Annotated in this window: 48 protein-coding genes, 1 tRNA gene and 1 pseudogene (2 of these 50 cut by a window edge); 15 read left to right on the forward strand and 35 right to left on the reverse strand. The window is 60.0% G+C overall.

Translation table 11 applies throughout. The annotated features are described in order from the left end of the window. Both DVR09_RS00580 and DVR09_RS00585 read left to right on the forward strand, forming a co-directional pair. A protein-coding gene (locus tag DVR09_RS00580) for a thiamine pyrophosphate-binding protein (protein WP_115415215.1) crosses the window boundary here: on the forward strand, positions 1-2,209 show its 3' portion. The gene continues 143 nt to the left of window position 1, outside the view; the window shows 2,209 of its 2,352 coding nt (coding positions 144-2,352); its start codon lies beyond the left edge, outside the window; it ends in the stop codon at positions 2,207-2,209. A gap of 5 nt (positions 2,210-2,214) precedes the next feature. Next, positions 2,215-3,504, forward strand: a complete 1,290-nt coding sequence (locus DVR09_RS00585) for a dihydrolipoamide acetyltransferase family protein (protein ID WP_115415216.1) — start codon at positions 2,215-2,217, stop codon at positions 3,502-3,504. Positions 3,505-3,678: 174 nt separating this feature from the next. Here the strand turns inward: DVR09_RS00585 and DVR09_RS00590 are convergent, their stop codons facing one another. After that, positions 3,679-5,175: a DUF885 family protein gene (locus tag DVR09_RS00590; protein ID WP_115415217.1), complete on the reverse strand. Its 1,497-nt coding sequence runs from the start codon at positions 5,173-5,175 to the stop codon at positions 3,679-3,681. Positions 5,176-5,344: 169 nt separating this feature from the next. On the opposite strand from DVR09_RS00590, the gene DVR09_RS00595 reads away from it, so the two are divergent. Beyond that, on the forward strand, positions 5,345-5,953 hold the full coding sequence (locus DVR09_RS00595; RefSeq protein WP_162814798.1) for a fumarylacetoacetate hydrolase family protein: 609 nt from the start codon (positions 5,345-5,347) through the stop codon (positions 5,951-5,953). 181 nt (positions 5,954-6,134) lie between these two features. Here DVR09_RS00595 and DVR09_RS17850 read toward each other — a convergent pair whose 3' ends face one another. From DVR09_RS17850 to DVR09_RS00640, 9 genes are all read right to left on the reverse strand, one after another. Continuing rightward, the gene (locus DVR09_RS17850; RefSeq protein ID WP_115417698.1) at positions 6,135-6,242 is read right to left on the reverse strand and encodes a hypothetical protein; all 108 of its coding nucleotides are present in this window, start codon (positions 6,240-6,242) and stop codon (positions 6,135-6,137) included. 127 nt (positions 6,243-6,369) lie between these two features. Beyond that, positions 6,370-6,684: a carboxymuconolactone decarboxylase family protein gene (locus tag DVR09_RS00605; RefSeq protein WP_115415219.1), complete on the reverse strand. Its 315-nt coding sequence runs from the start codon at positions 6,682-6,684 to the stop codon at positions 6,370-6,372. A gap of 111 nt (positions 6,685-6,795) precedes the next feature. Next, complete coding sequence (locus DVR09_RS00610) at positions 6,796-9,888, reverse strand: TonB-dependent receptor domain-containing protein (protein ID WP_115415220.1); 3,093 nt, start codon at positions 9,886-9,888, stop codon at positions 6,796-6,798. Between the two features lie 52 nt (positions 9,889-9,940). Beyond that, positions 9,941-10,363 carry an OsmC family protein gene (locus DVR09_RS00615; RefSeq protein WP_199798576.1) on the reverse strand — a complete coding sequence of 141 codons (423 nt, stop codon included), beginning with the start codon at positions 10,361-10,363 and terminating at the stop codon, positions 9,941-9,943. A gap of 134 nt (positions 10,364-10,497) precedes the next feature. Next, on the reverse strand, positions 10,498-11,688 hold the full coding sequence (locus DVR09_RS00620) for a trans-sulfuration enzyme family protein (protein WP_199798577.1): 1,191 nt from the start codon (positions 11,686-11,688) through the stop codon (positions 10,498-10,500). 655 nt (positions 11,689-12,343) lie between these two features. Next, positions 12,344-12,835: an Lrp/AsnC family transcriptional regulator gene (locus DVR09_RS00625; protein WP_115415223.1), complete on the reverse strand. Its 492-nt coding sequence runs from the start codon at positions 12,833-12,835 to the stop codon at positions 12,344-12,346. A gap of 378 nt (positions 12,836-13,213) precedes the next feature. Continuing rightward, positions 13,214-13,663: a hypothetical protein gene (locus tag DVR09_RS00630; protein WP_115415224.1), complete on the reverse strand. Its 450-nt coding sequence runs from the start codon at positions 13,661-13,663 to the stop codon at positions 13,214-13,216. A gap of 1 nt (position 13,664) precedes the next feature. Continuing rightward, a complete protein-coding gene (locus DVR09_RS00635) occupies positions 13,665-14,186 on the reverse strand; it encodes a hypothetical protein (protein WP_162814799.1) in 522 nt (173 codons plus the stop codon). A gap of 350 nt (positions 14,187-14,536) precedes the next feature. Continuing rightward, complete coding sequence (locus DVR09_RS00640) at positions 14,537-15,676, reverse strand: TetR/AcrR family transcriptional regulator (RefSeq protein WP_115415226.1); 1,140 nt, start codon at positions 15,674-15,676, stop codon at positions 14,537-14,539. 164 nt (positions 15,677-15,840) lie between these two features. Here DVR09_RS00640 and DVR09_RS00645 point away from each other — a divergent pair, with 164 nt between their 5' ends. The 6 genes and pseudogenes from DVR09_RS00645 (at position 15,841) to DVR09_RS00675 (ending at position 23,864) form a co-directional block, all read left to right on the forward strand. Further along, positions 15,841-17,895, forward strand: coding sequence for a TonB-dependent receptor (locus tag DVR09_RS00645; RefSeq protein WP_115415227.1), 2,055 nt, complete (start codon positions 15,841-15,843; stop codon positions 17,893-17,895). Between the two features lie 21 nt (positions 17,896-17,916). Further along, complete coding sequence (locus tag DVR09_RS00650) at positions 17,917-19,944, forward strand: alkaline phosphatase D family protein (RefSeq protein WP_115415228.1); 2,028 nt, start codon at positions 17,917-17,919, stop codon at positions 19,942-19,944. A gap of 306 nt (positions 19,945-20,250) precedes the next feature. Next, positions 20,251-21,622 (forward strand): annotated as a pseudogene (locus DVR09_RS00655) (transposase). 477 nt (positions 21,623-22,099) lie between these two features. Further along, positions 22,100-22,288, forward strand: a complete 189-nt coding sequence (locus tag DVR09_RS00665) for a PDDEXK family nuclease (RefSeq protein ID WP_234041586.1) — start codon at positions 22,100-22,102, stop codon at positions 22,286-22,288. A gap of 163 nt (positions 22,289-22,451) precedes the next feature. Next, positions 22,452-22,910, forward strand: coding sequence for an Eco29kI family restriction endonuclease (locus DVR09_RS00670; RefSeq protein WP_115415230.1), 459 nt, complete (start codon positions 22,452-22,454; stop codon positions 22,908-22,910). 342 nt (positions 22,911-23,252) lie between these two features. After that, positions 23,253-23,864, forward strand: a complete 612-nt coding sequence (locus DVR09_RS00675; RefSeq protein ID WP_199798579.1) for a hypothetical protein — start codon at positions 23,253-23,255, stop codon at positions 23,862-23,864. A gap of 29 nt (positions 23,865-23,893) precedes the next feature. Here DVR09_RS00675 and DVR09_RS00680 read toward each other — a convergent pair whose 3' ends face one another. From DVR09_RS00680 to DVR09_RS00725, 9 genes are all read right to left on the reverse strand, one after another. Continuing rightward, positions 23,894-26,488 carry a DEAD/DEAH box helicase family protein gene (locus DVR09_RS00680; RefSeq protein WP_115415231.1) on the reverse strand — a complete coding sequence of 865 codons (2,595 nt, stop codon included), beginning with the start codon at positions 26,486-26,488 and terminating at the stop codon, positions 23,894-23,896. Between the two features lie 3 nt (positions 26,489-26,491). Then, positions 26,492-28,618 (reverse strand): site-specific DNA-methyltransferase, encoded by a 2,127-nt coding sequence (locus DVR09_RS00685; protein WP_115415232.1) that lies wholly within the window; start codon positions 28,616-28,618, stop codon positions 26,492-26,494. A 34-nt stretch (positions 28,619-28,652) separates the two neighbouring features. Next, entirely contained in the window at positions 28,653-30,383 is a 1,731-nt protein-coding gene (locus DVR09_RS00690; protein ID WP_234041491.1) for a DUF262 domain-containing protein, read from the reverse strand. Positions 30,384-32,783: 2,400 nt separating this feature from the next. Beyond that, a complete protein-coding gene (locus tag DVR09_RS17855; RefSeq protein ID WP_115415236.1) occupies positions 32,784-33,098 on the reverse strand; it encodes an HGGxSTG domain-containing protein in 315 nt (104 codons plus the stop codon). A gap of 272 nt (positions 33,099-33,370) precedes the next feature. Beyond that, a complete protein-coding gene (locus DVR09_RS00710; RefSeq protein ID WP_115415237.1) occupies positions 33,371-34,711 on the reverse strand; it encodes a VapE domain-containing protein in 1,341 nt (446 codons plus the stop codon). A 104-nt stretch (positions 34,712-34,815) separates the two neighbouring features. After that, entirely contained in the window at positions 34,816-35,001 is a 186-nt protein-coding gene (locus DVR09_RS00715; protein WP_115415238.1) for a helix-turn-helix domain-containing protein, read from the reverse strand. Between the two features lie 516 nt (positions 35,002-35,517). Further along, a complete protein-coding gene (locus tag DVR09_RS17045) occupies positions 35,518-35,823 on the reverse strand; it encodes a hypothetical protein (protein WP_162814800.1) in 306 nt (101 codons plus the stop codon). Between the two features lie 57 nt (positions 35,824-35,880). After that, entirely contained in the window at positions 35,881-37,068 is a 1,188-nt protein-coding gene (locus DVR09_RS00720; RefSeq protein WP_115417700.1) for a tyrosine-type recombinase/integrase, read from the reverse strand. A gap of 184 nt (positions 37,069-37,252) precedes the next feature. After that, positions 37,253-37,339: transfer RNA gene (locus DVR09_RS00725), tRNA-Leu, on the reverse strand. Between the two features lie 173 nt (positions 37,340-37,512). Here DVR09_RS00725 and DVR09_RS00730 point away from each other — a divergent pair. Beyond that, a complete protein-coding gene (locus tag DVR09_RS00730; RefSeq protein ID WP_115415239.1) occupies positions 37,513-38,463 on the forward strand; it encodes a complex I NDUFA9 subunit family protein in 951 nt (316 codons plus the stop codon). A gap of 1 nt (position 38,464) precedes the next feature. Here DVR09_RS00730 and DVR09_RS00735 read toward each other — a convergent pair whose 3' ends face one another. Both DVR09_RS00735 and DVR09_RS00740 read right to left on the reverse strand, forming a co-directional pair. Next, positions 38,465-38,932: an NfeD family protein gene (locus DVR09_RS00735; RefSeq protein ID WP_115415240.1), complete on the reverse strand. Its 468-nt coding sequence runs from the start codon at positions 38,930-38,932 to the stop codon at positions 38,465-38,467. A gap of 11 nt (positions 38,933-38,943) precedes the next feature. Next, complete coding sequence (locus tag DVR09_RS00740) at positions 38,944-39,951, reverse strand: SPFH domain-containing protein (RefSeq protein ID WP_115415241.1); 1,008 nt, start codon at positions 39,949-39,951, stop codon at positions 38,944-38,946. Positions 39,952-40,181: 230 nt separating this feature from the next. Between DVR09_RS00740 and DVR09_RS00745 the strand changes: the two genes are divergently transcribed. Further along, the gene (locus DVR09_RS00745; RefSeq protein WP_115417701.1) at positions 40,182-42,287 is read left to right on the forward strand and encodes a PQQ-dependent dehydrogenase, methanol/ethanol family; all 2,106 of its coding nucleotides are present in this window, start codon (positions 40,182-40,184) and stop codon (positions 42,285-42,287) included. Here DVR09_RS00745 and purU read toward each other — a convergent pair whose 3' ends face one another. The 4 genes from purU to DVR09_RS00765 form a co-directional block, all read right to left on the reverse strand. Then, entirely contained in the window at positions 42,288-43,142 is an 855-nt protein-coding gene (purU, locus tag DVR09_RS00750) for a formyltetrahydrofolate deformylase (RefSeq protein WP_115415242.1), read from the reverse strand. It abuts the gene before it with no gap. Positions 43,143-43,246: 104 nt separating this feature from the next. Beyond that, positions 43,247-44,263, reverse strand: coding sequence for an NAD(P)H-dependent flavin oxidoreductase (locus DVR09_RS00755; protein ID WP_115415243.1), 1,017 nt, complete (start codon positions 44,261-44,263; stop codon positions 43,247-43,249). 48 nt (positions 44,264-44,311) lie between these two features. Further along, a complete protein-coding gene (gene purT / locus DVR09_RS00760; protein WP_115415244.1) occupies positions 44,312-45,472 on the reverse strand; it encodes a formate-dependent phosphoribosylglycinamide formyltransferase in 1,161 nt (386 codons plus the stop codon). Beyond that, positions 45,469-46,749 (reverse strand): aspartate kinase, encoded by a 1,281-nt coding sequence (locus DVR09_RS00765; protein ID WP_115415245.1) that lies wholly within the window; start codon positions 46,747-46,749, stop codon positions 45,469-45,471. The genes purT and DVR09_RS00765 overlap by 4 nt, the downstream gene beginning before the upstream one ends. 53 nt (positions 46,750-46,802) lie before the next feature. Here DVR09_RS00765 and ubiG point away from each other — a divergent pair, with 53 nt between their 5' ends. Beyond that, positions 46,803-47,573, forward strand: a complete 771-nt coding sequence (ubiG, locus tag DVR09_RS00770) for a bifunctional 2-polyprenyl-6-hydroxyphenol methylase/3-demethylubiquinol 3-O-methyltransferase UbiG (RefSeq protein ID WP_115415246.1) — start codon at positions 46,803-46,805, stop codon at positions 47,571-47,573. On the opposite strand, the gene DVR09_RS00775 is transcribed toward ubiG, so the two are convergent. Both DVR09_RS00775 and DVR09_RS00780 read right to left on the reverse strand, forming a co-directional pair. Beyond that, positions 47,554-48,588, reverse strand: a complete 1,035-nt coding sequence (locus tag DVR09_RS00775; protein ID WP_115415247.1) for a glycerophosphodiester phosphodiesterase family protein — start codon at positions 48,586-48,588, stop codon at positions 47,554-47,556. The genes ubiG and DVR09_RS00775 overlap by 20 nt on opposite strands. After that, positions 48,567-48,914, reverse strand: a complete 348-nt coding sequence (locus DVR09_RS00780; protein WP_115415248.1) for an ArsC family reductase — start codon at positions 48,912-48,914, stop codon at positions 48,567-48,569. The genes DVR09_RS00775 and DVR09_RS00780 overlap by 22 nt, the downstream gene beginning before the upstream one ends. A gap of 372 nt (positions 48,915-49,286) precedes the next feature. Between DVR09_RS00780 and DVR09_RS00785 the strand changes: the two genes are divergently transcribed. Continuing rightward, complete coding sequence (locus DVR09_RS00785; protein WP_115415249.1) at positions 49,287-49,397, forward strand: enoyl-CoA hydratase; 111 nt, start codon at positions 49,287-49,289, stop codon at positions 49,395-49,397. A gap of 227 nt (positions 49,398-49,624) precedes the next feature. Here DVR09_RS00785 and ruvC read toward each other — a convergent pair whose 3' ends face one another. Both ruvC and DVR09_RS00795 read right to left on the reverse strand, forming a co-directional pair. After that, positions 49,625-50,098 carry a crossover junction endodeoxyribonuclease RuvC gene (gene ruvC, locus DVR09_RS00790; RefSeq protein ID WP_115415250.1) on the reverse strand — a complete coding sequence of 158 codons (474 nt, stop codon included), beginning with the start codon at positions 50,096-50,098 and terminating at the stop codon, positions 49,625-49,627. A gap of 123 nt (positions 50,099-50,221) precedes the next feature. Continuing rightward, a complete protein-coding gene (locus DVR09_RS00795) occupies positions 50,222-50,968 on the reverse strand; it encodes a YebC/PmpR family DNA-binding transcriptional regulator (RefSeq protein WP_115415251.1) in 747 nt (248 codons plus the stop codon). 71 nt (positions 50,969-51,039) lie between these two features. Between DVR09_RS00795 and DVR09_RS00800 the strand changes: the two genes are divergently transcribed. Next, entirely contained in the window at positions 51,040-51,822 is a 783-nt protein-coding gene (locus DVR09_RS00800) for a CPBP family glutamic-type intramembrane protease (protein ID WP_115415252.1), read from the forward strand. A gap of 1 nt (position 51,823) precedes the next feature. On the opposite strand, the gene DVR09_RS00805 is transcribed toward DVR09_RS00800, so the two are convergent. The 3 genes from DVR09_RS00805 to DVR09_RS00815 form a co-directional block, all read right to left on the reverse strand. Beyond that, positions 51,824-52,141 (reverse strand): heavy metal-binding domain-containing protein, encoded by a 318-nt coding sequence (locus DVR09_RS00805; RefSeq protein WP_115417702.1) that lies wholly within the window; start codon positions 52,139-52,141, stop codon positions 51,824-51,826. 119 nt (positions 52,142-52,260) lie between these two features. Next, the gene (locus tag DVR09_RS00810) at positions 52,261-52,497 is read right to left on the reverse strand and encodes a DUF2312 domain-containing protein (RefSeq protein WP_006833088.1); all 237 of its coding nucleotides are present in this window, start codon (positions 52,495-52,497) and stop codon (positions 52,261-52,263) included. Between the two features lie 101 nt (positions 52,498-52,598). Then, on the reverse strand, positions 52,599-52,919 hold the full coding sequence (locus DVR09_RS00815) for a DUF1244 domain-containing protein (RefSeq protein ID WP_115417703.1): 321 nt from the start codon (positions 52,917-52,919) through the stop codon (positions 52,599-52,601). 49 nt (positions 52,920-52,968) lie between these two features. Between DVR09_RS00815 and pyk the strand changes: the two genes are divergently transcribed. Then, positions 52,969-54,435, forward strand: a complete 1,467-nt coding sequence (gene pyk / locus DVR09_RS00820; RefSeq protein ID WP_115415253.1) for a pyruvate kinase — start codon at positions 52,969-52,971, stop codon at positions 54,433-54,435. Here pyk and DVR09_RS00825 read toward each other — a convergent pair. The 3 genes in view from DVR09_RS00825 to DVR09_RS00835 are tightly spaced (at most 40 nt apart) and all read right to left on the reverse strand, a layout consistent with a single transcriptional unit that may run on beyond the window. Then, positions 54,432-55,724, reverse strand: coding sequence for an NADH:flavin oxidoreductase/NADH oxidase family protein (locus tag DVR09_RS00825; RefSeq protein ID WP_115415254.1), 1,293 nt, complete (start codon positions 55,722-55,724; stop codon positions 54,432-54,434). The two genes, pyk and DVR09_RS00825, sit on opposite strands and share 4 nt — an antisense overlap. A 12-nt stretch (positions 55,725-55,736) precedes the next feature. Continuing rightward, the gene (gene gltX / locus DVR09_RS00830) at positions 55,737-57,086 is read right to left on the reverse strand and encodes a glutamate--tRNA ligase (protein ID WP_115415255.1); all 1,350 of its coding nucleotides are present in this window, start codon (positions 57,084-57,086) and stop codon (positions 55,737-55,739) included. 40 nt (positions 57,087-57,126) lie between these two features. Next, a protein-coding gene (locus DVR09_RS00835; RefSeq protein WP_162814801.1) for a putative bifunctional diguanylate cyclase/phosphodiesterase crosses the window boundary here: on the reverse strand, positions 57,127-57,671 show its end. Its footprint extends 1,732 nt past the window's final position; the window shows 545 of its 2,277 coding nt (coding positions 1,733-2,277); the start codon falls outside the window, past its right edge; its stop codon occupies positions 57,127-57,129.

Below are 57,671 nucleotides of genomic sequence, written 5' to 3' on the forward strand. Positions count from 1 at the left end.
CCTGAAGGTTGGCGGGCATCAGGCCAGTTGCGCCTCGATGACGGCAATCATGGCGGCGCTTTACTTCCACGCGCTCGGCCCGAACGATCGCGTCGCGGTGAAGCCCCATGCCGGCCCGGTGCTGCATGCGATCAATTACCTGCTCGGGCGGCAAAGCCTCGACAAGCTGAAGACTTTTCGCGGCTTCGGAGGGGCGCAGAGTTATCCCAGCCGGACCAAGGACAGCATCCCGGTCGATTTCTCGACCGGGTCGGTGGGGCTGGGCGTCGCGATCACCGCTTTTGCCAGCCTGGTCCAGGATTACGTCATCGCGCATGGCTGGAACGCACCCGAAAGCGCGGGGCGAATGGTCGCGCTGATGGGCGATGCGGAACTGGACGAAGGCAATATCTACGAGTGCCTGATCGAAGGTTACAAGCACGATTTGCGCAATTGCTGGTGGATCATCGACTACAATCGCCAGTCGCTGGATGCGACCACGGCGGACCGGATGTTCCGCCGGTTCGACGACATTTTCGAAACCTGCGGTTGGCGGGTAATCACACTGAAGCATGGCAAGATGCAGCAGGCGGCCTTCGCCCGTCCCGGCGGCAAGGCGCTGCGCGACTGGATCGAAAACTGTCCCAATGCCGATTTCGCCGCGCTCACCTATCAGGGCGGCAGCGCGTGGCGCGAACGGCTCGAGCGGGACCTGGCCGACAGCAAGGCCACTCTCAAACTGTTGGCGGATTACGACGATGCCGCACTGCACATGCTGATGACCAATCTGGGCGGCCATTGCATGGAAAGCCTGGTGGAAGCCTTCGACGACGCAGCCGACGAAAAGCCGACGGTGTTCATCGCTTATACGGTCAAGGGCTTCGGCCTGCCGCTGGCGGGACATAAAGACAATCATGCCGGGCTGATGACGCCGACCCAGATCGGGACCTTGCGTGAGGACATGGGTATTGCCGAAGGTGAAGAGTGGGAGCCCTATGGCGGGCTCGGCGGCAATGCGGCGCAGGTTCTGAAGGATTTCGTGCGGAAATCGCCGCTGGCCGCGCGCGAACCGGAAAGCCCGGCGGAGACCTATTCCGTGCACGCCATCACCGTTCCGTCGGGAGCGATGCAATCGACCCAGGGCGCTTTCGGCAAGATCCTGCACGAGCTCGCCAAGTCGGACAGCGAGCTGGCCGCTCATCTCGTGACCACTTCACCCGATGTCACGGTGTCGACCAATCTGGGCGCCTGGGTCAATCAACGCGGCCTGTTCCGGCGCCAGGAATTGCAAGACGTATTCCACCACGCGCGCATCCCCTCGACCCAGAAATGGTCCGGCCATGCAGCAGGACAGCATCTGGAACTCGGGATCGCCGAACACAATTTGTTTCTGGCGCTGGCCGCCTTCGGCCTTGCCGGGCCGCTGTTCGGCAAGCGCGTGCTCCCGATCGGCACGGTGTACGATCCCTTCATCGCACGCGGGCTCGATGTGCTCAATTACGCCTGTTATCAGGATGCACGCTTCCTGCTGGTGGCAACGCCATCGGGCCTGACACTGGGGCCGGAAGGCGGCGCGCATCAATCGATCAACACCCCGCTGATCGGGATGGGCCAACCCGGCCTGACCTATTTCGAACCCGCTTTCGCCGACGAGCTGGCGCTGCTGATGGAATGGAGCTTCGACCATATGCAGCGCGATGATGGCGGATCGGTCTATTTACGCCTGTCGACTCGCGAGATCGAACAGGTCCCGCGCGAGGACAGTGGCTGGCGCACGGATGCCGTCAAGGGCGGCTACTGGCTCAAGCGTCCCGGTTCCGAAACTCAGGCGGCGCTGGCCTTTACCGGGGCCATCGCGCCGGAAGTGCTGCGGGCCTGGGCGATGCTGGCAGAGGATGTCGAAGGGCTGGGGCTGCTGAACGTCATCTCCCCCGACCTTCTCCACCGCGACTGGTCGGCACGGCAGGCTTCACGCTGGCAAGGCGAAGCCGCGCCGCCGTCGCATGTCGAAACCCTGCTCGGCGCGCTGCCTGCCGAAGCGGGACTGGTCACCGTGATCGACGGCAGTCCCGGCGCGCTGTCCTGGCTGGGCGGAGTGAGGGGCCAACGGGTCAGCGCGCTTGGCACCGACAGATTCGGGCAGACCGGCGATCTCATCGACCTGTATCGCGAATACCGCCTCGATCCCGATGCAATCGTCGAAGCGGCCGCCGAATTGTTCCTGAGGTAGATGGTATGCCGATCGAAGTTACCCTTCCCGCCCTGTCTCCGACGATGGAATCGGGAACGCTCGCCAAATGGCTCGTCTCCCCCGGCGATACCATCGCTGCGGGCGACTTGCTTGCCGAAATCGAAACCGACAAGGCGACGATGGAACTCGAGGCCGCCGAAGACGGCGTGGTCGCCGAACTGAAAGTGTCCGCCGGCACCGAGGATATCCCCGTCGGCACCGTCATCGCGGTGATGGCGCAGGAAGGAGAAGCCGTGCCTTCTCCCGGCGGCGATCGGGAGCGGGACGAAATCCAACCATCCGCACAGCAACCGGAGGATGCGGACGACGCGGCGCAACACCTGCCGCCTTCCACCCCCCTTGCCGGGGGATCGGTTGCCGCTGCGGCCGTGCCGGTCGATAGTAGCGCCGACGCCACGGCGCTGGCCTCTCGCCTGGCTGCCGCGAGGGGAGTGGACTTGGCTTCGTTTACCGGCAGCGGACCGGACGGACGCATCCTCTGGCGCGATATCGTGACGGAAATCCCTGCCGCCACACCGCCCGAACGGGCGTCTTCTGGTGCAAAGGCGGCTCCGATCCCGGCGACGAATGGGCCGGTGGAAGGCGTTCCGCACGATGCACACCCGCTCAGCACCATGCGCAAAGCCATCGCGCGCCGTCTGAGTGCATCCAAACAGACGGTCCCACATTTCTATCTATCCGTGACCTGCCAGATCGATGCGTTGATCGATCTTCGCCAGCGGCTCAACGAGGAACTGGTCCCGGACGGGATCAAGCTTTCCGTCAATGACATGCTCATCCGCGCCATGACCCTGGCATTGCGGCGCGTGCCCGACGCCAATGTAGGGTTCGGCGGCGATAGGCTTTATCGCTATCGCCGCGTCGATATTGCGATAGCAGTCGCTGTCGAAGGCGGGTTGGTGACACCGGTCATTCGCGACGCCGGAGCGAAGAGCCTCGCCGCGATCGCCACAGAGGCGCGTGATTTGGTCGAAAAGGCGCGCGAGGGTCGGCTCATGCCCGAGGATTACCAGGGCGGTACCGCCTCCATCTCCAATCTCGGCATGTATGGTATCGACGCGATGGGGCCGGTCATCAATCCGCCGCAGGGCCTGATTCTGGGTGTGGGCTCGGGTCGCGAGGGGCCGTGGTCGCAGGATGGTGCGATCGTTTCGGCCCGCCTGCTCACCGCGACCGCCAGTTTCGACCACCGCGCGATCGACGGAGCGACCGGCGCCGATTTCCTTGCCGAATTCCGCAGGCTAGTCGAACAGCCAATGCTGATGCTTACCTAAACGGTGCGGACAAATTGGCTGAATCCTTGATGCCGGGGTTCATTCATCGCTGGTAGAATTCCAAGACCTCAGAGCAGCTTTCGCACAGGGCAAGTGCAGTGATAGGAATGGCATATGTCCTTTTGAATATTTATGCATCAGACCGAACCACAGACGTCCCAAAACCACCGGTTTTCAGTCGCGCATCGAATTGATTTCATTATCCTGGCCGGTCATTTCCCATCGGATGAGCGAGATCGGGATCGCCCCTGCCGCCCGGAAACGATCGTGGAACGACTTGATGTCGAACATATCACCTTCCTGCATTGCGACTTCAGCCATGAGCTTTTCCAGTTCGATCTTCCCCATATAGTATCCGATGCCGTAGCCGGGTTGACGCAAATAGAGCTCGATATCGAACTGAGCCACGGCATCACCAGGCTTCATCCATTTGGGTGTGCGAGCGATTAGCGAGGCATTGGCTTCTGCCCAAGTCCAGGAATTCTTCTGCATCATCAGTTCGGGCAGAATGCGGGCCGCGCGTTTGGCACCCAGGATATAGTCGATCTCCCGCGTTTTCGGTCTGTCGTCGAGCAACCCCGCCTGCAGGATCATCTCTTCGAGATAGAACGCCCATCCCTCGTTGCGCACACCGTCAACAAAGAACATACGCGGCTCCCCACGGATCGGGCGCGTATCGCGCGCCGCCTGCAATCCATCAAAGGCATGGCCAGGAAGGTTATGCGCGCGCAGCGGGCGCCCATCCCGGAATTCGGCCTGGAAGAAGAAGTGAAGGTCAAGAGGGGGAGCGAACAGCCCCGGCTTAGAAGGATCCTTCTCGAACGGAAACTGATAGGGGCCCTCTTGCGGATCGTGGGTGAGATAATCGGGGATCGTGACCCAATCGCCCTCGCGCAAGAAGCGTAGGAGATCTTCATCTTCCGCCTTCCGCTTGGCATCGAATTCGGCACGGGTTCGGATCGGAGCCGGCATCGGAATGTCGCGATTGCGATGTTCCTCGATCTTCAGGAATGCGATCTGGCGCTGATATTCGCGCTCGCCAAGCGTTTCGATCTCATTCACTGTATGCGGGAGCAGCAGGACGTTTTTCAAATACCAGGCATAATTCTCCCGCCCTACTCCACCATGCGCGGGAAGCTGCGCCTCGATGCTTTCCAACCACACCTTGAACTCGCGGGCAGCGGTTTGCGCACGACGTGCCGGCGCGACCAGTTCCGGCTGCAATTGTGCGGCTTCTTCGGCAAGCTGGCCATAGACGTTCACTTCAACCTGCTTCTGGGCGATCGCGAGGCGCGCAAGATCGCCGCGCGCGTCGGTGAGGTTGTCCCGCGCCTGCCGCAATGCCTCCGGCACAGCCTCGAGTCTGGCCGCCATTTCGGCCGCCTCAAACTGATCAAGCGGCAGATCGGGAATGGCGATCGCACCGTGCATTTTCGGCCCGAAGCCAAGGTTCGTCGTACTGTAGAACGCTGGATCGCGCTTCCATGGCTGAAGAACGCGGTGCTGAAATTCGAACCCACGCATCTCGGCCAGCACGACCATGTAATCCACACGCTGCGAGATCGGCCAGTTGCTATCGTCGATGGCGCGCAACCGGGATTTAAGGGCCTTCAGCTCCGCATATTGGCGCGTCATCACCTCTGGCGAATAGTCGGGAACGCCCTTTACCATCGGCGGCGGCACGATAGACCGGAATTGCGAATAGAGCAGCTGAAGCGCACGATAGCCGCTGGGCTCGGTTCAGCTGCGGTCCTTCAGCGTCTATGCCCTACATCTCGAGCGATCGTTTCGGGCTGTTGCCAAACACCATTGGAGCAAGCTCAAATCCCTGCTTTTCAAAGTGGCGATCAAAATCCCGCCGAAACAGTTTTTCGAGCGGCCCGTCTATTACAAGGGCACAGTGACCAATATCGCTGGCCCGCACGACGATATCATTCGCCCTCCCTATGGGGAGAAGCTGGACTACGAACTCGAACTGGCGGTGATAATCGGCAAGAAGGGAAAATCGATAGCTCCTACCGACGCGGAAGAGCATGTTTTCGGTTATCTGGTATACAACGACGTCAGTGCCCGCGAACAGTTGTTCGAAGAGGTCGGCCCCATGTCCGCCGGTCCCGCCAAGGGGAAGGACTTCGACAACAGCAATATCATCGGCCCGTGGCTGGTAACCCGTGACGAGGTTCCGGACCCGATGAATCTGAAAGCCCGCGTTCGGGTCAATGGCGAAGTGCGCGGCGAATCCTCTACCAGTATGATGTCGCATTCAATAGCCGAGATCATCGCCTATACGTCAACTGGCGAGACTCTCTATCCCGGCGAGATGATTGCGACCGGTGCAATGCCCTATTGCTGCGGCATCGAGGACTGGAAGTTCCTGAACGATGGCGACGAAGTCCGACTGGAGATCGATGGGATCGGGCAGATGACCAACCGCGTTGTGCCCGGCTGACGGCCTGCTCCGCCAGCCGATATCGGCGATCAGCTTGTTGGGGCGGTATGTCAGTCGTGGCAGCGGTAGCGCTCCAGCGAAAGCTGGAGCGCCGCCGAAGACTGGCGAACTGCAAGCCGAAGAGATCTTTCGCGTAGTCCATTGCCAGTTGCACGCCGACGTAATCGTGTTCGCAGCCGCCCTAATATCTGTGACCGGGATAACTCTCGGTATATCTATACGTCAGCGCTGAACCTTGGGCGTTAAGGATGGCCTTGTTTGGGATATTCTCAGAGGCGATGAGCTCGATCTGGTTCCGCTATCTCGTATGTTCGTGATGGATGGCAGCTGCAAGACGAATGCCGAGCGCCGTCAAGTTCCGAGGGAATTGTATCATGGAACCTCGATGCCTCTAGCTGGATTGCATGAGTGGTGGCTCACGCCTCGCCATTACCACACACATGGACGCCGTGCGTGATAGCGGCGCCCGCACGCAATGCACCGGCAACGAAAACGGCCTCCGCGATTTCCCGTTCGTTCGCCCCGGCTTCGATTGCTCGCCCGCGATGAAGTTCCAGGCAATAGGGGCATTGTGTAGTCAAGGCGACCGAGACTGCGATAAGTTCCTTGTATTTGGCCGGTATCGCACCGTCTTTCAGCGCTTCCCGGTCAAATCTCTGAAATGCCTCCCAAGCCTCTGGCGCGAGTTTGCCCATAGTCTGCAGATTTCCAAGACGCTTCATATCATACATTGTGTTGTCCCTTATACCGAACGACGGTGCGGAATGTGTTTCGAGTCGGAAAAAGTGCCGCCGCTTCATAAAAGCGGCGGCGCAGTGGAGAGGCTCGACCACTCGGCCAGATCAGAACCTCATCCGAGCTCCGATCAGAAAAGTGCGGCCATTGCTGTCGAAGCGACCGCCGCCGCCACCCCAAACGAAGGGGTGATCGGGCGGAGAGACATCAAAGACGTTATTGATGCCTGCCGATATCTGGAACACCTCAGTGACGTCCAGCGACACGTACAGATCATTGTAGATCCGAGACGGTATGCTGTCGAAGCCTTCGGGATAGGATTCCGGTCCGGCCTGCTGGTTATCCGTCCTGCTCGCCGACCTGAAGTTGGTGAACCAGTTCACATGCAACTTGTCGAGATTGTAGCTGAAGCTGGCATTGAAGCGCCAATGCGGGAGGGCACTCTCTCCGGCGAAAATAAAGACCGTATCGGGATCGTCCGGATCGGGCTGACTGTTGTTTTTGTGGAGGTAGGTACCATTCACATTGATTACGAAATCGCCCGGCAGACCGCCGATGATATTTTCGAGATCGTTGAAGTAACGCACATTGAAATCGACGCCCGAGGCTTCGCGCTTGCCGAAATTGACGAAGGTGTTTTCGACCAGCGAGATCTGGAACTCGTTCGGATGACCAGCCGGAAAGCGTTCGGTCAGGCGGCAGAATGGGTTATCAATCGTCTCCGCATCGACACAAGCATTGACCAGATCCTGCAGAGGCAGGGTCGAGATCGCCCCTTCCAGATCGATTTGCCAATAGTCCACGGCGATCGACAGATTAGGAATGAAACGCGGCTCCAGCACCGCCCCGATCGTCAGAGAATTCGCGGTTTCCGGTGCGAGGTTCGGATTACCACCGGTGCGCTGGCGCTTGGTGATGATCTGCGGATCCTCATATCCCACCGGAATTCCCAATGCGGCGCAGTTGGCGGCGCGCTGAGGCGTATCCCCGATGCGCGATGCATTACACGGATCGACTGGACTGACCGCACCGATATCTCCGGGCGAAAAAAGGTCGGTCAGTGTCGGCGCGCGGACGCTTCTTGAGCGTGACACACGGAACCGGATATCGGGGATCGGCGACCAGACGCCGCCCGCCTTCCAGGTCCAGGTGCTGCCGAGGGGAAGGTTATAGTCGGAATAGCGTACCGCGCCTTCGATCTGCAGCTTTTCGAAAAACGGCTTACCTTCGAGGATCGGCACGACCGTCTCGGCAAAGACCTCAGCGACCGCGAAATCCCCATCTTCAGGCGGAGAGAAGGTTTGCAGCAGCAGCGATTGGCGCCTGATATCGTCGCGGAACTGGACCTTCTCCTTGCGATATTCGACACCAGCGGCCAGTCCCACCGGGCCGGCAGGAAGGTCGAACAGCGAACCGGTAACCGTCGCGCCGGCCAGCTGCTGTTCGATTTTCGAAGTTTCGACGGGCTCGGCAAACAGCCACTGCCGGAATGTGGGATCGGTTATCTGGTTTTCCGGACCCAATGCGCGCAACGGCTGGCAACCGGCGGCACGTGCATTCAAGTCGCGGCAGACCGGTGCGCCGGTAACCGGGTCGGATATCACATCGAAAGCCTGCAGCAGACGTTCCGCGTAGACGGTATTGGTGACCCGCGCGCTCACCTTGGTTTGTCCGTATTGATAAAAGGCGTCGAAGTCCCAGCCATCGAACAAGGTTCCTTCGAACCCGCCAATCGCCGACACCACCTGCCTTGTGGCATAGCTTGTCCGACGCCCCAAATCTTCTAGCGTGCGATTGACCCCGATCGACGTGATCGGAGCGAGACGAGGGTTGTTCGCCGGATCGTCAATCTGCGCCTGAGTTAGGGGAATGACGCTGTTCGGGTCGTCCATGAACGCAGTGACGCTGGGATGCAGAAGCGGATTATCGCGAGTTAGCCTGATGGCGAAGTCACGGAACGGCAAGAAGGGTGCCTGAGCACCGCCATGGGCCTTGATCTTCGAAGCATCGAACTGGCCATAGAACTGAACCGCCGGAGTAATGTCGTAAGTTGCGCGCCCGAAACTCGTGAAGCGTTCGAAATCGCTGATCAGGGTGGTGAAATTTTCAAAACGGAACCCGTCACCGCCCTGTGCGCGAACATCCGCAAAACAACCCACGGCATAACATTGCGCGCTGTCGTTCTGGATCGGCCTCAAGCCGTTCTCATCGGCAGTGAACCTGTTGAAGCGGAGTGGATCCCCGGAGTTGAAAAGCCGGGACTGGTCGCTATTCACAATGGTCCTGTCGAAAGGAACATTGGGGTTGAAGAAGTAGAACCCACCGGTCGCCGGATATGTCGCAGTAACCACATCCCGCACGACAATCCGGTCGGGAATGCCATCGTTAAGGCCGGTGTCCAAGCGGTTCGTCCGGAATTGCGACACCCGCAAGCCACGCGAGAAATCGCGGTCCTGACCATCGAGACGATCCGTTTTGGTATAGGTAAGAGCAAACACGGCATTACCACGACCGCCGCCGAAATTGCCGCCACCGACGATGTCGAAGTCGTATCCGCCACCACCGCCGAGCTGTTCGGGAATGCGCATCCGACCGGATAGCTGCAGCCCGTCGAAATCCTCTTTCAGAATGATGTTAGTGACGCCCACAACCGCATCAGCACCATAAATTGCCGAAGTTCCGCCCGTGAGAATTTCCACCCGTTCGACCAGCGCATTGGGAATGGCGTTGACATCGGCCGTGCTCGAAGTGACGTCCCCAGGTACGCGGCGCTTGCCGTTCACCAGCGTCAGCGATCGATCGACACCGAGACCGCGCATACTGATGAACCCGGCGCCGACATCGACGCTATCACCCGTGTTCTGCAGGCCCGTACCCACCGCGATCGCCGGATTGCGCTGCAGGATGTCACTCAGGGCATTCTGGCCCGAGCTTTCGATCACCGTTGAATCTATGACCGAAACCGGCGCGGTTTGGTCAAACTCGTCGCGGGCGATGCGCGAGCCGGTGACGACGATCGTGGCACCCGCATTCTCATCCTGCTCAGTAGTCGGCAGGACATCGATCTCTTCCTCCTCAGGCTCCGTGTCTGGCTTCTGCGTCTGCGCAGCCGCACTCTGCCCGATCACGGCCAGCGTCGCGGCACCGGCCAGCAAGCCGGCGCGAACCGGGCGCTTCACATTTCTGGTATTCGATGACATTATTCCCCTCCCCTACATAATTGTTCTTCCCGCTCTTCATCGCGAGCGGTGTTTACGTGTCGCTGTCGCGAACCTCCTCCGCATTTATCTCGCCCAACAGCTCGACCGGATTGGCCAGGGTCATGGCGTTGGGGCTGTGGCTCTCCGCCTGCTGCCGGAGCGCTTCGAATGTCTCGGGCGAGGCGTCGCCGCGCACATCAATGCGATAGCGAATGGCCGAGAAGCCGACCGGAGCGTTGCTCTCCATTCCGAGAAAGCCGTGAAGGTCGAGATCGCCCTCGACATTGATCGATAGATGCTCGAGCTGAATGCCCTTCGCGGTCGCTCCAGACACGAAAGCCATCATCATGCAGGCGCCGAAGCCCGACAGCAGATATTCCTGCGGATTGGGCGCATGGTTCGAGCCGAGAAGCTGACGGGGCTCGTCGATCGACCACGAGAAATTGCGGCTTACGGTATGCGGCCCGATTTTCATCGGAGAGGCTTCCGCGGAACTTCGCGCTCCGCTTTGCCATGCAAGTCTTACGCCGTAGGAGGCCTCCGCTTCCTCAGGCGACGCCTTCACTTCGTTTACGAACTCGCTCAACGCGCAGACGGAGATGTTATTGTTCAAGCGCTCGCCTCTCTGGTTGGACGGATTTGATCGAATGCCTGGTCGAGATCGGCGATGAGGTCGTCCGGATCTTCAATTCCGACGGACAGGCGAACACATCCCGGCATGATGCCCATCTCCGCGCGTTGCCTTGCGGTGAAGCTGGAGTGGGATGAATTGAACGGGAGACTGACCAGGCTTTCGACACCACCGAGACTGGTGGCACTGCGCGCCAAGGTCATGTTGTCGACAAGATCGAGCGCGGCCACATCGCCGCCTTTCACCTCGAAAGTGACGTTGCCCGTCCCACAACGCATCAGTTCTTTCGCCAGGGCGTGATCGGGATGTGTTTCGAGCATTGGATGGAAGACACGCCGGACCTGAGGATGCGCCTCGAGACGGGTTGCAACCGCAAGCGCGGTTTCCGCATGTGCCTTCATCCGCACCGCAAGCGTCTTCAGGCCGCGTTCGAGAAGAAAGCAGGCATGCGGATCGAGGCAGCCACCGAAATTGAGCATGCGAGCCCAAACCTGGTCGATAAGCTTGCGATCGCCCGCCGCGACGCCGGCGACCAGATCGCTGTGTCCGTTGAGATATTTGGTCGCCGAATGCACGACGATATCGACGCCGTACTCAAGCGGCTTGGTAACGATGGGAGTGGAGAAAGTCGCATCGACCACGAGACGAACACCGCGCCTCTCGGCGATATCTCCGAGGCGCTTCAGATCGACGATCTTGAGGAGCGGATTAGTGATCGTTTCGAAATAGAGAACCTGCGTATTGGGACGTATTGCCGCCTCGATCGCGTCATAATCACGCGGATCGACTAGCGTCGCGGTCATGCCGAGATTCGGCAGCTCCATGTTCAGAAAATTGTAGGTCCCGCCGTAGAGCTCGTTCGACGCGACGACGTGTCCGCCGGGATCGAGCAGCGTAAGCAATGTAGTCGAGATCGCCGCCATCCCGGAGGAAAAGACGACCGAAGATTCCGCGCCTTCCAGTGCGGCCAATTTCTCTTGAACCGACCACTGGCTAGGATTGCCATAGCGGGTGTAGATGAACCTATCCCGGGCATAGCCTTGACCAACCGATTGATACTGATCCTCATTCAAGAGAAAGGTGGTGGATTGGTAGATCGGCGTGCCGACACAGCCAGTGACCGCTTCGTTGCCGCTGCCCGCATGTACCGCGAGCGTCTGGTCAGCCATGCCGACGAGTTGATGATCGCTCAGATACGGCCCCGATTTCCGGGATCTGGTCAGCGAGTTCAGCCACGTTTGGTGCTCGGGCCGTATGCCCTCAGCATTCTTATCGCCGCGGATGGGCACTACTTGACGCGTATCGGAGGTGGCACGACCCATCGATCAGAGCCTTCCCGCAGCGCTTCGAGCAGAGAGTAATGAGCGAAGCTGTCGAGCCATGAGGCCGGAAGATTTGAAGGCTGAGATCATTCTCCGAGATGTATTCGGCGTTACACGCAATGGGTTTGCGTTTTCGGAGATGCAGCGTCGGATTCTGGTAGATTTCTTATCGTATCCGGTTTGTTGCGCAATTTTCTGGCGCACCTGAAACGTTCGCCGAAAGATAGCGGAAGCCTGGCGTTGAATATCTCGATGCTCGTCAGCCGGATGGGGTGCGTATCGGGGCCGCCGCAGTCCCGAAAGATAGCGCGCTGGTCTCTACGAACGCAAAAACTGGATGCGACCAGTCCCAGCAGGCTCGTCGCCATCTCGGGCGGGATGCGGTCGTTGGACGTCCGGACAGCCGGATATCTCGACGGAGGAGCAAAGGAATTACATCTTGATCATGGTCGGGTAGAGAATTCTCGCATGGTTAAAGCAGGCAAGAAAAATACCGGTTCGTCTAAAGGGCCTTCCGCATCGTTCGCGGTTGCAAGTCGCCGCTTACGTAAACGCCGGTTGGCTGTTTGACGCAGCCATAGGCAAATCCGCTGTCGATGCCCGAGACACCGGCCAGATTGTGCAGCTCGGTGCGGACGAACTCCTCGTAGGATTCGAGATTGTCCATGATTATGTGCAGCAGATAATCATACTCCCCACTGATGAGATAGCATGCGAGCACATTCTCCGAGTTCTGCACTCCGCGCTCGAACTCCGCCACGCCTGTGCGGTTGTGGCGTTCAAGCTTGACGCGAACGAACAGTGTCACCGATTTGCCAAGCTTACTTTGGTCGATGATGGTCGTGTAACCTGCAATCACCCCTGACTCTTCCATCGCCCTGACGCGCCGAAGGCACGGTGACGGGGAGAGGTTGATCCGCTCCGACAGCTCTTGGTTCGTTATACGACCGTTGCGGCGCAGCTCTTGCAGGATTTTTCTATCGTAACCGTCCATTGTCCCTCACCGCAGATTCTGTCTTATAGCGACCATATCGCGGCAATTCTTGCCGGCATCAACCCAGAAGCGAGCGTGTATCTTGTGCAATGATGGGTATTCGGGACCAAACTGGCCGTTCCGCGCTTGCTGCAATGGCTAATAGAGGCGGGGCTGCGCGCAGCGATCTTGAAACGCGCGCGATCCACGCCGGATACGATTCCGAGGGTGAAGACGGTGCAATGCACCACCGATCCATTTTTCCTCGGCCTTTGCGCTCCCCCCATCGCAGCGGGAATGGGAGTGTGTGCACGAACACAGAAGGGTTATGCCTATTCGCGGATATGCCCCCTCGCGAACATCTCGGCCATCATCACGATGGCGGCGGTGAACAGCCTGCTATCGTCGGCCCTGATCTCGCTTAGGAAAGCCATGCGGCCCAAGAATTGATGTAGAGGCCAGCTCCAGGAGTTCGCAGTTCGCCTCAAAGTCAGCCACGAAGCCGCGCTGACGGATGAGTTCTTCCCTGATATCCCATAGCTCGGCAATCGTGCGCTCCGCCGCCCAGTCCACTTCGGGCAGGACGAACAGGCCTTCATATGAAAACAGTTCGGCCACCAAATCTTGGATCAGGAGGGCCTGATCATGGGAGGGCGGAGCGCCGAGGCGGTCGGCCACCGCATTCCCAATCGCTCCGATCAGTCGAGATCGTCCCGCCTGATCGGCGACACCCGCTTGCTGGAACAGGCTCTCGACCTCGTTCCGCTCTCGGCGCACCAATTCCGCCTCACTTGGCTTGAATAGTCTATGTATTGAAGAATGAACCCGCGCTCCGACGCGCCAGACCATATCAGAACGCCCGGAGGATCATTTCTCGCGCGAGCCCCTTCGGCAGTGGCTCGATCGTGTTGCGTTCAACGCCATCCCAATGCTTGGCGCTTTCCCTGACCTGGCGAAACATCTCGCAGGCTCCCTCAATCCAGGCTTCCTTCTTGGCAAGCTCGACGACGCTTTCGCATGTGAAGTGGCGACCATGGAGAAGATCTTTCACGAAGATCGTCTCGCGCTTCTCGTTCATCTGCCAATAACCAGCGCCTGCGTCGGCGGCGAGGCCGCCAACCAACCCCGTGATGCCGCTTGAAGAGAGATAGGTCAGGAGAAGTGCGGCGATTACGAACACAATTGCGCCGAGCCTGACCGCACCGCGTAGCAGGTGACGATCATCCGCGCCGATGAGGATGGATTCATCGAACCGATATCGTCTGATGAGCGCCTGTTCGTCTTGAGTGACTTCAAGCTTGCCCCACAGCTTAAAGTTAACCCGCCCTACGCTTCCAGTCGTCTGTTCTCTCTTGAAAAGCAGTTCTATCACATTCCCGAACACCGGTGTTCAAGCCCCGCAGAAAATTGCGTAGATCATTTCCAACGGTCAAGTGATCTTTGAATATTCGCTCATGCTTCTAGAAATATCCTCGCCCGAGAATTCAGTAATGAATGAGAGGGTATTCTGAAGTCGCGGAGGTTCTCCATCGCGGAGCAATTTGCAGTGGTTAGCTATGAGAAACTATGGGTAGGGATCAAAAGCTGGAGCTAATGGGGATACAGAAAGTCCGTTTCGCGCCCCCGTTGCCGCCGTTCACGTTGGAGCGTGAGCAGCCCAAGTGCTGCCTTCCGCACATTTACCTCGGCCCGGTACCATGTTGCACCACGCGTGGCATGGTTTCAGTCCGGCGGATGCAGCAGCAGGTCAAGGGCAAGGCCGGAGATGACCGAAAGCGATGTCCGGCCCAGATCGATGCCGATATCGGGTTCGAACCGGGCCAGCAATTGGCGCAGCCCCGCGATCTCCAATTTCTGTGCGCGGTCCGCCCAGTCGCGTAAGGGCGGTGTGCGGGCGGCGAGCAGGACGAGATTGAGATGCGCCACCGTCGCATCGGGATGGGCTGGGTAATAGGGAAGCAAGGCCCGCAGGGCCGCAATGAATTCGCGCGTGTCGCTAACGCTGGCGAAGGCCGCTTGCGCGCGGCCTTCCCGCGTATCAGCCTGGATACGTTCATAGATACCGATCACGATGTCGGTGCGTGACTTGAAGTAGTAGGTGGTCGCCGAGAGCGAGACCCCGGCCTCTGCCGCGATGGCGCGGTGCGAGGGATCTTCCCCACGCGCGAGCAGGTTGCGCGCCGCGAGCACAATGCGCTCGCGGCGGTCTTCGGGCGATGGATCTTGCCTGTCCTCTGCAGCCAGTGCTCGCTTTTCCACGCGCGCGTTGGCGAGCGAGCGGAAGCCTTCGACCAGCTCCGGATGCTGGGCGCCCGGCGCGGTGAACAGGCGCATCCTTTCGCGAAGGCCCTGCGGCCCCAGCGGTGAGCGGGGGATCGGCGCGTGCTGCAGCAGTTCCCCCAGCACCGCGATCTGGATCAGTCGCGTATCGGCTTCGGTCAGCGCGGCAATGCGGGCGATTGCAGCGAAGATCGGTGCCAGCATGTCGCGAAAATCCGCATCGCTCAGCGCCAGCGCGCAAAGCTCCAGCAGACAGGTGGCCTGCTCGCCATCCTCGTAGAGTAATCGTTCGATGAGGATGGCGGGTCCATCCTGCCGCGCGGCGCGGTCGCTCGCCTGCAAGGCTTGCGCAATCGCCTCCAGCTTTTCTGCCAGGGCTCCGGCCACCAGGTGACCGGCTGCCAGCAGCAAGTGCCGATGGCTGGGAAAGTGATGCGAAACGAGCGACTTGCCGCTCGCTGCCTCCTTCGCGACCGCGCCGAAAGTGACCGCGCGTAGCCCACCTGCCCGCCACAGCTGCGCGGCATGGTGCGCCAGGCGCTTGTCGGTTGCCATCGCGGCCAATTCAGCATCCGCAGCCATTGTTGCCCTTCCCCATCACGTCTTGTACGACCGTACCTGAGCCTTGCCGATAGGCAATTCGACAAGCTTTGCCAAGGTCATCAAACTGTAACTGGACGACCGTACCAGGCCGCTCATCAGCGCGCTTCCGAGTGGGAATCGCCTGTTTAGGGGAAAAGAACGTGATGAAGACCGGGTCGAATCAACAGGCTTCGCGCCAAAGGCATCCGATCAGGGCGGCGCTCCTCGCTTCGCCGATGCTGATCGCCGCTCCTGCAGCCGCGCAGCAGGCACGGGGCGGCGACGAGGCGGCGCAATCGGTTATCGTGGTGACGGCCAGCAAGCGCGATCAGGGCGCGCTCGACCTGCCGGCCAGCGTGGTGCTTTATGGCGGAGAGGATCTCGCCACCCGGCGCGTGGAGCAGGTAGAGCAGATCGCGCAGATCACGCCCAATCTGGACGTGGCCGAGTTCTCCGATGGCCAGTACCGCCTGATCTATCGCGGCGTCGGCGCCACCGGCACATCCGACAACCAGAACTTCAGCACCGCGATCGACTCGGTGGTCGTGCCCTATGGTCGCGCTTATCGGCAGCTCGATCTTGCCCAGGTGGAAGTGCTGCGTGGCCCGCAGGGTACGCTCTATGGGCGCAATACCAATGCCGGTGTGATCAACCTCGTCACCAACGATGGCCGCAACGGCGCCCCGGATGAGGTCGCCGCCTCTTATGGCAGCGGCGAAACCTTCGGTGCGCGCGCCGCGCTCGGCGGAGAACTTGGCGAATCCGGTTTCTTTGTCCGCGCGGCGGGCCGCTACGAAAAGACCGACGGCTTCGTCACCAATGTCACGCTCGACCGGGAGGATGCCCACCGCAACGAAAACGGTACAGGACGGCTTACCATCGGCTACGAGTCCGGCGACTGGCTGGCCCGGCTTGCCTTTACCTATGACGAATATGACGGCCTGTCGGACGATCTCGTGCCCACCTCCAGCCCGCGCGAGAGCATCGCGCCCGATATCGGCACCAGCGACGGACGGATGATCCTGCCCGTGCTGACGCTCAAGCGCAGCGGGCCGGTGGACCTCACCTCGGTCACCGCCTTTGCCTCCACGCGGCGCAATCTGGTAGCTTCAGCTGTGGTCAGCCCGGTCCTGATCGGCCAGTTCGACAGCTATGACAGCTTCTCGCAGGAGCTGCGCGCGAGCGGGGCGGGCGCTGACATCGAGTGGATCGCGGGCCTTTACTACCTGCACGAGACCAATTCATTCCGCAGCACGATGACCTTCGCGCCGCTCGACCTGGTGCTGCTCTACCAGAACCAGGACCGCACCACCGATGCGGCTGCTGTATTTGGCGAGCTGTCCTACGATGTCTCCTCCAATTGGCGTGTGACCATGGGCGGGCGCTTTGCGGTGGAGCGGCAGGATGTCGACTATGTCGCGGCGGCAGGCGCGTCTCAGCAGAACGCCCGGAATACCTATCGCACCTTCCAGCCTAAGCTGGCGTTGTCTTACCTGCTTGGCGGCGAGGGGCAGGTCTACGCCTCGGTCAACCGCGGTTTCCGCGCCGGGTCGGTGTTCATCGGCAATAGCGGCACGCGCGATGTGGCTTACGAACCGGAGAACAGCTGGCAGTACGAAGTCGGCTACAAGCAACGCTTCGCCAACGGCGCGGCGGGATTTGAAGCGGCGGTCTTCTATATCGACTGGTCGGACCTGCAGGTGCAGCGCAGCGTCATCACCGGCACCGAACCGTTCACCATCGCCACCATCGTCGACAATGCTACCAGCGCACGAAGCTGGGGCGCGGAAGCGGCGCTCGACTGGCAGGCCGCACCGGGCCTCGACCTGTCGCTGCGTGGCGGCTTCACCGATGCGCGCTATCGCGAATACGAACCGGGGCCGGACCTTTCCTATGCCGATAACCGGATCGAACTCGTCCCCGAATATTCGCTGACCGCCAGCGCCTCCTACGCTGTGGCAGACAGCTTCGAACTGGGGGCCGATCTCACCCACAACGGACCGATGCATTTCGATGCCGCCAACAGCTCGCGGCAGGATGGTTATGTGGTGTTCGATGCGCGGATTGCGTGGCGGGCAGGGCCGGTGCGGCTCGCGGTGGTCGGGCGCAACCTGTTCGACGAGGACTATGCCGTGCGGGGCCTCGTCAATGCCGGATCGACCTATGCCCACTTCGCCCCGCCGCGCAGCGTGACGGTCGAAGCCGCGCTGACCTTCTAAGCCGATCCACGGAGACAGACGATGAAGACCAACCGGCGCAGCCTGCTTCAGCTCATGACCATGGGCACCATTTCGGTGATGGCCGGATCGGCCTTTGCGCCGCTCGCCCGCGCACAAGACCGGGCGGACGGCATGGTCTTCCCCGAAGGCGTGGCCTCGGCGGACCCGGAGCCGGAATCGGTGATTGTCTGGACCCGCGTGTTTGCGCCAGCAAAGGCGGGCAAGGTGCCGTTGGTGGTCCAGCTGTCCGAAACGCCTTCGTTCGAGCGGGTGCTGGTGGAGCAGCAGGTGGACGCCCTGCCCGATCTCGATCATACGGTGCGCGTCGCGGTCGGCGGATTGCAGCCCGCGCGACATTACTACTATCGCTTCCTGACGGCGGACGGCGCCCGCTCCGAGACCGGGCGCACCCGCACCGCGCCCGATCCGGCTTCCGCCGCGCCGTTCCGTTTCGCCAGCGTCTCGTGCCAGAACTTCCAGACCGGCCGCTATCATGCCTATCGCAATCTGGTGGAGCGCGACCGCAGCGGTGAAGCACCGCTCGACTTCGTGCTGTTCCTCGGCGACTTCATCTACGAACTGGTGTTCCGCGAGGGCATCCGCCCACTGACCCTGCCAGGGCGTAGTTGGGAAACAAATGACGGGATCTCGGGCCGTCCGCTCAGCTATCAGTATGCGGAGAGTGTCGAGGACTATCGCTATCTCTATCGCACCTACCTGTCGGACCCGTGGCTGCGCGCGGCGCGGGCGCAGTTCCCGTTCCTGTGCATCTGGGACGATCACGAGTTCTCGAACGATTGCTGGCAGAGCATGGCCACCTACACCGACGCGGGCGAGCCTTCGCAACAGCGCCGTGTGGCGGCGAGCCAAGCGTGGTTTGAATATGTCCCGGCGCGGCTGACCGGTCCGCTGGGCCATGACTATGCGCCGGTCAGTGTGGAGAATGTCCGCTTCGGCCGCGGATCGGATCTGAGTGCCGAGGAAGAGCCGAATAATCGCGCGGCGGTGGATTGCATCGGCCTTCCGCGCAAGCTCCGCTGGGGCGCGTTGGCCGATATCGTGCTGACGGACAGCCGGTCCTACCGCTCTGAACCGCCCGTTGCGCCGGATCAGGCGAAGAAGCTCTCGCTCCATGCGCGCGCCCTGCTGCCCACCAAAATGATCGGGACCTGCGATCGAGGGCGCAATGATGATGGCAGCGCCGCATCCGAAAGCTTCGAACACGATGGCCGGACGATCGTGAACGATCGCCACAACAAGGCCCCCGGCACCATGCTGGGCGAAAGGCAGGCGCAATGGCTGGAAGAAACGCTCACTACGTCCTGTGCAAAATGGAAGCTGTGCGCCAGTTCGGTTCCTCTAATGCCGCTTACTCTCGACTTCCGCTACGACCTGGCAAGCCGCGAGACCGTGGCGGACGAGGTCGCGCTGACGATCGACAGCTGGGAAGGCTATCCCGCTGCCCGCAGCGCACTTCTGGATTATATCGCTTCAAGGAGTATCGGCGGCACGGTTTTCCTGTCGGGTGATCATCATATGCATTTCGCTGGCGGGCTGATGTCCGGCGGTCGCCGCGTTGCGAGTGAGTTCTGCGTGGCCGGGATCAGTTCAACAGCGTTGGGCGACGTTCTTGGCAGTTTCGTCGCTGGTGAGATGGCTGGCAGCGAGGCAGCGGACCTGATCGGTGGGCCGCAAACCGGCCCGACGGCTCGCTGGATCAACCTGTCCTTCCTCTATGGGCGGGATACCTCCCGCCCGCTGCTCGCCGACCTGCGCGCCGGGACCGCATTGTCACTCGCGGGAGCACAGCGGCGGCTGCGGCACATCGACTATCTCGACGTGCGGTCGCATGGAGCGCTGACCGTAGAAGTCATGGAGGATGGGCTCACCGGCACGTATGACAGCTACGACGCCGCGCAGTTGGCGGGCGAATATGATACCGTCATTGGCCCGGCCTATCGCGTTGTGATGTTTGACGATGGACGTTCCAGCCCAATGGCGCCGACATTTGATGGATCCACACCCTTCCCGTTCGACCTGCACGCTTGAACGACTGGCCAGATCACTATCATTGCCGCTACGAACTGCCTTTCAGGATCGTTCCCGGCTACGCCGTTTCGGCCTACCGGGCGCAAGCTTGATGAAAGGCTGCTTTCGAGGCCTCGGTTTTGCCCACCGAACAACTGCTATGTCGGCGGCCGCTGTCTGAGTGGTTGGTTCGTCCGAATGTCTGCTTTCCCAAGTTCGGTTCCCTGGACCGGACAGTCTCCTACCGCCCTTATTGTGTTGAAAAACTCCGTTTGCAGAAGAGCTGACCTACTGATTCAGTGATCTTCGCAATTGGGAGGTGTGCTGATGATGGGTCAGCGGACGGTGATGCAGGAGGCGCTGTTCTACAGCTTCCGCATTGAAGATCATGTTCCCGAAGATCACCTTCTGCGTTCGATTGATCGGTTCGTCGATCTCGAAGGCATCCGCGAGCACCTGAAGCCGTTCTACAGTTCGATGGGTCGGCCTTCGATCGATCCCGAGCTGATTCCGCATGCTGCTGATCGGATACTGCATGGGCATCCGGTCGGAGCGGCGGTTATGCGAGGAGGTCCATCTCAACCTTGCCTATCGCTGGTTCTGTCGGCTTGATCTCGATGGTGCGGTGCCCGATCACTCGACCTTCTCGAAGAACCGGCGCGGACGGTTCCGCGACAGCGACCTTTTGCGCAAGCTGTTCGAGATGACCGTAAAGCGGTGCATGGCCGAAGGGCTTGTGGGCGCGGAGGGCTTCGCGGTCGATGCCAGCCTGATCCGCGCTGATGTTCATCGACAGCGATCGGTGCCTGGCGAAGAGGAGCTGCCGCCCAAAGCGGTGGGACGCGCCGTTACCGAGTATCTCGAAGTGCTCGACGATGCCGCGTTCGGCGGATCGACGCCGGTCACACCCAAGCGCGTCAACCTTACCGATCCGGCAGCGCGCTGGACCGCAGCGACACGCGGCTCTGCCTTTTATGCTTACTCGACCAACTACCTGATCGATCTCGACCATGCCGTGATCGTCGATGTCGAGGCGACCACATCGGTGCGCCAGGCCGAGGTGACCGCCCAGCGCCGGATGATCGAGCGAACGCAGGAGCGCTTCGGCCTTTGGCCCGAGAAGCTCGTCGCCGATACAGCCTACGGCTCTGCGCCGAACCTGGCCTGGCTGGTGGAAGACCGAGGGATCGAACCACATATCCCTGTGTTCGACAAGTCCGCTCGCCGGGACGACACGTTCGAGCGATTAGCCTTCACCTACAACCATGAAGACGACAGCTATATCTGCCCCGGTGGCAATCGCCTGCGCCCAACAAACAGGAACTTCAGGACCCCGCGCCCGCTCGCCGATGCCGATGGCTTCATCCGCTACCGTGCCAGCAAGTTCGACTGCGACGCTTGCGCTCTCAAGCCGCGCTGCACTCCCAACATGGAAGCCCGCAAGATCATGCGCTCGGTCCACGAAGGTGCACGCGACATGGCGCGCGATATCGCCAACACCGATGCCTATCTCGTCTCGCGCCGCCAGCGGAAGAAGGTCGAGATGCTGTTCGCGCACCTGAAACGTATCCTAAAGCTGGATTGCCTGCGTCTGCGCGGTCCGAATGGGGCAAAAGACGAGTTCCACCTAGCCGCAGCAGCCCAGAATCTCCGCAAACTGGCCAAGATGCAACCGATGCCGGGGCTCGCACCCGCCTGAGCGGGACAGGACCTCCGCTCGGCCCCTGTCCGCACCACAACTCAGCCAACGCAAGCTACGACTTCTTCAACAGATTAGGCTCAGAACCAGCCATTGGGTGACCGAGCTTGCAAACCCGATGACCCACTCCTTCAAGAGGAGTGTCGACTAGGCGCTCCTCGGCGGTCCAGTCGTTGTTGGAGCCAGTCGAGCACTTCGTCCTCAACCCACCCACTCTGCAAGGACCTAGGTTTACACGCTTGGGGAATTGCCCGGCCTTTTCCAGTCGTGCGATATGCTGCGGCGAGTACAGAACAAGCTTCTTGAGCTGACGCTTCGATAGTATCCTCATCGCGATGCTCCGGTTTACGACAATACCCGAGAAGTAGAGAGGCTAGCAAATCAGATTGCTGTGGGGGAGTCCTTCAAGCCGAGTCGTCTGTCCGCTACTCTCACCAAGTGACCGACACGCTTTCAACCGCTGAACGCAGCAAGCGCATGGGCCTCGTCCGTTCAAGGGATACGAAGCCCGAAATGATAATCCGCAGGTTGGTGCACTCGATGGGCTACCGTTATCGCCTGCACGCGCCTGAATTGCCAGGTAGGCCTGACTTGGTTTTCAGGCCCCGCAAGCGAGTCGTGTTCGTTCATGATTGCTCAGCCTACCACCGTCTTCGATCCGAGTAATCCCAAGGTTGTGGGTCGTTTCGTCGCGTTGGCGCTGGTTGCCCAAGAACATCATCCTTTGGCAGAGATCCCGAAATTCTACGGCTCTGGCGTATATGCCATATACTATAAAGGCGACTTTGCAGCCTACGGACCAATCAGCGGAACATAGACACCCATCTATGTGGGCCAGGCCGCGCCCGCGCTGTCAAACGCGCGCACGCCAGCCGAGCAAGGCGACAAGCTTTCGAAGCGCCTCAACGAGCATCGCAAGAACATCGCGAAAGCCGCAACGACAATTGATTTGGTGGACTTCGAGTTCCGTTCGCTCGTTGTCCAAAGTGGATGGGAGACTGCGGCCGAGGATTATCTGATCCACCTCTTTCGTCCGATCTGGAACAGCGAAACCAACATCCTCTACGGCCTTGGTAAGCATGGCGATTCCGCCACGACACGCGCGAACAAACGTTCGCCCTGGGATACACTCCATCCTGGTCGCGCTTGGGCAGCCGATTCCGCCGAGGACGCAAAGTCACGTTCGCGGATCAACGCGGAGTTAGCGGCACACTTCGCCGATTATCCGGCATATATCGAATTGGAAGCCGTCCTGAGCAGCTTCATAGACGAGTTGCGGCAAGGTTGAATCGCATAGAGTAGGCCCACGAGCTGAACATTGCAGCTCATGCCGAGCCACCGCTTCGCGAATTTCAGGGTGGGCGCCAAGGTGGACTAGTTTTTCAGAGTTAGCTTAAACACCTGAAAACTAGCGCATTTTCAAGAGAAATGGTGCCAGAAGAGGACTCGCATAGAGATCTCAAATATCTGATAACTTGGTGAATATTCTTTAGCGATCTAATTGCGGCCCCCAAACTGGCCCCCAATCAAGGTTGGCTCCCCTTCGCTGCATCCCTCACTGTTGGTTCTTGTCTCTGAGTGAAATACTGACTGGAAAAGATCGCGGTGAAAGTTCAGATTGGAAGTTTCGATGGGAAAGCACAACGCAATTGCTGAAATCCTGAACCAGCCGTTTCGATGGCCAATGCAGGGTGATGAACCATTTGTAGAGGCGGATGATCCCGTCGACGATGCAATGATCGCGGAGAATGACTTTACCCGTCTGGCGTTGATGATTGATGGCTACAAGGTGGCGGCTGATCTCGTCGTGGCGAAGACGACCGAGAACAGAGCGCTTCGCGATTCCCTCGTCTACCCTGCAATATTCAACTACCGGCAGTTTATCGAACTCTCTCTCAAGTATTTAATCGCCACTTACGGTCCACATGTCGGGATCAAGGCGATTTGGAACTCTCATGATCTTGAAAAGCTGTGGATCACATTTGAAGAAATTCTAGACCGCTTCGGCACAGATGACCCAGACGAAGCTGATCCAATCGTCGCATCAGTTATCGGGCAGTTTGCCAAGATTGACCCGAAATCTGACGCCTATCGATACCCAGTGGATCAAAAGGGCGCTCCTTTGCCCATTGCCTTTGCCAGGACACATCTTGAGAATCTATCCGACGTGATGAAGGCTTTGGAAGGTTATTTCTCCGGTTGCGATGGGTATCTCGGCCACCTTATTGACGCAGCCCCTTAGCTCGAAGAAAAGCAAAGTTCTAAGTCAGATCAGCCGTAAACTGCGCTTAGAGCATCGAGATAAGCCTGCTTCGCACTCGTCATTTGGCGCACCATTTCCCGCACATCAGAACTTTTGAGATTAAGCACTCGATAGGTCCCATCCAGTCTGGCAACGGCTTCAATCCGTCGATAATGCGCGCCGTGCTTTTCGGTATAGTCAGCCAGGCCGCGCAGCTTTGGTAGGCTCTCGGCAAAGTGTTCCCCGTGCGGATCGACTATGTCGGCCAGAATCTCCCCATCGCCGTTCTTGCTGAAGAACAGAAAGTCCGGTCGCATGATCTCGGTGTTGCCCGCATAGTCATAAATGATACCAAGGCTTTCCGGGGCGGTGCGCGGCGGATTGCGATACCAGCCGATGCGGCCATCCTGTGCCATCTCGATCGATTGCACCTTTATTTCCCATTCGTTCATAACATCTGGGAATTGGCCACATTCATCGCAAAGCAAGTGCTCGCCGTATGTTGGCAAGTCGGTTTCCATCCCGTTCTCTAGCACCTTTGTCGGTTGGAGCCGGGATCGTGGCATTTCTAGCTTCACGTCGAAGGGTTTTGCGCTCAGTTCGCTAATCTCGCGATAAGCATCGCGCCGCTTGTCGCTCAGCTTTGCGATTGCCGCCTGATGCTCGCTCAGCCAATCATTCGCCAAGGCTTCTGCTGCTTGCTCCAGCCGCACCTTCACCGCATCAATCAGCCCTAAAGCCGCAATGTCGGTGTGTGCATCAATCAGCGCCTCTTCTTCGTCGTCAGGAGCCTCATTCTGCTTTGCCAGATGCTCGCTGTAGCTCGTGGCCAAATCAGGGCTTATGATCCGCCCAGCCCGCAGATAGGCATCTTCAATCACCGCATAGTCCGCCGCCTCCACGAAGTCGTCAAAACTCGTGCCGCCGGTCACAATGTCCGCTGTCAGGGTCTTGCCTTCGACCGTGAGCACGTTCTTGCGAGCCTTGACAATCTCAGCCGCCAGATCGGCTTGCAGACCGTCCATCACCTTGTGCATCGCCGCGTGTGCTTTCTTTCCAGCATCAGGCAACAGGCCATCATGCGCCAGCTCGTGTGCCAAGGCCGTGAGCCGCTTTACAGGGCGAGCCGACTTCTTCGGCAAGGATTGCGATGGGAGGGAAACGAACTTGTCCCACAATGCTTGCGGCATGGCGGGGTTCGGCAACAGAACGACCGGCTGGATCAGCACTCGCTTCAGCGGTGTATCTCCTTCGGCATCGCTTCCTGTCATGATCGCATTGGCAACTGCTTCGACCGCCACCTTGTCGAACTTTGGCAAGAGGCAATCGACCGCATTGAGTTGATCATTGCCGGGTACGCGCCGTGCCAATGGAGAGCGGACCATCCGGCCCAATAACTGCGTAATATGCGTGCGGTCGCTCGCCGCCCTGAAAGACACCATCACTTCGGCACGTGGACAATCCCAGCCGGTGCTGATCGCATCCTTGGCAATCAGGATTCGAATATCATCGCGTTCTTGTACTCTCTCCGGCTCGACATAGGGCACGGAGTAGCTTCCGAATTGCTCCTTCCGGTGTTCGCCCAGCACGTTGGCCACACAATCATGCGGCAAGTCAGGCCACGTCTCGAAGATCGTGTCGAGCCAGCGCCCAATCTCATTCGGATCGGGATTGTTCGGCACCTGAATCACCATGAGTGGCTGAACAGTTTCGCCCTGCGCCTGATCGGCGCTGTAGTCTGCCCACGCCTTCGTCATATCGCGTAGGCGTTCCGTCCCGCGCCGCAACAGCACGGTTGCGAAGTCGCCTACTTCATCGGGCACATCAAGCTTGATCGTGTCCTTGATCAAGCCGCTGTCTTGCACCTTTTGGGAGTCGACCACGACGTCAGGAAGTTTGATGCGGTCCTGCATGCCCTGCATCGCATCGTTGAACCGCTTCACGGTCGCAGAGATACCCCAGACAATCGGAATGCCAGGAACAGTGCCGGTGCCATTGATTAGCTGCTTCACAATAGTGGGCCTGCCCCGCTCACCCGTGTTGCCGCCATCACGCATCCCCCGGTGAGCTTCATCGAGCACCAGATAGAGCGTCAAATCCGGGTCTTCGATGGTGTTCTGGATCGTGTCCCAGATCGTGTGCGAGCGCAGATCGGGCATCAGCCGCTCGCCCGTCGCGGTCCTCTCCAACCCCTCATCATCGGGATCGTGCCCGCGCACCAGTAGGCTCTTCTTGCCCAGTTTTTGCGTGTTGAGAAAATAGACCTTCCCCGGCTCGAACTTCTCCCGGCTGAAGGTATTTTCGACCGTCACCAGATCGGAAACTGTGAGCTTGTCGGAAGCCTGATGCAGTCGCCATTTTGATTGCTCGTTCAATGACGGATCGTCACTGAACCAGATCAAGACCGCGCCGGGATCAGCTTCAAACTCGTGGTCGTCGTTGCCGTAGAACAGAGCCTCAAAGACAGCCGCCGCCATAACGGTCTTGCCTGCCCCGGTCGTGGCGGTGAGCGAAAAGGCGCTGATGCGTTTCCTCTTGCCGTGCCAATCTTCTCGCGCCTCATCCAGCCGGTCGAGAACGTCGCCAACGGCTTCTTCCTGATAGTCCTTCAGCGTGAACTTCATGGCTCAGCGTCCCATCGAAAAGCGAAAGTTGGTGAGATAGGATTCATACAGTCGCACCGGCTCGACCGTTTCGGGCAGTTGCCGCACGACCGACTGGAAGCGCCTTTCGTCATCAGTGACGATATAGGCGATTCGGATGCTGCCCTTGCCGTGGATCGCTTCGGAAAAGGGCGCTGCCTGATCCAGATCGGTCAGCAAGCCATAGCAATCAGCGACTGCCCAACCGCCTTGCGGCAAGGAATCGATCCGACTTCCCACGCTCCCGGCGCGCATCCACAGAAGCGGGGCGATGCGCTCGAAGGCGCGATTATGGCTAACTGCGACCGGGGTTTCATAGGTGAGCGTGAAGAACTCGGCGTTTTCCTGGAAGCCATCGGCCATCGGGAACTCATCGGTGAACTTGTAATCACCATTGATCGGCTGCCCTTCCGGGGTTTGTCCGGTGATCGCGGCGCGGATTCGGGGTTTCGTAATATGGTCGCAAATTCCCCATTGCTCCCATTCTTCATCCCCGGGACGAAAACCTTCCTTGCGCAGCTTGCCTTGCTCATCAGCGCCAACCTCATTGTTTGTGACGGAGATGCACTGGCGTTTGCCACCATCCTGCTTGTTTAGCCGCATGACCGCATGGGCCGTAGTTCCAGAGCCAGAGAAGAAATCGAGAATGGTTGCATTGGGTAGATCGGAAACGAAAAAGCGAAGTGCATCTTCGACTGCGTAGAGGCTCTTTGGGAACGGAAAACTTCGCGCAGGCAAAAAGCTGCGAAGCAGTTTAGTTCCACCTTGCTCAGCACTGTGAGAAGGTATCCGCCATTGAGTGCCGGGAACAAAAAGCGAATTATATCCGGAGTCGTCTACGATAACTGAATTATCGCTCGCCCGACCGACAATCGGGAATATCCCTTCCTCGATCTTCGCGCGTCCACCACGCTTAATGTATGAAACCGTAGTTTCCGCTGCCCGCCATTTCCCAAGCCTCAGATAACCCTTCTCCCAGAGGCGGCGTGCACTTGGCGCGCCGACTTGCCAATTTCCTTCGGTGCCGTTTCTGCGGATAGGCCATATTGCAACGGCCCCCTCCGGAGCCGCTACTGAACCCCTATCTTCCCCTTCGTAGGTCTCGCCGATAGAGTGGATTACCGCCACCCCATCGACCTCTTTTGCAAATATTGGATAAAACTGATTGGGACGATCTTCACGTTGAGTATTACTTCCCGATCTCAGCAGCCCATCCCACCTTAATCCTTCTGCTCTCTTATCGCGCGTAATGCGCCATTCTACCGGCAATGGTAACTCTTTCGGCCCGGTTCCAAAGAAGACGAAGAAAATGTATTCATCTGTCCGGCGAAAGGCAGATGTTCTGGCAGCGCCCGATGGGTTGATTACTGAGCTGATCATCTGGATCGATGCTTCCGGGAAAATCTGTTCCAAGAGAAGGCCCAGCCGCAGGAACTCCTTCTCGTCGATGGAGACGATCAAGATTGCTTTAGAGGGATTTAGCAATTCACGCGCCACCAAGAGCCGTCGCTCCATCATGGCCAGCCACTTCGAGTGACGATACTGGTCTTCGCCTTCCACGTAGTCGTTGTTGTATTTCCAGTCCCGCGCGCCGGTGTTGTAGGGCGGGTCGATATAGATCGCATCCACCTTGCCGCGGTGGGTAAACGTCAACGCCTCCAGCGCATGGAAATTCTCGCCATTGATCACGGTGTGATACGGCTTGTCACCGCCGATCTCGACCTTCCCGGTGCTGACAAGGCCGGGATAGATGTAGTCCCGAAATTCAGCCACCACGACCAGATCGGCAACCGGCGCTTCGGCCTGCTCCGGCTCATCGGTGTAAAGCAGGGAAAGGCTGGCCACGCGCTCGGCACCCTTGCCCGCAAGGCTCCTCACCTTCCAAAGCCGCTGATCGCCCTTCTTGGTCGATCCGCGTTCGGGTAGGATGCGTACCTTGTCACCCTTGCGGATCGGGCGACCAGGCAACTCGACGTTTTCCGGCCGGTGGCGCTCGAAATTCAGGCCAAACGCTCGCCGCGATGAGAGCGCCTTGAACTCCCGCTCAAGCTCCCGCCCCAGATCGGCATCCTTGGCTTTTGTCCTCGCAATCAGATCAGTCAGACGCGACATTCAATTCCCTTGTCGATTCGGCTTGGCAAGCGGATCATTCTTCGTCGCCCTCAAGCTCCCAATTCTCAATCAGCACGTCCAGCAACTGCTCCTGGCGCGCTTGCAGGATCGCAGGCGTCCATTTCTTTTTGGAGAGAACCTGACTGGTGAGGGCGTAGGATGATACGTCGCTCTTGCCCTTGAAGTAGGTATCGCACTTCTTGTCGAAATCGTAGTTCTGCGCCGCGCTGTTCTTCTTCTTGTTGAGCGGAACGAGGTTGGCAAGGCGATGCACCCAGGCTTTGCGCTGATCGCCATCCGGCCACCATTTGGCCCACTCGGAATCGTCATCCACCGTTTGCGGCAAGACGTGTTCGATGGTGAGAATTTTGGGATCATAGGTGGCCGCGCCATCCGCAATGAATGAATCGAGGCGAAGCAGCAGATAGTTCCTTCGGCGTGGTGTGAACTCGTACACATTGCCATCAAGCGTATCTCGAAACAGTTCCATCTCGTCCTCGTCGAGGTGGAGCCAGTCCATATCGTCCAGCTCCTTGCCCTCTTCAATTTCTGCGATGAGATTACCGAAGATTTCGATGCGCTCATTCACGTAGATACGGCAGACGTGCATATACGCGGCCAGCCTCTCAAGCCGTTGGAAGAAGTCCGCCAGAAGCGCGGGGCTGTTCTTGTGCTTCTTGAGAAACAGCATGGCTGGCGGAATCCAGTCCGAATTGTCGATCCGGTTGAGCCAGGTGATGTAGAAATTGACCGTCTCGGCGTGGCTGACTGCGGTGTACGAGGCCTTGCGAATGTCCTCCAGCGCGTCGGCATAAGGCTCAAGCACGTCATCGATGAATTCTCGCGGGTCCGGATTGTCGGGCAGAACATGGAGACGGAATTCCTCCAGCAAAGTCCGTTTCGCCTTCTCCTTGGCGTAGATCATCCTGAGATAGGTGAAGAGGTCGCGGAAGCCATCGCGGGTTAGCTCGACCTCCATTTCCTCCCATTTGTCGTTGTACTCCTGACGATCCTCTTCCCCCATTATCTTGCCAATTATGTCGGCCTTGATGATGTCTGTCGGCTGCAAATCTAAACCTCGGCTGTTCATGACCGAAAAGACCCGGAACGCCGAAGCTTCGTTGGGGGTTGATACGGCTACGAGGAAACAGCGGGTCAGCAGGAAGCTCGCAAACTCAAGCAACTCCTCAGGCGTGTTGAAGGCAGCCTCTACCGATTTCCGCAAGTGAACCGCGTTACGGAGGATATTGGCGCGAGCCTCATTCTCGAGAGCCGACTCATCAAGCTCGGCAAGTTCGTCCAGCCTGAATTCCTGCACATACTTCCGGAAGAATGCCTTGTCGCGCTCCCGCAGGGTGAGGCGGGGTTTGGGATCGATCTTTTCCGCCTTCTTTCCAGGCTCGACAACATAGCCCTTCAACTCGTCCTTGTTTGCTCCATCGTGGACCGACGAGAGAACCGAAAAGAGGATGGTGAGTGTGGTGAGACGCTGCTGCCCGTCGATGACCTCAGCAAAAGGCCTGTCCTCGTTCTTGATTAGAACGATGCTACCAAGGAAGTAGCCTTCTTCATCTTCGGTTTCATAGAACGACTTCAGATCGTCAAACAGTTCTGAGGCTTGATCGACAGTCCAAGCGTATGGCCTTTGGTACGAGGGGATGACATATTCGAACTCTGAACTGAATATCTTGGAAAGTGGATATTCCGCACCGCTGATTTTCTTCGACATTCGTGCAACCCTGAATAGCAAGCCCCGTCGGGCCAATCACCATATCGTCCACGATCAAGCAATAGCTGAGTGCCGGGTACTATTCGGAATTTGCGCTTCGTTGACCGAGCCCCAGGATCAGATCAGCCTGCCGTGTGGCTGGCACCTTGCCATAGCTTGTCAAGATGGTGAGTACACGCTCATGCCCGGTACTCTGAGACCGCGCTTTGATGTACTCCGCATTCGTCAAAACCTTCTCGCCGAGCCGCTCAAGCCCCTTGGGAAACTAGGACTCGTTATCACTCGAGAACAGTTTAGTGCAAAGGAGCTCGTACCAATCTGCTCCGAACGTGATTAGGCCGCAACTAATCTTGCTCAAACGAAGCTTGGCAGAAGGCTAACAAGCTATGCTTTAGCCCGTCCGCCCCCCATTTCTGCGTACTCGCAGGCAAGCTATGGCTCAGCTGGCTACCGCAGGGGTAAGAACCCGAAAGAGCCAGATCACCACACGAGCAACCCAGGACACGGAATTTCCTTTGGGGTAGGTTTGTTTAGGCGGCTGGCTTTTTGTCACCGTCTGCTTCTGGCATACCCCCGGCGGTCCTCGCGAAGCTGCGATCTGGCGGGGTTGCCTGCACTCCAAGTGCCCGAGGAACCAGAGGAAGATAGGAGAAGAGTTGAACTTACGGCATGCCGAAGTTTTTTCTAATTAGGTACTACGCTATTGTGTGTACAGTGACGGCCCCCAACACAACAACACCCCCCGGGGGGTAAGCTCCTGCTGATTGGACGCCCCCCCTCATCGCATCAACACTCCACCGCTATCGGCGCCTGCTGGTTCGGTCGCATATTCCTTAGAGACGCGCCGCCAACAACACATCTCCAGAAGGGGCAATCTGGGCGATCATGCTCAGTCGAGATTGAGTAGAGCGCAGTGGCGTCAACACATCCTCAGCACCGTCCCGCTAGAATCAACGAGCCTTTTTCTGGGTCTGAACCCTATGGAAAAGGAAATATGTCCATGTACCTAGCAATAAGAACCAAGATGAGCGGCTTGCCGCATCCCCACCTCGGACTCGATGATAAGTCACAGCCGAGGCTTCTACACTTCACGGGTATCACCTTCGACAAATCCGGAAACGAACTTGACCATCTAACCACACCAGTAGACCTTCAACTGGCAGACAAAGGCCAAACGGATTCCAGCGAGGGACTGATTGACACACTGGAGCCATCACGGAACCAGGGAATGGACGCGATAGATGTCATTCGGTGGTTTCGTACGAGAGCCAGGAAGGTGGATTGCCTAATCGGCCACAACATCCATCTCCACGTGATCAACATGGCGATAGCCGGAGCCCAAGCAACATCGAGAGGTTACATTCCCCCTTGCCGCCTCTATTGCACGGCCCTTCACTCACTGCCGTTCGTCCATTCGGCCCCGACGGACGAGATGATGCTAGCCGGCAAATATCATCCGAAAATGCCCACCTTGGGAGAATGCGTCGAGCAACTCTTGGGCGTAGACTCCCCTGAACCGCCAGACGCGTTAGCGGAGGTGAATGCCTGCATCAGGATCTTCCGTCACCTAGTTCAGGAGAGAAACCGAACTGTTTAAAGGACCTTCACCCAGCTTCAATATGCTCACGCCTTGGCGAAGCCTCTAACCAAGGTCACTCAGACAAGCCAGAAGCTCCGAGAACTGCATAGTGGTTTCTCGTCAGCGTTGCTGCTGAGCGGCCTAATGCATCGACTATGGGCGGGACGATTTTTCTGGGTTTTCCCGCTCGTCCCGGTGGGTTTGGTCACCCATCGGGACACCTTTGCGATCAAGCTCCTGGTAGTGCCTCGGTTCGAGTTTTGACGCCCTCGTCAGCCATTCCCATGTTATGCTTAGTGACCGACAGGAGGAGAAAGCCGAATGATCGCTCATGAAATTGTCGAAATGATACCTGGCAAGGACGCTCAAGGGGTGTGCGATGATTGTATTACGGCGGCCCTTGGCTTGAGTCGCAGACAGCAGGCCCAACGGGTTACTTCCGCACTGGCGGTGACTCCCTCATACCATCGCTGGCAGGATGAGTGTTACATGTGCGGCAAGACGAAACTGGTGATTGCTCATGCCTAATGTGCCGACGACCACGCCAACCAACTCGTCCTAATTCGCTTAGGCACCGTCGAGTAACCTTTTCCCGCATTAACTTTCTCCTTCCGCGATAAAATCCATCGGACCAGTTTGCTTCAGCCGGTCGCCCAACAGAGCCGCCGCAGGCGGCTATGGCCGGGATGGCTGAGGATGAGGCAAGCTGGTTCGAGAAAAGAGATAATGAGTAGCAGGCTTATCCTTCCGCCAGCCAACTTCTCACTAGCGCCTTCGCTCCCAATCCTGCGCTCCGCTGCGGATTGGGGCGAGGCTTCGTTGCGAAGTTGGCTGGCTCAATACCGCGAAGGGTGGATCTAGAGCGCCTTGATGCGAAGGTACTCATCTAGGAGCCTATCATGCTCTTTCGGCGTTAGATGCCGACCCTCTCTGAGCTTTCGTGAAAGCCTGAGATCTCGGTTAGCTTGGCTCAATTTTTTGAGTTGCGCTTCAGCTTCGGTAGACCGGTTGCCATGCTGCCATGCGTTCCGATTGCATTTTGGAGCGCCCTTGTTGGTTCCTCCGTGCATTCGACAACGGCGCCGGCCTTTCACTCTTGGAGATAGGCATGGCTTACCCGACCTCGTCTTGGCCCCACAGCGTGGCGCGTTGGCTAAAATTTCCGGTTGCATGGGATTGTCCGTTCGATTTTGGAATGAGTCATTCGCACGGCTACTCCTGCAGTCACAAAATTGAGCAAATATTCAACTTTTAGCTGTGGCTATCGCACTCATGGGCTAGCCACGAGCGCACCTTGTGGCCTCAATTGTGATTACAATTAAGAGTAGTAAAGTAGGGGGGCCAACTCAGGCACACATTGAGCGTAACACGCAGAAATCTGGGACTGCCCGTGTGCCTGAATGTGTACCTGAGTGTGTACCTGAGTGTGTACCTGGGCGTGCGTCTAGTGAGCGGTGTCTTTCCGCCAGCGATCCAAGCTTTGCCCGTGGACCCGTTTCCGCTTTTGCACATAGCCCAATTGGCGCAAGCTATCGGCCATCTCGCGTTTCTCGCGTAAAGTGGCTTTTGAGTCGAATCCGATCGCCTCGAGAGCATCCGCCGTTGAGAATGGAGTTTGCTGGCGGTCGAGCCACTGACTCAACCCAGCATCGTCTACCCACCGCGCTTGCTTAAGGTAGTTTTTGTGCTCAGCTTTCGCCCGCTGCTCGGCTTCCTTGTAGTCCACGAGCGACTTACCCAACTGCTGACGCTGCAACACCATGTGCAAGCCTTCCGCCCAAAGCTGGAAAATGTCAGCCTCGACCAGTCGGAGGTCAATCTCGCCAATGCTCAGCGGAAGAAAACGCCGGTGTCCGCCAGGGTCCCTCAGGAAGCTGCTGGAAGTTGATGTCCCAAACACCACGTGCCGGCAGGGATACCGATCATTACCAATACGCTTGGCAGCACTTCGGACCTCTAGGTACTCCCTACTCAGGAAAGTCTTGGCACGATCGAAGTCGCTCTTCCCTTTAACGCCCTGCTGCTCTTCCCAAATCAACAAAGACCGGCCGAATACCGTCTGAACGAGATCGTTTGGGCGATCCGCCAGACGTACGTCTACATAATGACTCTGGTCTAGCGCCATGCGTTTTAGCACTTCCGATTTGCCAGTGCCCTGCGCCCCAACAAGGACTGGCATCATGTCAGCCTTGCATCCTGGCTCAACCAATCGGGCCACCATGCTGGACCAAATGTACCGTGCTACTGCTCTCGAGTAGGGGGTGTCATCAACCCCCATGTGCGTGTGCAGGAATCTTTCGATACGCTTGATGCCGTCCCAAGTTGGAAGGCGAGCCAATCGTTCTTGGGCGCTGTCAAAGCGATTTTGCTTAGCAACATAAGTTAAAATTCTGCCAAAGTCTGAAGAGGCGACACGCTCCAAACCCAAAACTTCGCATTCAAGAACGAGGCCGAAGATTTCGTTCTCGTCCAGAATTGTGCGGGTGCCTGATCTATCGAGCACTGCTGCACTGATAAATTCATCCCACCTGACTGTCCCAAGAATGCCTGCCTGTAGCAGTTGAACCAGCTTGACTGCTTTCGACCTCGGTTGTTTTGCAGTGGAAAAGCTAGCTGGTGAGAATGGCGAAGAATGGGAGTTCTTCTGGATTTGCGATCGACTAATCGTCGGAAGTTGAGGGGTAAAGTTGCTATCATTCATGTGAAGTTCCCGCATCATATGTCTTATGTTGCCCATACGCAGATTTGCGCCGCAAGCAGCGTTGCAGCGATTAAGACTGGTCATCGGACAATCAGTTGGTTATGAGTGGGATGTCAGGCAGTGAGCTTTGGCATCCCAAAGGCCGGAAGCGTTGCAGCGCTTGCCGGCCTTTTCGCTTGGCGAAGTAGTCATGAGACGGCCTCTGTCTCTTCGATCAGATCTTTCATACTCGACACTTTCACCAGCGTACGGCGGCCCAGCTTTACTGTTTCCAAGCGGCCTTCGTTGATCAATGAATAAAGAGTCGTGCGCCCAAGACCGAGTGCCTCACGAGCACTTTCGACCGAAGTAAGCATCGGTTCAATTTTTGACATATCTACCTCACACCTATCCAATAATCGCCCCCGATCATTCAGGAACAAATATGATTATAGGCAATCACCGGCGAATCTAAAAGCACTGTTTTGTATAGAAGTTTTTTTATTTTTTAGACCTAACTTTGGCCGCACTTTCTAGATGTCAATATCATACACTTTATATTTAATAGGGAAGGACCCACCGTCTCTCGCCTTGCGCCCAGGTAGTCAAAAATCTTTTTCTCTCCCAAACTCAGTTGCTTAGCGCTGAAACCTGCCTACGCTAAACAGCGTAGTACTTTGACTTAACATCACTAGATCGGAAGTATTTGGGTCCGGAGTTCTCTTTGGCGACGATCTACTCAGAGATAGCACAGGCCAATATAACTTCACCTATGGGAAACCGCGAGGAGGCACTGGAGACAAGCATCTGCCAGAAAGATGTTGCGAGCTTGGCTCAAGAGAAGCAGCCGCCATCCTCCGTAGCTACTATCTACTCAATCACCACCGGCTTAAATGCAGGTTACTTTCTTCTCAGTATGGAGAAGGTATCTTCTCCCAAACTCCGTCCCCGAAGACAGCAGCCACCCAACTTTCGGTCATTTGGGCGTTGGGTGGTAAAGGGGGAGCTGTTTCAGAGGTTGGCATAGGGAGGATGTAGCCAACTGCTTGGTCCCAAAAGATGCCTCCTGGTTCAAGCTCGAGCATTTCGCAATCGTCCGCCTCACAGCATTCGTCGACAAGACGCCAGAGCTGCTCAGCATCGGAAGCAAAGAAGAATCCTACGATCTCAAACGAAAGTTCCTGCTCTGAGTTCAAGCGCACCAAATAGGCCTTCATGGCATCACCCTTCATGTTCAGTATCGCGCTCCCAACCTTGCCTATTCAGCGCACTCTTTACCCTTCACGCAGTTCATCGAGATAGTCACTCCACCACTGGGCCATCTCCACCCTCTCGTCCCAATGGGCCCCTCGGTGATAGATCCCGCGGATAGCGTTGACGTCTTGGTGAGCCAGCGACCGTTCGATGGCATCCGCGCTCCAAAGACCGGACTCGTTGAGCAAAGTGGAGGCTGTCGAGCGGAAACCATGAGCCGTCATTTCACTACCGCCATAACCAAGCCTGCGGAGCGCCTGATTGACTGTGTTTTCGCTCATTGGGCGGCCTCGAGCATGCAGGGATCGGAACACAAATCCGTTATTACCAAGCAGGCTACGCAGCTCCTCGAACATTGCTGAGACCTGACGCGAGAGCGGCACCGTGTGCGGGCGGCGAGCCTTCATACGCCCAGCCGGAATCCTCCACTCGGATTTTTCAAGGTCGATCTCATCCCATTTCGCTAGCCTTAGTTCGCCCGGGCGAACGAAAACGTGTGGTGTGATCCTAAGGGCAAATTTCGTGATCGGGTAGCCATCGAAACCTTCGATAGCCCTCAGCAAAATACCTAGTTCCTCTGGCTCTAGAATAGCTGCGTAGTGCTTCGGAACAGGAGCTACCAACGCTCCTTGAAGAGGTTGCGCGGGATCGGCACTGCACCTTCCAGTTGCTACTCCATACCTGAATACTCGGCTCGCAAAGGAGCGAGCTCGTTTGGCGCTCTCTCGCTTTCCCTGGCGCTCGACCTTCTTCAAGACGAGTAACAGATCCTGGGGCGTAATTTCAGCGATAGGCCTCTTGCCAATCCCCACACGGAGCAGGTCGAGAAACCACTTTGCCTTTTTTACGGTGGAGGGTGCGAGACCCTCTGCTTCGCGTTTAGCTATGAATTCCTCTGCAACGTCTTCAAAGCGGTTCCCCGCACTGAGCATTGCAGTCTGCTTCTCATTGCGCCGACGCTGAACTGGATCACCGCCACGAGCTAATTCTAACTTCGCCTCATCGCGTCTTGATCGAGCTTCCTTCAGGGAGATCTGAGGATAGGTACCGAATGAGAGTTTCTGCTCGAGGCCTTTGATTCGCAGTTTCAACTTCCAAAGCTTGGATCCGCTTGGCCGTACAAGTAGGTACAACCCACCGCCATCGGCGAGCTTGTACTCCTTATCCCTCGGTTTTGCTTGACGAATTTGGACATCGGTCAGCGCCATTGGGGGCCTCATTCTCAAAAATGTCGCCAGCGAGCCATATTCTTGGGGGCCTGGCCCCCAGATAGGCCCCGCGAGGCCCCAAATCCCGACGAACGTGGAGGAACGCTGGCGATCGATCGGTACAAATAAATGGCCGATTTCCAATGGTTTTTCAACCATTGGCAAGCATCTGAGATCAGGAAAATGGTGCCCAGAAGAGGACTCGAACCTCCACGCCCTTGCGAGCGCCGCCACCTGAAGACGGTGCGTCTACCAATTCCGCCATCTGGGCACACTTGTCGCTGGCCGGTCATCGAAGCACGGCTGCGGGTAGGGGCGCGCCACTAGCGAAGGGGGGCGAGTCCTGTCAACGTCTTTCGCGACCGCCGGAACGCTTGCGGGCGGCCAAGGGTTGAGGCAAGGGGCGCAGCGACAAATTCAGCGACTAGGATACAGGCGATTACGATGGCTAAGAGCGGCGCTTTGGACGGCAAGCTGGTGGTGCTGATGGGTGGCAGCGGCTTCATCGGCAATTACGTGGCGCAAGCGCTGCTGTCGCGCGGCGCGCGGGTACGCATCGCCAGCCGAAACCCCGAAAAAGCATTCAAATTGAAGCCGCTCGCCAATCTCGGCCAGATGCAGTTTGCGCGCTGCGATGCGAGCGATCGCCAGTCGGTCGAGCGTTGCATTGTCGGCGCAGATGCGGTGGTCAATCTGGTCGGCGCCTTCGACGGCGATCTCTACCGTCTGATGGGCGAAGCACCCGGCTGGATGGCCGAGGCAGCCGCCAGGCAAGGCGCCAGCGCGTTCGTGCATGTCAGCGCGATCGCCGCCGAGCCCGAGGAGGGTACCGAAATCGAATATGCCGGGGCCAAAAAGCTCGGCGAAGAGCGCGTGCTGGCCGCCTTTCCCAAGGCGACCATCCTGCGCCCGAGCATCCTGTTCGGCAAGGACGACAATTTCATCAACATGTTCGCCGGGCTCATCTCCGCGCTGCCCGTCCTGCCGGTCTTCGCCCCCGATTCGAAGCTACAGGTGGTTTATGTCGACGATGTCGCCGAAGCAGCGGTACGCGCGCTCGAGGACCCGGGCACGCATGGCGGCAAGACTTACGAGCTGGGCGGACCCGAACAGCTCTCCATGATGGAAATCAATCAGGCCATTGCCACAGCGCAGAACCGTAATCGCAGCTTCCTGCCCATGCCTGATGCCCTGTCGGCAACCTTCGCAGCGCTGCCCGGCACACCGATGGGCAGCGACCAATGGCAACTGCTCAAGCAGGGCAACGTAGTCTCGGGCGATTTCCCTGGCTTTGCCAAGTTAGGGATCGAGCCCAAGCCGCTTGGCCTGTTCCTCGACAAGTGGATGGTCCGCTATCGCAAGCACGGCCGCTTCAACGAACGGCTGCGCGCCTGAGCTAATCTTCGGTGGCGCTGTCGTCCGCGAGCAGCGCCACGGGCTCGACCAGCAGTTCCGCGCCCCTGCTGCCGGTAATGCGGACGCGCGTGCCAGCCTCCGCGTCGGCGCCGCGCGCGATCCACTCGCTATCGCCCACCTTTACTCGCCCTTCCCCATCGGCGATCGCCTGCGTCACCAGCGCGGTCTCGCCCACCAGCCGCCCGGCGCGGTTGTTGAGCAGCGGATCGGAGGAGACGATCGGGCGATCGCGCAGCCAGCGCTTGGCCGAAAAGGCAAAGATCAGCGACAGCGAGACCCAGGCGACGATCTGCAAGGCCAGCGGCGGCGCGGAGATAAAGGCCAGCACCGCGATCCCCAGCGCCGCCATCGCCAGCCAGATGAGGTAAACCCCGGGCACCACCATTTCCAACATGGCCAGCGTCAGGCCGACGATCAGCCAGACCCAATAGGTTTCGACGCCATCCATCGCCCGAACGCCTAGCTATCGCGCGAGCGCGGCACGCTGGGCCGCCGCACGGGCGCCGGATCGCGGCTCGGAGGGATCGGGCTGCCGGTATCGACCGTGCCCTCGACATCGTCGAACGTGCCCTTGATCAGCTCGCCGATCCCGCCGAGCGAGCCGATGAGTTGCGTCGCTTCGACCGGGAACAGAATTGTCTTGGCATTGGGACTGTCCGCGAATTTCCCTACCGCCTTGGTGTATTCCTGCGCGACGAAATAATTGATCGCCTGATTGCCCGACGAAGCGATGGCATTGGAGACCATCTCGGTCGCCCTGGCTTCCGCTTCGGCCGCGCGCTCACGCGCCTCGGCGTCGCGGAACTGGGCCTCGCGCTTGCCCTCCGCCTCGAGAATGGCGGACTGCTTGCGTCCTTCGGCGCGCAGGATCGAGCTGGTCTTGTCACCTTCGGCCTCAAGGATTTCGGCGCGCTTCAGGCGTTCGGCCTTCATCTGACGCGCCATGGCCTCGGAGATATCGACCGGCGGGCGGATGTCCTTGATCTCGACGCGGGTGATCTTGATGCCCCAGGGCGAGGTGGCATGATCGACCACGCTCAGCAGCCGGGCATTGATCTCGTCGCGCTTCGACAGCGTCTCGTCGAGATCCATCGAGCCCATGACGGTGCGCAGGTTCGTGGTCGTCAGCGCGAGGATCGCATTGTGCAGGCCCGACACCTCATAGGCCGCCTTGCCCGCATCGAGCACCTGAAAGAACACCACCGCGTCGACGCCGACCATGGCATTGTCCTTCGTGATGATTTCCTGACCCGGAATATCGAGCACCTGTTCCATCATGTTGATCTTGTGCCCGACGCGATCGATGAACGGGATAATCAGGTGCAGCCCCGGTTCGGCCGCCATGGTGAACTTGCCCAGCCGCTCGATCGTATAAACGAAGCCCTGCTTCACCACGCGCACGCCCATTATCAGGAACAGCACGACCAGCAGCACCAGCAATATCAGAACTAGCGAACCACCCAGCATCTCGACCCTCCTATGATCTCGTGCATGGTAGCGTGCACAGGGCTGACGGCAAGCGAAAGCGGATCAAGGCGCTGCGCCTCAAGTTGCCGCCATATGGACAAGCCCGCGCGGGCGCGTCAGGATAGGTTGCGAAGAGCGACGCAAATGTCGCCGGGGAGAGGATGATGCGAGGGATCGGTTGGGCGGCACTGGCCGCGCTTGGGTTTTCCGGGGCGCTGGCCGGATGCAACATGGCGACGAACGAAAATACCGAAGGCGGGATCGATAATGTCCGTCTGGTCAATGCGGGCGACGATCCAGCCAACTGGATCACGCACGGCAAGACCTATTCCGAACAGCGCTATTCCCCACTCGACCAGATCAACCGCGAGACTGTCGGCGAACTGGGGCTCGCCTGGTCCGCCGATATGGACACCGCGCGCGGACAGGAAGCGACGCCGCTGGTGATGGACGGCAAGCTCTACGTCACCAGCGCATGGAGCAAGGTTTTTGCCTTCGACGCCGCCACCGGCGCGCCGCTGTGGAGCTACGATCCACAAGTTCCCGGCGAGACCGGCGTGAAGGTCTGCTGCGATGTCGTAAACCGCGGACTGGCGGCGTGGGGCGAGCATCTTTTCCTCGGCACGCTCGACGGGCGACTGGTCGCGCTCGACCGCGAGACGGGCGACGTCGCTTGGGAAAAGGTCACCGTCGACCAATCGCAAAGCTATTCGATCACCGGCGCACCGCGCGTGATCGACGGCAAGGTGCTGATCGGCAATGGCGGCGCCGAATTCGGCGTGCGCGGCTATATCGCTGCCTATGACGCCGAGGATGGCGACGAGCTGTGGCGGTTCTACACTGTGCCGGGCGACGAGGGCGAGAACGCGCCCGAATATCTGAAAGCCGCCGCCAAGACCTGGAGCGGCGATGTGCTGGGCAGCGAGAGCGGCATCGGCGGGGGCGGCACGGTGTGGGATTCGATGGCCTACGATCCCGAACTCGACCTGCTCTATTTCGGCGTCGGCAACGGTAGCCCGTGGAACCGCGCCTATCGCAGCCCCGGCGCAGACGGCGCGGGCGACGGCGACAATCTCTACCTTTCCAGCATTGTGGCGATCCGTCCCGACACCGGCGAATATGTCTGGCACTACCAGACCACACCGGGCGAGACCTGGGACTACACCGCGACGCAGCACATCGTGCTCGCCGACATGGAGATCGACGGGCGGACACGGCAGGTGTTGATGCAGGCGCCCAAGAACGGGTTCTTCTACGTGCTCGACCGCGCGACCGGTGAGTTTATCAGCGCCGAGCCCTATATTCCGCTCAACTGGGCGACAGGCATGGACGAAAACGGTCGCCCGATCGAAAACCCCGAAACGCGCGTGGACGTGACCGGCCAGCCCGCGCTGGTCATGCCCGGCCCGCTGGGCGGGCACAATTGGCACCCGATGGCCTACCATCCGGGCGAAAACCTCGTCTACATCCCGGCCTTCGAAGCGGCGATGCTCTATGCTCCGCAATCGGACTGGAAGCCCGATCGCAAACGCGGCTTCAATATCGGCTTCGACATGGGTGCCGGCGATCTGCCGCCCGATATGGGCTTCCGCCGCGAAGTGCAGGGCACCATCAAGGGCAAGCTGCTGGCCTGGGACCCGGTCAACCAGGAGGCCAAGTGGACGGTCGAGCATCCCGGCCCGTGGAACGGCGGCGTGCTGGCGACCGGCGGGGGCCTTGTCTTCCAGGGCAATTCGGGCAGCGAATTTTCCGCCTATGACAGCTCCACCGGCAACAAATTGTGGAGCTTCGCCGCGCAGACCGGCGTGGTCGCTCCGCCGATCACCTACACCGTGAACGGCGAGCAATATGTCGCCGTGCTGGCAGGCTGGGGCGGTGCTTTCGCTCTCACCGCCGACGGCACACTGATCGACCAGATGCATCCGGTGCGAAACATCAGCCGCCTGCTCGTGTTCAAGATCGGCGGCACGGCCGAACTTCCGGCCGAACCCGCGCTTGCGGCAGCCCCGCTCGATCCTCCGCCGAGCCGTGCGAGCGCCGCCACGATCGAGTTGGGGCGCGAGAAATACGCGCGCTATTGCTCGGTCTGTCATGCGCCGGGCGCGGTGGGTTCGACCGTGCTACCCGACCTACGTCGCTCGGGTGCGCTCGACAACCGGCAGGCCTGGCAGCAGATCGTCCACGAAGGGGCGCTGCAGGGCAACGGCATGGCCAGTTTCGAGGGCTCGCTGACGCCTGAAGAAATCGAGGCGATCCGCGCCTATGTGATAAGGCGCGCCAATGAGGACAAGGAAATGGAGAACGCCCGCGCGGCCAATCGCGTCGCGCGGCGCTGATCAGCCGCTGAAGACCACCGTGCGCTGACCGTTGAGGAGCACACGCTCCTCCAGGTGAAGCCGCACAGCCTCGGCCAGCACGCGGCTCTCGATATCGCGGCCCTTGCGAACAAGTTCGTCGGGCGTGTCGGCATGGCCGATGCTTTCCGCGTCCTGGTGAATGATCGGCCCCTCGTCGAGGTCGGCTGTGACGTAATGCGCGCTCGCCCCAATCATCTTGACCCCGCGCTCATAGGCCTGGTGATAGGGCTTGGCGCCTTTGAACCCCGGCAGGAAACTGTGGTGGATGTTGATGCAGCGCCCGGCGAAATGGGCCGCCTGTTCATCCGAGAGGATCTGCATGTAGCGCGCCAGGACGATCAGTTCCGCGTCGGTGTCCTCGGCGATGGTTCTCACCTGCGCTTCCTGTTGGGCCTTGGTCTCGCGCGTGATCGGCAGGTGGAGGAAAGGGATGTCGCCGAGATGCGTGTGTTCGATCGCCTCGCGCGGATGATTGGAAACAATCGCCACCGGCTCCATCGGCAGTTCGCCGATACGCCAGCGGTAGAGCAGGTCGGCGAGGCAGTGGTCGAACTTGCTGACCATGATCAGCACACGGCGCGGGCGGTCGCGCAGCGCGAGCTTCCAGTCCATCGAATACTCGTCGGCAAGCGGCGCGAACTCGGCGCGGATCGTCTCGCGCGAGGTGTCGCCAGGATCGAATTCGACGCGCATGAAGAAGGCATCGCTGGCGCGGTCATTGAACTGTTGCGCCTCGAGGATATTGCCGCCTCGCTCGAACAGGAAGGTTGTGACGCGCGCGGTGATTCCCGGGCGGTCGGTGCAGGACAGTGTGAGGACCAGCGGTTGTGTCATGGTGGCCCTCCTCACTCGACTGCCGCTGCCAAGGCAAGCGCAATCCGGCTTGGCCCGGAGCAATAGGGACTTGGACAGCTATCCGGGACCAGCCGAGTGGCCCCTCAGCGCCGGGTAAGCGCTTCCTCGCTTTGCGCCATCAGCTTGCCGATGATGACCGCGACCGGCTCTTCTTCCTTGAGCATGCCGACAGACTGACCTGCCATCAGGCTGCCATTTTCGACATCGCCATCGATAACCGCGCGGCGGAGCGCGCCAGCCCAGTAATGCTCGATCTGCAATTGGGCCTCGGCCATCGCGATGTCCTCGCGGTCGAGGATCGCGGCGACTTCGCGCTGCTTGGCGGTAAACTCTTCGGTGCCCTTGTTCTTGAGCGCGCGCACCGGGATTACCGGCAGGCGCGGGTCGACCTGGACGCTGGCAATCGCATCGCGGGCACTGGCGCGAAAGAAGGCTTTCTTGAAGTCCGGATGGGCGATGCTCTCGCACGCGCAGGCGAAGCGCGTGCCGAGCTGGACGCCCGCCGCGCCCATTTCGAGGTAGCCCGCAATGGCTTGTCCGCGACCGATACCGCCAGCGACGAAGATCAGGTGATCCTCGGCCAGTTCGGGGAGCATTTCCTGCGCCAGCACGCTGGTCGAAACCGGGCCGATATGGCCGCCTGCTTCCATGCCCTCGATTACCAGCGCGTCGGCGCCCGAGCGCAGCAGCTTCTTCGCCAGCGCCAGGGTTGGTGCGAAACAGATGACCTTGGCCGGATGGTCGCCGCCCTTGATCGCCTCGACACTACCCTTGGGCGGGATGCCCCCGGCCAGCACGACATGGCTCACACCAGCCTTATCGCAGACCTCGATAAGGTCGAAAAGCTGAGGATGCATGGTGATGAGGTTCACGCCGAAAGGTTTGTCGGTCAGCTTTTGCGTCTCGGCAATTTCTGTCTCGAGCAGCTCGGGCGTCATCGCTCCGCAGGCAATCACGCCGAAGCCGCCCGCATTGGAAATGGCCGAAACCAGATTGCGTTCGGACACCCAGCTCATCGCGCCGCACAGGATAGCGGTTTCGCTGCCGAGAAAATCTGCGCCGCGCTGCATCAGGCGGGCGGTCTTGGGATAGTCGTTCATCCGCAGGGCGCTTAAGCCCAGCTCGCCGTTACGGCAAGCCGGGATGCATCAATCGCCATAGACGATCCGCACCCGGTGCGCCGCATCGCGCGCCTTGCGACGGGCCTCGTCGGTATCGCCTGCGCTCGCCAGTGCCACACCCATGCGGCGGTAGGGGCGGCTGGTCGGCTTGGCGAAGATGCGCAAATCGGCGCCATCGGCCATGGCTTCGGCGAGGCATTCATAGGACAGGCTGGCGCTGTCGCGCTCGGCAAGGATGACGGCGCTGGCGGCGGGGCGCGCGCGCAACTCTGCAGGGATCGGCAGGCCCATCACCGCGCGGGCGTGGAGATCGAATTCGGTCAGATTCTGGCTGACCAGCGTCACCATGCCGGTATCGTGCGGACGCGGCGAAAGCTCGGAGAAGATCACCTCCTCGCCCTTCACGAAGAACTCGACCCCGAACAGGCCATAGCCGCCCAGATCGTCGACCACCGTTTTCGCCATTTCCTGCGCCCTGGCGATCGCGGCATCGGACATGGGCGTCGGCTGCCAGCTTTCCTGATAATCGCCGCGCTCCTGCCGGTGGCCGATGGGCGGGCAGAAGGTGACGCCGCCTCGGTGCCGCACGGTCAACAGAGTGATTTCGTAGTCGAAATCGACAAATTGCTCGACGATTACCCGCTGCCGGTCGCCGCGCATATTGGCGTGAGCATAGTCCCAGGCCGCCTCCAAATCCTCTTCGCGGCGCACGGTCGACTGGCCCTTGCCGCTCGACGACATGACCGGCTTGATCACACAGGGAAACCCGGTGTGCTTCGCAGCGGCCCTCACCTCTTCCAGGTTCTTGGCATAGCGGTATTTCGAGGTGACGAGGCCCAGCTCGTTCGCCGCGAGGTCGCGGATGGCATCGCGGTTCATCGTCAGCTGCGCCGCCCGCGCCGAGGGGACGACGGTAAAGCCCTCCTCCTCCAGTTCGGCCAGCACCGAGGTTCGGATCGCCTCGATTTCGGGCACGATATAGTCGGGCCGGTGCTTCTCGGCCGCCTCGCGCAGCTTCTCGCCATCGAGCATGGAGAACACTTCGCGCGCATCGGCAAGCTGCATCGCAGGCGCGTGGTCATAGGAATCGCAGGCGATCACATAGGCCCCGAGCCGCTTGGCCGAGATCACGAATTCGCGCCCCAGCTCGCCCGAACCGAGCAGAAGGATTCTCGCAGTGTGGCTCACGCCGCCTCGTCCGCGGCATCCAAGCCATATGCTGTGTGCAGCACGCGAACCGCCAGTTCGGTTTCGTCCTCGTCGATCAGCACGCTGACCTTGATCTCGCTGGTGGTGATCGCCTGGATGTTGATCCCGCGATCGGCCAGGGCAGAGAACATCGTGCTGGCGACGCCCGCATGGCTTTTCATCCCCACGCCGACGACGCTGATCTTGGCGATCTTGCTGTCGGTAATCAGGCGGTTGTAACCGATATCCTCGCGCTTATCCTCAAGCAGCGCCTGCGCACGCGCGAGGTCGGCCTGCGGAACGGTAAAGGTCACGTCGGTCTCACCCTTGTCGCGGCCGACGTTCTGGATGATCATATCGACATTGATGCTGGCCGCTGCCAGGGGCTCGAAGATATGGGCCACCGCGCCGGGCTTGTCGGGCACGCGGGTGAGGATCACCTTGGCCTCGTTCTTGTCATGCGCGATGCCGGTCACGTGCTGGCGTTCCATATCGCCCTTCTCCACCAGTTCGTTCATTTCTTCCTCCGACACGATCATCGTGCCGGGGTATTCGTCGGCAGGGATGGCATCCTCGCCGACGAAGCTTGAGAGAACCTGCACGCGCACGCCCTCTTTCATCGCAAGCCCGACCGAGCGCGTCTGGAGCACTTTGGCCCCCACGCTCGCGAGCTCGAGCATTTCTTCATAGGTCACCGCCTTCTGCTTCTTCGCCTTGGCGACGATGCGCGGGTCGGTGGTGTAGACGCCGTCGACGTCGGTGTAGATGTCGCAGCGATCGGCCTTGATCGCCGCCGCAACGGCCACCGCCGATGTGTCCGACCCACCACGCCCCATGGTGGTGATACGGTTCAGTTCGGAGACACCCTGGAACCCGGGAATGACGGCGATCTCGCCTGCTTCAAGCGCTTCGATCAGTGCCGGGGAATCGATCGTCTCGACACGCGCTTTGGAATGGCTTTCGACCGTGCGCACGGGCAGTTGCCAGCCGAGCCAACTGCGCGCCTTGCAGCCCAGCGATTGCAGTGTGAGCGCCAGCAGACCGCTGGTCACCTGCTCACCGCTGGCGACGACCACGTCGTATTCCGCCGGATCGTAGAGCGCATTGGCCTCGCGGCAGAAATTGACCAGCCGATCGGTCTCGCCCGCCATTGCGGAAACCACCACCGCGACCTCGTGCCCGCGCGCCGCCTGTTTGCGCACGATATTCGCCACGCGCCGAATGCGCTCGGTCCCCGCCATGGAGGTGCCGCCGAATTTCATCACGATACGGGCCAAGCGCTGGGGTCTCCGTGCTGGAATTACCGGGATACGGCTGCTAGCCAGAGCGCATGAGCGATGCAACCACGCAGCCGAGTAGCAATACTTCGGCCAGCACAAATTCCGGCCCAACGATCCGGCCCGACGAGGCCGCGCATTTCGGCAGGCTGGCCAAGGACTGGTGGGACCCGAAGGGCTCGTCCGCCATGCTCCACCGGCTCAACCCGGTGCGTCTCAAGTTCCTGCGCGAAGCGATCGACCTGCATTGGGCGGTCGATATCGAGGCGCGCAACCCGCTTACCGGAAAGAGCGCGCTCGATGTCGGCTGCGGTGCGGGCCTGCTATGCGAACCACTCACACGGCTGGGGGCTGAGGTGACGGGGGTCGATGCCGCACCGGAGAATGTCGCGGCCGCCGCGCTTCATGCGGAAGGCACGGGGCTCGATATCCGCTATATCGCGGGCGAGATCGGCGGCCTCGACATCGACACCTTCGATCTCGTCACCGCGATGGAGGTGATCGAGCATGTCGCCGACAAACGGGCCTTCGTCGCTGCGCTCGCGGAGAAGCTGGCGCCCGGCGGGCTTATGGTCCTTTCCACTCCCAACCGCACGCCGCAGTCGCGTCTGCTGATGATCGGCGCCGCGGAAGGCATCGGGCTGATTCCCAAGGGCACGCATCACTGGGACGATTTCATCGCGCCCGAAGAACTGGGCGAACTGCTCGACGAAGCCGGGCTCGAAATGGGTGATCCGAAAGGCATCGGCTTTTCGCCCACCAAGGGCCTGCACCTGTCCGGCGATCTATCGCTGAACTATATCGTCACCGCCCGAGCGCGCTGAGCACCAGCGCGGGATCGTCGGTAAATACGCCATCGGCGCCCGAGGCGCGCACCATGCGCGCGAGCGTGCCAAGATCGCCCGCCGCGCCCTGCCCAGCCCCACGGCGTAGCGCGGGCGGGAGGAAGGCGTTCTCCTTACGCAGCGTCCAGGGATGAACCTTTAGACCCACCGCATGCGCGTCACCGACAAGGCCTGTCGAAGTGCCATCGGCTGACAGAACATGGCCGAGATGCGGACCAATTCCATCGGCATAGCCCGCCACTTCGGTAAGACCCGAAGGAGTCAGTATATCAGCCCAGCTCGTCGCGGGTTCGTCATAGGGGCCGCCTTGGGATGAAATCAGCAGCACAAGAGGGGTTTCGACCAGCGCATTCAACCGCTTGAGCGGCCCGACCTCGAAGACTTGCACGAAGACCAGATCGTCCGCATCGTCGAGATCGGCCTTGCGCAGGGCGGTGGCGAGCAGATCGACCGTATCGATTCCTGCCTCTTGGAACAGCCAGGTCGGGTGCTTCAATTCCGGATAGATGCCGATCCGCCTGCCGGTCTCGGCCTCTTTTGCCCGTACCAGTGCGGCGATCTCCTCAAAAGTAGGGATCTGATAGAGGCCGTCGAAACGCGCATTGCCGGGGCGCAGGCCCGGCAGCCGCTCGCGCACGCGCAGGCTGCGCAATTCGGCGAGCGTGAAGTCCTCGGCGAACCATCCAGTGACCAGCCGCCTCTCTATCGTCTTCGAGCGCTTGCGATCGGCAAACTCCTCGCGGCTCGCGACATCGGTCGTTTCGCCAATCTCGGTTTCGTGCCGGGCGACGAGCTGCATGTCCTTCGTGGCCACCAGATCGGGCTCGATGTAATCCGCCCCCTGATCGATCGCGCGCTCATAGGCCGCCAGCGTATGCTCGGGCCGTTCGCCGCTGGCCCCGCGATGCGCGATCACTATGAAGTCCTGCGCCGTCGCCGCTGCCGCCGATGGGACGGCCAGCGCCGCAAGGATCAGGAGAAGTGCGCGGACCATTCGTCTTCCTTGAAACCGACCAGCAGGGTGCCGTCATGTTCGACGACGGGTCGTTTGATCATGGAAGGGTTATCTTGCAGCAATTTGACGGCCTTGGCCGCATCGACATCGGCCTTCTCCTCCTCCGGCAGCCCGCGCCAGGTTGTGCCGCGGCGGTTGAGCACGGTATCGACACCCTCGGCCTCGATCCATTCGGCGAGCCTCGCGGAATCGGCACCTTCCTTCTTGTAGTCGTGAAAGACATAGTCGAGCTCCCGCGCGTCGAGCCATTTGCGCGCCTTCTTGACGGTGTCGCAATTGGGGATGCCGAAGATATGGATGGTCAAGTTGCTTGTCCTGAAGTTTGAAACACCGGGCAGGCGACCCGGGCGGGAAAAGCGCCGGGGTCGAAAGGGCCGAAGGTCCAAGGCTCTGGAGCAAGGAATCGCAGCCGCATGCGCGTGTCATTAACTTGTTGGATCGCGGCGGGACAGGGCGGAATGACACGAACGGTACGGACAAATGACGCCCCGACAAACATCGATCCCACCAGTTGGGATTTTCTCCCAACCTTGGGGATTTCGCCTCTATGGCAAGCTGCCCCATTGGCAATGAATTCCCCGTTTTCTGCGGTTTCCCGGATTTGGCACGGCTCCTGCAATCCTTCTGGCATCCGGCAAGACAAACTCGCCGACACGTAAAACGGAAGGAAATGCACCATGTTCGCCTCGACCAACCAGAACGTCTTCGCCGCCGCTTTCGCCATCACGGTTTCGGCAGTGCTGTTCGCAACCGCCATCGTTCCCGCCAGCCCGGCAGTCTTCGCTTAATTCGATCGCGAAAGGCCGGAATCCACCTCGGCATCTCCCGGCACGAAAGGACCTCAGCCATGTTCACCTTCGCCAGTCGCAGCCTTTACGCCGCAGCCTTCTCGATCGCGATCTCCACCGCGCTGTTCGCGACGGCGATCATCCCGGCGAGCCCGGCCGCTTTTGCCTGATCGAGGCCAGAAGCCGCGCACGGACATGGCGCAACCGTTCGAGCCCTGCGTTTTGCGCTAGCGCTTCGGAGCCAGATGCGCATCGGCAATCGCCACCGCCAGCGCATCGGCGGCATCGGCCCCGGCAATCATTGCGCCGGGCAGCAGAATCTTGAGCATGGCCTGGATCTGCGTTTTGTCCGCCCCGCCCGTGCCGACCACCGATTTCTTGACCAGCCGCGCGGCGTGTTCATTCACCACCAGCCCCGCTCCACCGCATGCTGCCAGTACGGCGCCCCGCGCCTGCGCGAGCTTGAGCGTCGATTGCGGGTTCTTGTTGACGAAGATCTCTTCGGCAGCCGCCCGATCGGGCCGATGCGTGGCGATGACCTCCGCCAAGGCCTCATGCAGCATGGCCAGCCGTTCGGCCATCGGCGCCTTCGGATCGGTCGGAACCTGTCCGTTGGCGACATGCGCGATGCGCGAGCCCTCGGCCCGGATCACACCCCAGCCGGTGCAACTCAGCGAGGGATCAAGGCCAAGAATGATCATGGGCGTTCCCCTACCACTCGGGCAGGCCGATCATGAAGCCGAGCCGCCAGGCAAGTGCCAGCAGGAAAGCTCCGCCCAAAACCGAGGCTAGGAGCCAATCCCGCAAGCGCATAGCGAAAGGTCCTATCCGCCGACCTTGTCCATCACCTCGTCGGAGATGTCGTAATTGCCCCAGACGGTCTGAACATCGTCGTCATCCTCGAGCGCGTCGATCAGCTTGAGCAGGGTTCCGGCACCCTTCTCGTCCATTTCGACGGTGAGGTTGGGTTTCCATGCGAGCTTGACCGTCTCGGCTTCGCCAAGCGTCTTCTCAAGATCGCCGGCGACCTGGTGCAGATCTTCCGCCGCAGTCCAGATCTCATGACCGTCTTCGGAGGACGAGATATCGTCCGCGCCCGCTTCCATCGCGGCTTCGAGGACCTTTTCCTCGTCGCCCGCATCGGCCGGGTAGAAAATGAAACCGAGGCGTTCGAATCCGTGCGCGACCGAACCTTCGGTGCCGAGATTGCCGCCATTCTTCGAAAAGGCAGTGCGTACGGCAGTGGCGGTGCGGTTGCGGTTGTCGGTCAGCGCCTCGACGATAATGGCGCTTCCGCCCGGGCCGTAGCCTTCGTAGCGGACCTCTTCGTAATTCTCGTCATCGCCGCTGGTCGCCTTGTCGATCGCGCGCTGGATGTTGTCCTTCGGCATCGACTGCGCCTTGGCGTTGTTGACGGCCAGGCGCAGGCGCGGGTTCATATCCGGGTCGGGCATGCCCATCTTCGCGGCCACGGTGATTTCGCGGCTGAGCTTGGAAAACAGGTTCGAGCGCTTCTTGTCCTGCGCGCCCTTGCGATGCATGATGTTCTTGAACTTGGAATGGCCGGCCATGGTTTCGCTTTGCGTAGCTGAGATGGTTGGACGTATTCTCGCGAGAGAATCTTGGGGGTCGCCTTAGCCGCATGGATGCAATCACGACAAGTGGCGAGAGCGCGGTGACGCCTGCCATGACCATGCGGGGCGAATGGAGCCGGTTCCTCGGCTTCCTCCGGCGTCCGGTCCTGCCGACACGTGCGCCCCTGCCACAGGTGGCAGGCCTGATCGCGGTGCTGCGCCTGTTCGCTCTCGACCTGCTCGTGATGAGCGGATTGCTGGCAATCGCCGGGATCGTCATCGCGACGGGTGTCGACATGCCCGAAACGGCGCTGGCCGGAATGGACATCGGACCAGGTATCGTTTTCGCGGTGGTGGTTGTGGCGCCCCTGGCAGAAGAAATCGCATTTCGTGGCTGGCTATCGGGGCGACCGGGGCATCTGCTCGCCTTGGTCGCGCTCGTGGGCGGCGGCCTATCCGCTACGCTACTGCTGAGCGCGGCTGGCTTTTCTTACGGCGCGGATGCGCTGGAAACCGGGCTCGCCGCCATGGCACTAGGCACATTGGGTGGCGCGCTGCTGGCACTGGTGGCGCTTTATCTGCTACGCCGACGCGAGGCCATGAGATGGTTCCAGCGGTGTTTTCCGCTGTTTTTCTGGGCCAGCACGCTGGCTTTCTCGCTTGTCCATCTGTTCAACTTTCCAGCCGATCAGATGGCCACGGCGCTGCCACTCGTACTGCCGCAGCTCGTGACCGGCACCATGCTCGGCTATCTGCGCGTGCATTATGGCTTGTGGGCAAGCATTATGCTGCATGCCCTCCACAATGGCGCTTTCATCTCGCTGGTTTTGCTCGCGAGCAGCGGAGCCTAGATCAGATCTTGACCGCCGTCCCGCTGGCGGAAACCATCAGCATCGAGCCCGTATCGCCGATCACCTCGTAATCGAGGTCGATACCGACTACGGCATTCCCGCCGCGCGCGCCGCATTCGGCCTGCAGTTCCTGGATCGCCTGCTCGCGCGCATCGGCGAGAATGCGTTCGTAACTGCCCGAACGCCCGCCGACGATGTCGCGGATATTGGCGAACAGATCACGGAACAGGTTCGCCCCGACGATCACCTCGCCGGTGACGATGCCGAGATAATCCTGAATCGGCCGCCCCTCGATCGTCGGTGTGGTCGTAACAATGATCCCGCGGGCGTCTTTCCAGGGGCCGGGCATGGTCTCTACTCTCCTCACTGCCGAGTGTGTTACATAGATAGATCACACCCAGCCAGATTCAACCCCGCAGGCGAGAGCACCGGCCGGGCTCAGCCCATGCCGAGCGCGGCCTTATAGGTGTCGAGGATGGTTTCCTGCTCGCTGCGCTCGTCGGGCTTCATCTTCCGCAACTTGATGATCTGGCGCATGATCTTGGTATCGTAGCCGACCGCCTTGGCTTCGGCATAAACGTCGCGGATGTCGTCGGCGATGCCCTTCTTCTCTTCCTCGAGGCGTTCGATGCGCTCGATCAGCAGGCGCAGGCGGTCGTCGGTGGCTTCGGCCATGAAATGCAAACTCCGGTGATGTGAGAATCGCCCGTAGGCGAGAGGCAAGTGCGATAGCGCCGCCCGACTGCAGGCGAAACCGCCCTTTTCGATAATTTCCCCTAGCGCAAGTCAGCCTTGTTCCGCGTGAGACTGGCTTCCATTGCCGCGATCTGCTCTTCCGTAGCGGGGCTCTGGCGGGTTGCCTTCCATTCATCCATCGGCATTCCATGGATGAGCTCGCGCGCCGCATCTTTGTCGCCCGCATAGCCTGCCTCGCGGATCCAGTCGGCAAGGCAATTGCGACAGAAACCCGCCAGCCCCATCAGCTCGATATTCTGCGCATCGTGGCGGTGGCGCAGATGGCGCACCAGGCGCCGGAACGCCGCCGCCGCTACGGCATCCTCGAGTTCGTCAAGCGGGTCGTTTGCATTCGTAGTCATCGTTTCATCGTCCTTGCTTTGTCGCACACCGCTGCCATAGCCGATTTCCATGGCAGAACCCGCACCAAAGCTCGACCCGCGCGGCCGCAAGGTCAAGATCCTCGCCACTGTCGGCCCCGCCAGCCGCTCGCCTGAAATGCTCGCCCGCCTGTTCAAGGCAGGGGTGGATGCCTTCCGTGTGAACATGAGCCACGGCGAACATGCCGATCACGGTCAGACCATCGCCGCTATCCGTGCGCTCGAGAAAAAATTCATGCGCCCGATCGCGATCCTCGCCGATTTGCAGGGTCCCAAGCTGCGCGTAGGCAAGTTCAAGGACGGACAAGCGGTGATCCGCCATTCGGGCCACTTCACGCTGGACCGCAATCCAGAACCAGGCGACGACACGCGCGTCGAACTGCCCCATCCCGAGCTGTTCGGATTGCTCGAGAAAGGGCAGCGGCTGCTAATCAACGATGGCAAGATCCGCCTTAGGGTGATCAGCGCCAACACTGACAAGATCCTGTGCTCGGCAGAGGTCGGCGGGGTCATTTCCGATCGCAAGGGCGTCAACGTGCCCGATGCCGAAGTGCCGATCCCTGCCTTGACCGACAAGGACCGCAAGGACCTCGCCTTCGCCATTCAGCAAGGCGTAGACTGGATTGGCCTGTCTTTCGTCCAGCGCCCTGAAGACCTTGCCGAAGCGCGCAAGCTGATGGGCGGCTACGGCGCGCTGTGCGCCAAGATAGAAAAGCCGATGGCAGTGCACCGGCTCGACGAGATCATCGATATGAGCGACGGTATCATGGTTGCGCGCGGCGATCTCGGCGTCGAGCTGGAACCGCAGGAAGTCCCCCCGCTGCAGAAAAAGATCGTCAACAAAGCGCGCCTCAAGGGCAAGCCGGTGATCGTTGCGACGCAGATGCTGGAAAGCATGATCGAAAGCCCTGCGCCGACCCGGGCCGAAGTGTCGGACGTCGCCAATGCGGTCTATGACGGCGCCGATTGCGTAATGTTGAGCGCCGAGACGGCGGCGGGCGACTGGCCCGAAGAGGCCGTAACCATCATGCATCGCATAACGCATCAGGTGGAACGCGACGAAGCCTATCTCGAACGCGTGCGCCTGCTCGATACTCCGCCCGATTCCACCACGGCGGATGCGCTGGCCCATGCCTGCATGACCGTGGCCGACACGGTTCCCGTGAGCGCGATTACCGTCTTTACGGGATCGGGTTCGACCGCCCGCCGCGTCGCGCGCGAGCGGCCCAGCGTGCCGATGCTGGTCCTCACCCCCAGCATGAAGACCGCCCGCCGCCTTGGCCTGTTATGGGGCGCGCATGCAGTAGCGACCAAGGACATCGGCAGCTTCGAAGAGATGATCGCCAAGGGTAAGCGCATGGCCCTGCGCCATGGCTTCAGCGAAGCGGGCAGCAAGCTTATCGCGCTGGCCGGCGTCCCCTTCGGCACGCCCGGCTCGACCAACCTGCTTCACGTCGTCACCGTGAGCGGCGACGAACTGGACAAGCACGGGGGCTAAGGCGCGACACGCTCCTTCATGATGCGCTTGTTGCGCGCATCGACGAGGCGGAAGGCCTTCATCACCGGAAATCCCCGGTCAACGCGGCTCTCATGGCCGAGCATCCAGAGCTGCTGATAGAACCAGTAGATTCCGGCAAAGCCATTGATTGCCTTCACCATTTGGAAGCGTTTCAGAAAGCGGAGCCAAGGCGGCAGCAGGTCGAGATCGTCTTCGTAGCGGACAAGTTCCTCCGCACCGCCAAACAGCGCGTTTGGTGCATCGGTATCGACGCATAGCGGGCGGCCGAGACCGATCACATCCGCCGCGCCGCTGGCCAGCGCCTGCTCCATCGCGGCGCGGGTGCGGAAGCCACCGGTGACCATCAGCGGGACTGCAACCTCGGCCTGCATGGCCTTGGCGAAATCGACGAAATAGGCCTCGCGCGCAGCGGTCGACGGGGCGACATTCTGCACTTCTTCCTCTTCCATGCCCTCGACGCCCATCAGCTTGGGCTGTTCGTAAGTGCCCCCCGATATCTCGATCAGATCGACCGAGGCCGTCTCGAGCCATTGAACAACTTGCAGGCTGTCCCCGAAATCGAAGCCGCCCTGCTGGAAATCGGCGCTGTTGAGCTTGACCGAAATCGGGAAGTCCGGCCCCACGGCGGTGCGCACTGCCGCAACGATCTCAAGCAGAAAGCGCGCACGATTTTCCAGGCTGCCGCCGTACTTATCAGTGCGCAGGTTCACGCGCGGCGAGAGGAATTGCGAAATCAGGTAGCCGTGCGCGCCGTGGATCTGGACGCCGGTAAAACCCGCCTCCTGACAGGCCTTCGCGGCAATCGCCCAGCGCCGGACGAGATCGGCGATCTCGTCTTTCGTCAGCGGCGTTGGCTTGGCGAACTGTCCGCCGGGAAGCGCGAGCTGGACGTCGGAGGACGATTTGGGGTGCGGATTGACCAGCTTCTGGGTCTGCCTTCCGCCATGGCTGATCTGCGCCCAGAAATGATTGCCGTTGCGCGTGGCCGCCTCCGCCCAGCTGGCCAGCCGGGCCTTCATGTCGGCATCGGGTTCCGCCTCGATAACGACATTTCCGGGACGCTCGAGATGGTCCTTGTCGACGATAATATTGCCCGACAAGAGCATGCCCGCGCCGCCATCGGACCAAATCCCGTACAACCGCTCGAGTTCGGGCGTGGGCTTGCCGTCGGGCGTCGCCAGGCCTTCGGTCATCGCCGCCTTGGCTATCCGGTTGGGGAGCGCCGCCCCGCACGGCAATTGCAGTTCCGAAGCGAGCGTGACGGCCATTTGTAGTCCTTCCTATCCCCGTGCGGCTGCCTCCAGCCGCTTGCGTGCCTGCTCTTCGCCGATCAGCGGCAGCAACTCTCCCATGTCGGGGCCGTGGGCCATACCCGTCAAGGCCTGTCGCAGGGGCAGGAACAGGCTCTTGCCCTTTCGTCCCGTGGCCTCTTTCAGCGCCCCTGTGAGAGCGCGCCAGGGTTCGTCGCCCCATTCGAGCAGTCTGGCCGCTTCTTCGAGATAGGCACGGTCGTCTTCCGAAAGCTCGGGCTGTTCGATCGGGCCGATCACCAGCCGCCACCATTCGGCGGCCTCGGATACATGCGAGAGATTCGGCCGGATCGCATGCCAGCCGGCTTCGTCGATGCCGTCCGTCAGCCGGTCTGCCACATCGGCGAAAGCGAGCTGATGCACCAGCGCGGCATTGATACGCTCCAGCTCTGTCTCGTCGAACTTTGCGGGAGCACGCCCGAAGGTCGACAGGTCGAACGTGTCGAGCAGCACTGCCCGATCGGCGATCGGTTCGACGGGCAATGAAGTCCCGAGTCGCGCCAGCAATGCAATGATAGCCGTCGGCTCTATGTCCCGCTCGCGAAAGGCATCGCAGCCGAGCGAGCCGAGGCGCTTGGACAGTTTGCCCTCCTTGCCGACCAGCAGCGCCTCATGCGCGAAAGCAGGCATCTGGCGCGCCGGATATTGCGCAGCAATAAGCGCGGTAAACATCTGAATTTGAACTGCGGTGTTGGAAACATGATCCTCGCCGCGCAGCACATCGGTCACGCCCATGTCGAGATCGTCGACTGCGCTCGGCAGCATATAGAGCCAACTGCCATCGGCCCGGCGGATGACCGGATCGGACAATTGCGCCGGATCGAATTTCTGTGCACCGCGAACGCCGTCGTTCCAAGCGATCGGTTCGTCATGTTCGAGCTTGAAGCGCCAGTGGGGTACGCTTCCTGCGGCCTCTTTCGCTGCCCGTTCCTCTTCGCTCAGATCCAGCGCGCCACGATCGTAGATCGGCGGCAAGCCACGCCCCAGCCGGATCTTGCGCTTGAGCTCGAGCTCCTGCGGCGATTCATAGCAAGGGTAGACCTGGCCCGCCTGTTTCAGCGCGTCGAACGCCGCTTGATATTTCGCGAGCCGCAATGACTGACGTTCCTCGGCGTCGGGCACGATGCCCAGCCATGCCAGATCGGCGCGGATCGCCTCGATATAATCCTCGCGGCTACGCTCGGCATCGGTATCATCGATCCGCAGCAGGAAAGTGCCGCCGTTTTTCTTGGCCAGCATCCAATTGTGCAACGCGGTGCGGATATTGCCGACATGGAGCCGCCCTGTGGGCGAAGGTGCGAAACGGGTGACGATGGTCATATCCGCGCCGATAGCGGAGGGTACGCCGCTTGGCGAGAGGTCAGCTGGCGCGTTTGGCGCGACGTTTCAGCACGGCCTCGCGCGATTTACGATAATCGAGCAGGCAACTGTCCTCGCCGCGCATGGCGGCGGTGACCGCATCGGGCGTCTCGAAGTGTTCACCGGGGACGGGTTCGCAGATAAGATAACCCTGCGCCTCCTCGCATCCCAGTTTGCGCAAGAGATCGAGCTGCGCGCGCGTTTCGATACCTTCGGCCGTGGTTGCCATGCCCAGCGCCTCGGCCAGCCGGGTAATGCTGGCGACGATTGCCTGATTATCCGCCGAGGAATCGATCCCGTCCACGAAGGCGCGATCGATCTTTATCCGGTCGAACGGGAAACGCCGCAGGTAGCTGAGCGAAGAATAGCCGATGCCGAAATCGTCGAGAGCGATCTTGGTGCCCAGTTCGCGGAGCTTTTCGAGATTGCCGGTACAAACCCCATTTTCCTGCAACAGAACATGCTCGGTGATTTCGAATTCCACCCGCTCCGGATCGGTGCCATGGGCGTGGATCGCCTGCGCCACGACCTCGGCGAGGTGGGGGC

Origin of the sequence: Erythrobacter aureus (assembly GCF_003355455.1) — a bacterium.
Classification (GTDB): Bacteria; Pseudomonadota; Alphaproteobacteria; order Sphingomonadales; family Sphingomonadaceae; genus Qipengyuania; species Qipengyuania aurea.

What these genes read in the sequence shown, in the direction of transcription:
- DVR09_RS00615 (WP_199798576.1), bottom strand. Translation starts at nt 10,363, where the DNA reads ATGAAAATCGGGCCGCATACCGTAAGCCGCAATTTCTCGTGGTCGATC.
- DVR09_RS00590 (WP_115415217.1), bottom strand. Translation starts at nt 5,175, where the DNA reads ATGGTAAAGGGCGTTCCCGACTATTCGCCAGAGGTGATGACGCGCCAA.
- ruvC (WP_115415250.1), bottom strand. Translation starts at nt 50,098, where the DNA reads ATGATCATTCTTGGCCTTGATCCCTCGCTGAGTTGCACCGGCTGGGGT.
- DVR09_RS00680 (WP_115415231.1), bottom strand. Translation starts at nt 26,488, where the DNA reads ATGAAGTTCACGCTGAAGGACTATCAGGAAGAAGCCGTTGGCGACGTT.
- DVR09_RS00800 (WP_115415252.1), top strand. Translation starts at nt 51,040, where the DNA reads ATGGATGCAATCACGACAAGTGGCGAGAGCGCGGTGACGCCTGCCATG.
- DVR09_RS00730 (WP_115415239.1), top strand. Translation starts at nt 37,513, where the DNA reads ATGGCTAAGAGCGGCGCTTTGGACGGCAAGCTGGTGGTGCTGATGGGT.
- DVR09_RS17045 (WP_162814800.1), bottom strand. Translation starts at nt 35,823, where the DNA reads ATGAAGGCCTATTTGGTGCGCTTGAACTCAGAGCAGGAACTTTCGTTT.
- purU (WP_115415242.1), bottom strand. Translation starts at nt 43,142, where the DNA reads ATGACACAACCGCTGGTCCTCACACTGTCCTGCACCGACCGCCCGGGA.
- DVR09_RS00735 (WP_115415240.1), bottom strand. Translation starts at nt 38,932, where the DNA reads ATGGATGGCGTCGAAACCTATTGGGTCTGGCTGATCGTCGGCCTGACG.
- DVR09_RS00585 (WP_115415216.1), top strand. Translation starts at nt 2,215, where the DNA reads ATGCCGATCGAAGTTACCCTTCCCGCCCTGTCTCCGACGATGGAATCG.
- DVR09_RS00795 (WP_115415251.1), bottom strand. Translation starts at nt 50,968, where the DNA reads ATGGCCGGCCATTCCAAGTTCAAGAACATCATGCATCGCAAGGGCGCG.
- ubiG (WP_115415246.1), top strand. Translation starts at nt 46,803, where the DNA reads ATGAGCGATGCAACCACGCAGCCGAGTAGCAATACTTCGGCCAGCACA.
- gltX (WP_115415255.1), bottom strand. Translation starts at nt 57,086, where the DNA reads ATGACCATCGTCACCCGTTTCGCACCTTCGCCCACAGGGCGGCTCCAT.
- DVR09_RS00610 (WP_115415220.1), bottom strand. Translation starts at nt 9,888, where the DNA reads ATGTCATCGAATACCAGAAATGTGAAGCGCCCGGTTCGCGCCGGCTTG.
- DVR09_RS00825 (WP_115415254.1), bottom strand. Translation starts at nt 55,724, where the DNA reads ATGGCCGTCACGCTCGCTTCGGAACTGCAATTGCCGTGCGGGGCGGCG.
- DVR09_RS00715 (WP_115415238.1), bottom strand. Translation starts at nt 35,001, where the DNA reads ATGTCAAAAATTGAACCGATGCTTACTTCGGTCGAAAGTGCTCGTGAG.
- DVR09_RS00650 (WP_115415228.1), top strand. Translation starts at nt 17,917, where the DNA reads ATGAAGACCAACCGGCGCAGCCTGCTTCAGCTCATGACCATGGGCACC.
- DVR09_RS00620 (WP_199798577.1), bottom strand. Translation starts at nt 11,688, where the DNA reads ATGGCTGACCAGACGCTCGCGGTACATGCGGGCAGCGGCAACGAAGCG.
- DVR09_RS00815 (WP_115417703.1), bottom strand. Translation starts at nt 52,919, where the DNA reads ATGACTACGAATGCAAACGACCCGCTTGACGAACTCGAGGATGCCGTA.
- DVR09_RS00710 (WP_115415237.1), bottom strand. Translation starts at nt 34,711, where the DNA reads ATGACCAGTCTTAATCGCTGCAACGCTGCTTGCGGCGCAAATCTGCGT.
- DVR09_RS00675 (WP_199798579.1), top strand. Translation starts at nt 23,253, where the DNA reads ATGGGAAAGCACAACGCAATTGCTGAAATCCTGAACCAGCCGTTTCGA.
- DVR09_RS00625 (WP_115415223.1), bottom strand. Translation starts at nt 12,835, where the DNA reads ATGGACGGTTACGATAGAAAAATCCTGCAAGAGCTGCGCCGCAACGGT.
- DVR09_RS00630 (WP_115415224.1), bottom strand. Translation starts at nt 13,663, where the DNA reads ATGGTCTGGCGCGTCGGAGCGCGGGTTCATTCTTCAATACATAGACTA.
- pyk (WP_115415253.1), top strand. Translation starts at nt 52,969, where the DNA reads ATGGCAGAACCCGCACCAAAGCTCGACCCGCGCGGCCGCAAGGTCAAG.
- DVR09_RS00785 (WP_115415249.1), top strand. Translation starts at nt 49,287, where the DNA reads ATGTTCGCCTCGACCAACCAGAACGTCTTCGCCGCCGCTTTCGCCATC.
- DVR09_RS00745 (WP_115417701.1), top strand. Translation starts at nt 40,182, where the DNA reads ATGGCGACGAACGAAAATACCGAAGGCGGGATCGATAATGTCCGTCTG.
- DVR09_RS00740 (WP_115415241.1), bottom strand. Translation starts at nt 39,951, where the DNA reads ATGCTGGGTGGTTCGCTAGTTCTGATATTGCTGGTGCTGCTGGTCGTG.
- DVR09_RS00685 (WP_115415232.1), bottom strand. Translation starts at nt 28,618, where the DNA reads ATGTCGCGTCTGACTGATCTGATTGCGAGGACAAAAGCCAAGGATGCC.
- DVR09_RS00755 (WP_115415243.1), bottom strand. Translation starts at nt 44,263, where the DNA reads ATGAACGACTATCCCAAGACCGCCCGCCTGATGCAGCGCGGCGCAGAT.
- DVR09_RS00720 (WP_115417700.1), bottom strand. Translation starts at nt 37,068, where the DNA reads ATGGCGCTGACCGATGTCCAAATTCGTCAAGCAAAACCGAGGGATAAG.
- DVR09_RS00665 (WP_234041586.1), top strand. Translation starts at nt 22,100, where the DNA reads ATGGGCCTCGTCCGTTCAAGGGATACGAAGCCCGAAATGATAATCCGC.
- DVR09_RS00810 (WP_006833088.1), bottom strand. Translation starts at nt 52,497, where the DNA reads ATGGCCGAAGCCACCGACGACCGCCTGCGCCTGCTGATCGAGCGCATC.
- DVR09_RS17855 (WP_115415236.1), bottom strand. Translation starts at nt 33,098, where the DNA reads ATGCAACCGGAAATTTTAGCCAACGCGCCACGCTGTGGGGCCAAGACG.
- DVR09_RS00605 (WP_115415219.1), bottom strand. Translation starts at nt 6,684, where the DNA reads ATGTATGATATGAAGCGTCTTGGAAATCTGCAGACTATGGGCAAACTC.
- DVR09_RS00640 (WP_115415226.1), bottom strand. Translation starts at nt 15,676, where the DNA reads ATGGCTGCGGATGCTGAATTGGCCGCGATGGCAACCGACAAGCGCCTG.
- DVR09_RS00645 (WP_115415227.1), top strand. Translation starts at nt 15,841, where the DNA reads ATGAAGACCGGGTCGAATCAACAGGCTTCGCGCCAAAGGCATCCGATC.
- DVR09_RS00775 (WP_115415247.1), bottom strand. Translation starts at nt 48,588, where the DNA reads ATGGTCCGCGCACTTCTCCTGATCCTTGCGGCGCTGGCCGTCCCATCG.